Genomic DNA, 57,671 nt, shown 5'->3' with positions numbered 1-57,671 from the left:
GAGGACTTACTTGAATATCCTGCTCAACGCAGCACGCCTTGAGAACATGACACAAGCGCGACTTAAACAGCGGTTTAGAAATAAAAGCTGTTACTCCCGCATCGCGCGCCTCGTCTTCAACTTCAGTCCAATCATAGGCGGTCAACAATATGATGGGCATAGCATCGCCCACCTCTTCACGAATGCGGCGAATGGTTTCAATGCCATCTACCCCCGGCATCATCCAATCCACAATGATGGCTTGGTAGTCATTTTTGGCAACATGCGCTTGCACAACCAACGCTACCGCTTCAAGACCCGAAGAAGCGCTTGAACCCACCACGCCTACTTCTTTGAGTATAGCAACGGTATTCTCCAAAACGTCGGTGTCATCATCAACAATAAGTACTTCAAGTCCCTCAAGCTGCGAGAAGTCCTCTTCAACATCGCTATCTTCGGCTGGCTTCAATGGAATAGTCATCGTGAAGGTTGAGCCTTTGCCCTTCGTGCTTTTCACCTCAATGGTGCCACCCATCATCTCCACAACATTTTTGGTGATAGCCATACCAAGACCGGTGCCTTCAATGGAATGATCAAAGCCACCCTCTTCGCGCTCAAATGGATCAAAGACGTGCTTGACGAAATCCTCTGTCATGCCAACGCCGTTGTCTTGAACTACAAAACGATAGTCGCGATATCCAACACGGCGCGATGTCTCTTCGCTCAATGAAAAGCGAACCATGCCTCCTTCAGGCGTATACTTGACCGCATTGCCAAGCAAGTTTAGTAATGCCTGATTAATGCGCATAGAATCACCAATGACAACCTCTTGTTCAATGTTGCCAATAACAATATCAAGCATGAGTTTCTTAGCGCGCGTTTGTGGCTGCACAATGGTGACAACTTCATTAATCATATCGGGGAAATTGAAGCGCTCCTCGTTAAGCATGATTTTGCCACGTTCGATTTTGCTCATGTCAAGCACGTCGTTAATGAGGCAGAGCAAGTGTTTGGAAGACGTAGAGATACGATTCAAACACTCTTGAACGCGTTGCGTGTCATCAATGTGCGATGTAGCAATAGTGGTCAAGCCTACAATTGCATTCATAGGAGTTCGAATATCGTGGCTCATGTTGGAGAGGAATTGCGATTTAGCCGCACTTGCGCTTTCTGCCAAAGCAAGCGCATCTTCAACCTTTTGCTGCATAACCTCTTGTTGTTGTATGCGACGGCGAAGCATAAGCAAGTAAGCAATAAGCGATATGAGCACAACGCCGAAGAGCACCGTAGCAAGCATTATTGTAAAGGTTCCTCGAGCGGCACCACTGGCATAAAGCGCTTCTACTGAATCGCTGGATTCTTCCAAGATGGTGATATCGCATTGCAAAAGTTCCGCTATAAGCGGGCGAATATCTTCGTTAACGAATGCGGCAATTTCAACATCGGTAACGCTGCCATCTTTTGCAAGCACCAAAAGCTGTTCTTGGAGCGAAACAAGCTTTTCGTAACCTTCTTGCAGCTTAATACCTTCAGTGCCTGTTACCATCTCGCTCTCAGCAAGCACCGTGATGAATCCGCAGAGTTCATCGTCAATTTGTTCATATGAACGCTCCATGCCATTAATGGCTTCATCAGTGCGAACATACAACGGTATATCTGCAAGCGTTTGCAGTTGCACAAGAAGGGTTTCAACGCGTCCCGCCGCAACCGAAACAGGATATGCTCCCGTGCGAATTGAATCTATTTGATTGGTAAGGGAAACAACATTGTTGGTAATAACAATATAAGAAGTAATCAGAAGAACAACAACCACACCCGCAATAATGGCAGCTAAACGAGATGTTGCCCTATATTGCTTCTTTATGTCTTCTGTAGAATTCGTCTCCGGCATTGCACTTCTCCTCAAACGCAATAAAGGTCTTTGCTCTCTCGTGCAAAGACCTTTACATTATCGTTCAACAAAAGCTTTGATGAAATGCCGTTTTCTATCGGTTAACCAAATGATGACTTAACCGGGAAACAAACAGTGGACCTGAAAGCCCCTCTCAGAAAGCTCGCGCTTTACTGACCGGGTACGGTTGGTGTATTTGTTGCCGGATTTTGATCTGGTGTGTTTGACTCATTGGGTTGATTGTTCTCGGTTCCCTCTTGAAAGTCCTCAGTCATGCCCTCATTGTTCATGACGTCTTCACCGTTGTTCTCTCCGCCTTCAACGTTTTCTTCAGTATTCTCTTCAACAGCAACTTCTTCTCCCTCAACAGGAACGTCGCCAGCTACTTCTCCTTCATCAATGCCGGCGCCCTCAAGGGCAGCTTCGCTTTGATATGGCGCCATATCAATTGAGTATGGCAAACCTTCAGGCATGGGATTGATAACGAGATCTGCAGCATCAGCGTACTCTGCGAACCAATCGCTAAAAGTCGTGGATGCCATAGCAGAAGCCTGAGAACGGAACAGTTCTACAAAATCAGTTGGCACCTGGTCAAGAGAAGTGAATCCATCTTCAGGTACGGAAAGCACTTCAGTGCACTTGATAATGCGAATACCATCATCATCAAAAACTAAATCACTTACCTGATCAAGATCAAGATCTTCAAGGGCAGCATAATAGCTTGTCGTAAGTGCAGCAAGGCTGTCCCAGCCCATATCGCCACCGTTGGCTTTGCTTGCGTCGTCTAAAGAATACTCATTGACTGCATCTTCAAAGGTCAAGTCACCTGAATTGATGCGATTGAGCGCCTCACGAGCTGTTCGCTCATCATCTGCACCAAAAAGAATCTGGCTGGACTTCTTCGAGCCTTCCAACTGCGTAACGTTCTCTTGAATCAAAGCAAGCACCTGATCATCGGTTACTTCTTCGGTGGTCTCAGCAGCAACTGCTTCGCTGAGCTTTTGCTCAAGCAAACGGGGCTCAATAACGGTATCGCGATACTCTTCTTCAGTCAGACCTGAAGCCTCAAGAGCCTGCTGCCAAGCTTCGTCACCTTCAAATTGGCCCTTCACATCATTGAGCTGCTCGTCAATTTCACTTTGCTCTACTGTTACGCCTTTTTCTTCAGCGGCTGCACGAATCATGAGATCACGAGCATAATATTGAATAACGTCATCGCGTACGGTTTCGGGCGTATAGCCATTATCTGCCATCCACTCACCCCACGCGTCATCTTCGCTCAGATTCGTAGTGGCACGAAAATCCTCGATATATTCCGTGACGATTTTTTCACCAATATCAGTTGTTGTATCCCCGATGGTCAGGGTAGCAGCAACACCTTGCGACGTATCCGAGACACCAGTGCTGCCAGAATTATCACCAGCACATCCTGCAAGCGAAGCTCCAACTGCAACCGCCAGCGTCAATGCGCCAGCAAGTTTGATGCGATGCAAGCGTTTCATGTAACACCTTTCAAATCATACGTTAATTAAACATGCGTACCTCTTACCTTTAAGGCACGTGTCCGTGGGATAAACCTTTTGCCAAATGGAGATTGGCTCTTCTTCCCCCGCCAATAATCGGCTGTAATTTTGACCGCTGTGACAAAACTTTGGCAAGACTTCCTTGTAAAATGCCACAAAATATCAATATGCTACATATTTTGAAACAGATTGTTTAACTCGTACTTTTGCTGTCTTTGTCCCATTTTTGAGACAATAAACTACGAGCGTCTGCTGCTTCCATATGCTGCATTTTTCCGATTACCAAACGCGCTGCCTTTGCGTGCTGTCTTTTTAAGATCCTTCAAAACGTCTGCCTCCGAAGATCCCTCCAACGAAGCACGCAAGGTTACCACCTGATCACGCAAACGCGCCGCCTCTTCAAAGTCCATATTTTGCGAAGCCGAAGCCATCTCATCTTCCATGGAAGAAATAATGCGAAGAACCTCTTCACGCGAAAGCTCTGCAAGTTCTTTATTGACCTGCTCAGCAGTAGTATTACCCATCTCATCGGTGACATAACTCATGATGTCATTGATTGCTTTACGAATAGTCTGCGGCTCAATACCGTGCTCTTGGTTATATGCCATTTGAATCTCACGACGACGTTTTGTTTCGTCAATAGCGCGCCTCATGGAGTCAGTTATTTTGTCTGCATACATGATTACCTGACCAGAGACATTACGCGCTGCGCGACCAATTGTTTGAATCAATGAGCGATGATTGCGTAAAAAGCCTTCTTTGTCAGCATCAAGAATGGCCACCAAAGATACTTCTGGCAAATCTAAACCTTCTCGAAGAAGATTGATACCAACAAGTACATCAAATTCACCTTTACGAAGATCGCGCAAAATATCCACTCGATCAAGCGTTGCGATATCTGAATGCATGTAGCGTGCCTTCACCCCTTGATCCAAGAGGTGATCCGTAAGATCTTCTGCCATCTTTTTTGTGAGCGTCGTGATTAGCACACGTTCATTTCTCTCCACGCGCTCCTTCGCCTCGTCGATAATATCGTCAATTTGACTTGCACTTGGACGTACAACAATTTCTGGATCCAACAAACCTGTTGGACGAATAATTTGCTCAACCTGCTTTTGGCTAACTTTTTCTTCGTAATCACCAGGCGTTGCGGACACATAGACAAATTGAGGAATGCGATCTTCAAATTCATCAAAACGCAAGGGACGGTTATCAAGGCAGCTTGGCAGACGAAAACCGTGTTCGGCAAGTGTAATTTTGCGCGAGCGGTCTCCTTCATGCATGCCGCGAATCTGCGGGACAGTAACATGACTCTCATCAATAATGCACAGAAAGTCTTTGGGGAAATAATCTATGAGGGTATAAGGTGGCTCGCCTGGTGCGCGACCGTCTAAATGGCGCGAATAATTCTCAATGCCTGAACAAAAACCCATGGTCTCAAGCATTTCCAGATCGTATGCCACACGCATTTCAAGACGCTGGGCCTCTAAGAGCTTGCCTTCTTCTTTAAACTGCTCAAGACGCTGACGAAGCTCTTCTCGGATGGTCATCAACGCATGATCCATTTTGGGTCGCGCGGTAACATAATGCGATGCCGGCCAGATAGGAAGTGCTTCGTACTCGTTGATAACCTCCCCTGTCACCTGGTCAATTTCAGTAATACGCTCTATCTCATCGCCCCAAAACTCTATGCGAATTGGGTGGTCAGCATAGGGAGGAAAAACATCAAGTGCGTCTCCGCGAACACGAAAAGTGCCGCGTTTGAGTTCATAATCATTGCGATCATACTGAATATCAATCAGGTCATAAATCACCTGATCTCTATCCATTTCTTTTTGCTTATCAACAAAAACCGCCATGCCTGCATAGTCCATAGGACTACCAATGCCATAAATACAAGAAACCGACGCCACTACAATACAGTCTCTCCGTGAGAGCAGCGCACTTGTTGCAGCATGACGAAGTTTTTCAACTTCTTCGTTAATAGAGGCATCCTTTTCAATAAAGGTATCTGATGACGGAACGTAGGCTTCTGGCTGATAGTAGTCATAGTAAGAAACAAAATATACGACTGAGTTTTCCGGAAAAAACTCTTTAAGCTCAGCAGCCAGCTGGGCAGCAAGCGTCTTGTTGGGTGCCATCACCAACGTTGGTTTTTGCACAGCCTCAATGGTTTTAGCCATGGTAAATGTCTTACCAGAGCCCGTCACACCTAAAAGCGTCTGATAGCGAAGACCGTCCTCAATACCTTGCGCTAACGCTTCAATAGCCTGGGGCTGATCACCAGAAGGCTCAAAGGGAGACACCACCTTGAAAGGCGTAGAGGCAAGCCTCACCTCAGGCAGCTTGCCTTCCATTTCAATACCTTCAATATTAGAAAGATGCGAAGACACCGTGATCCTTTCAACAATAAATATGCAGAAATGTAGTGTAGCACGTCTCATAACAAATATGAACATTTGTTCGCATATCTTTTATACCGCTGACACTAATTCGTAACAGAGAGCTTTTAGCAGCGCGTCTCTTAATGCTAAACTCACGGCGAAGAGAGCTCTAACTCATTTGCTAAACACGAACGCCTATGCGCGAACATATCGCACACAGGCTCATAAACAATTTTTACAAGCGAGAGGACCGAGTAGATGACAATCCTTAAGCAAAACGCTTTAGGCATAGGCGTTTGCGCGCTTATTGCAATTCCTTGTTGGTTCTTGGGCGAAGCAGTTCCAGTAGTAGGCGGTCCGGTTTTCGCTATATTATTAGGTATGGTTATTGCGCTGTTTTGGAAGCAATCTTCACGAGGAAACGTCCAGACTGGCATTGGCTTTACCGCCAAAAAGATCCTTCAATGCGCGGTTGTCTTACTGGGATTTGGGCTCAATCTCACCCAGATAGCTCGCGTGGGCGCCGAATCGCTCCCGATCATATTAACCACTATCTCAACAGCGCTTATCATGGCATACCTCTTGCATAAATTGCTCCATATGGATTCAGCAATTTCCACGTTGATTGGGGTGGGCTCATCTATCTGCGGCGGTTCTGCCATTGCAGCAACAGCACCAGTCATTCGCGCAAAAGACGAAGAGGTAGCCCAATCCATCTCGGTTATTTTTCTTTTTAATGTATTAGCTGCGCTCATTTTTCCCACGCTTGGCAACCTTTTAGGTATGTCAAATGAAGGTTTTGGTTTGTTTGCAGGCACAGCAGTCAACGATACCTCATCGGTAACCGCAGCTGCAGCTGCTTGGGATGGCATGCATCCCGGATCAAATGCACTTGACGATGCAACGATTGTTAAACTCACACGCACCCTTGCCATCATTCCAATTACACTTGTTTTAAGCATGCTTATAGCGCGACGCGATAATGCTCAATTTGCTGCTGAAGCCGCGCGCAATCACAGCGTCGCCCAGCACGAAAACGCGTGCGAAGGATTCAGCCTCAAACGCGCATTTCCCCTGTTCATCCTCTTCTTCATTCTTGCTTCGGTAATAACAACGCTCTGCGTTGCACTTGGCGCTGACGCATCATGGTTTGCACCTTTTAAGACGCTTTCAAAGTTCTTTATCGTTATGGCAATGGCCGCTATTGGCCTTAATACCAATCTTGTTAAGTTGGTTAAATCGGGTGGCAAGCCTATCCTCATGGGCTTTTGCTGTTGGGTTGCCATTGCCGCTGCAAGTTTAGGCATGCAAGCCGTATTGGGGCTCTGGTAAAAACACTCGCTTACAAAATGAATACACCAAAACAAGAGCCCACCGAAGTGGGCTCTTTAAAGGCAATACACATTGAATGGGAGATGCACATTAGCAATGCGCAAAGGAGGGAAGGGAGTGCATGTTCTTAGAAATTGTGATAGTTAGGCTCACCCGGCGCAGCTGTTGCACCCAAAAAGCCCCTACGACCTAAACCCTGTGTACGTGTTTGCGACTTCATAATCAGTCCCCTTCCATAGGTTTACTTCCAAACAAACGTCCACTAACTCATCAAAATGGCGCTCATAGAAAGCCGCAAGTTCAGTTTTAGGGTCAAAAGGCATAACTACCGCGTTTCATAGATGTTATGGTGTCGGGCGGAATTACAACGACTTCTTGTAATCCTCCCACCATACTAACACCTCATTGCGAAGCTCTTCAGGCGTACCATCATTATTGAAGACCACATCAGCCGCCTCAATGCGATCAGCGTCGGTAATCTGTTGTGCAATACGACGACGCACGTCAGCTTCATTCCAACCAGCTTTTACCGCGCGCTCAATGCGCATATCCAATGGCGCCAAAACTGCAATAACAGCATCAGCGTCATAGGCAAGCGAACTTTGACGATTCTTAAATACTGAATATTCAACAACTACCGCATCGTTGCCTTGGCGCTCAAGTTCATCAATTTGATCCATGTACGCCTCTTCAATACGCGGCAAAGTAATCCGATTGAGTTTGCGCGTTTCGGAAGGATTCACAAATGCCTTTTCAGCAAGTTTAGCGCGCACAATCTCACCATTTTCATCCAGGATGTCTTCGCCAAATGTTTGCACGAGTTCGGTTTTAACCGTATCCCACATCAAAACATCATGCCCAACTTTATCCAGGTCAATAAAGGAAACACCTTGGTCTACTAAAGCTTTGCGCGCGGTTGATTTACCTGCACCCATTCCTCCAATGACGAACAGCTTTTTCATACCAACTCTACCTCCATAATCATGCCAGCACCAAGCACGGTATCCCCGTTATAGAGCACGGCGAATTGTCCAGGCGACGTAGCCGCCTCAGGGTCCCTCAAGGTTATACGAACCCCCTGACCCTCTGCGTTAGGTTCTATGATACACGGTGCGGGTTGACTTCGATAGCGCAGTTTAACTTGAGCTTCACACGGCGCATCCAGTCGGTCAATAAGCTGGTAGTTCATAGATCCGCACATCACTGCGCGCACGCGTGCTTGCTCGGCAAATCCCACAACAAGCTCCGAGGTATTCATGCGCTTTTCTACGACATAGTAAGGCTTTTCAGCGGCCACCCCAATTCCTTTTCGCTGCCCTACCGTAAAGCGCTCAAGTCCGTCATGATGTCCAACTATCTTGCCTTCTACTGTCACAATATTTCCTGGCGAAAGATTCACGCCTCGTTCAGCTAAAAATGATCGATAGTCGCCCTCGATAAAACAAATATCTTGGCTTTCTTCTTTCTCAGCTACCGAGAGTTTCATGTCACGGGCAATCATGCGAACTTCGGTTTTTGTCGTCCCGCCCAAAGGCAACAACAGGCGCGCCAACTGATCTTGGCGAAGCATTCCAAGCATATAGCTTTGATCTTTTTGCTGGTCAAGTGCTGTTTTAATAGCATACCTATTCGAGGAGAGCATCTGCACAACCCGCGCATAATGACCCGTGGCAACATACTCACAACCAAGTTCGTCAGCCACTTCTAAAAGCACAGGGATCTTACACGTTGCATTGCACCCCACACACGGGCTTGGCGTGAGACCATTTGCGTACTGATCAATAAATTCAGAGACGACGCACTGCTCAAACTCTTCGGTGCAATCAGCGACATAGTGAACAAGCCCAAGCCAGCGGCATACTCCGCGTGCGTCGCGCTCAGCCTTTTCCGAAGACTCTGAATCACGAAAATGACACGTTACACCAACAACGTCATATCCAGCTCTCATCAGAATCACTGCTGCCACAGCGCTATCAACACCGCCACTCATACCTAGCACAACACGTGGAGTAACGTTCTTATCTTCTCTATCTTCCATAGGGTTCTCTCCCACCATTTTCGCTCATAAAGCTCTTATCTAAGCTGCTTTTATTAATTGCGTTTTTGCTACCGTTATCTTCGCGAGCACCATTTGACTGAGGCTGCTCACGCAGAATGCAACAAAAGTAACCTATTGCACACGAACAGCTTCAGTTGCCACAAAGTTTCCAATCTTCGCTGTTATACTAGCAATACTGCGCCCTTTCGGTGTAGTTTCTATCCAATTGTTTTCTTATTAGTAAGTCAGCATCGCAGATTGGGGGAACATTAACAATGCCGGCTGCAAAGTCGCGTTATATTCCGGCGCTTGACGGACTGCGTGCGCTTGCGGTGCTTGCGGTCATCGTTTATCACATGGGCATGCCATGGGCCACGGGCGGTCTTTTGGGTGTGACGGTGTTTTTCGTATTGTCGGGCTATTTGATCACAAGTCTTTTGTCGATTGAATGGGACAACACGAAGACCATCAATCTCCCCCAATTCTGGCTCCGTCGTATCAGGCGTCTTTTTCCTGCCATCATATTTCTTGTTTTAGGTGCAGCTGCTCTCTGCACTATTTTCGACCACTCGCTTTTAACGAAGCTTCGCGAAGATATGTGGGCGGCATTGCTCTGGGTAACAAACTGGTGGTATATCTTCCATGATGTTTCCTACTTTGATGCGCTTGGTGCGCCATCTCCTCTCACGCATTTTTGGTCATTAGCAATTGAGGAGCAGTTTTATCTTATTTGGCCAGTTGTATTATTTGCGGCTCACAAATTTGGCGTTAAACGCTCCATCATGCGTAACGCCACCTTGGTTGTGGCGCTCTTGTCGGCGCTTGAAATGGCACTTCTTTTTGACCCCACCGCTGATCCTTCACGCGTTTACTACGGCACTGATACACGCGCGTTTTCGCTGCTTATTGGTGCGTGGCTTGCATTCGTGTGGCCCTCACACATGCTCGGCGCTGCAAAAAGCGTTCAAATTGCACCAACGGTTCGACGTGTACTTGATGGCGTAGGTCTCGTTGCTCTCATTGCGCTGATTATCATGATTGCTGAAGTTGATGGCTTTTCGCCATTTCTTTATCGAGGTGGCCTGCTGATTGCATCAGTGCTCACCGCCATTATTATTGCCGTCATGGTGCATCCTGCCTCTTTGGTTGGTAAATTCGCAGGCGTTGCTCCCTTGGTTTGGATTGGCAAGCGCTCTTACGCAATGTATCTGTGGCATTATCCGCTTCTGCTTCTCATGAACCCACGTTCTACCATTGCCGAAACACCCTGGTGGATGTATATCATTCAGATGGCTGTTATCTTTGTTGCGGCAGCAATTTCATATTCATTTGTTGAGAATCCCTTCCGCCATGGAGCATTAGGTAAGTTTATTCGCGCATGGCGCGCAGGCGAGATTGATTGGCCAGACTGGTTGCAGCTTCATGGACTTGCATGCGCGTTTGGCGCCGTCATTACCGCAATTGCAATAGGCGGTCTCATCTTTGTACCTTCAACCTCGGCAATTGAGGGCGCTGACCTGCTCAAAAGCGAAGAAGCGCAGGTTGTAGGCCTTCCTCCCGAAGATGCAGAAGATGCCCCTAAGCTTGACATTCTTCTCATTGGTGACTCGGTTTCGGTTCGCACTATTCCCTACTTCCAGGAGAAATTCCCCTTTGGCGCTATCAATGCTGCGGTAAACCGCCAACTTTATGTTGGCACTGAGGTGTATAACGCCTATGCTGCGCAAGATATCGTAGGAGATGTAGTGGTGTTTGCCCTCGGCACCAATGGCGTTGCTACCGACGATCAAATTGATGAACTCATGGCAGCAACGGGTCCTGATCGCCAAGTGTTCTTCGTTAACACTCGCAGTCCACAAACGTGGGTTGGCGAGACAAACTCTGCTATGGAGCGTGCACTTGAACGCTATCCTAATCTACATCTCATTGATTGGTATAGCTACAGTGCCGGCAGAGATGACTTGTTCGATGGCGACGGAACGCATCTCAATGAGGAAGGTGCAGCTGAATATATCCAGCTTATTTACGATGCCGTGTCTTCCTATCTCCCAGTCCATGATGCCGATGACGAAGCCGCACATCTCAAGAGCGGCTGGGAACTGGCAACGGATCGCATCGAGCCTTTCTTCAAGGACGAGGCGCGCATTAACGCCGGTATTGTTATGGACGGCATGCAGAATTGTATCAACGCTGACGACACTGACGGAATAGAGTAGTTCCTTCGCGCGCGAGACTGGATCTCCGCGTGAGCCCGGGTCTTCGCAAGCCCGAGTTCTCACGTGATAAAATTTGCAATAAAACACCAAACTTTGGCAGGAAATGTGTCCGATTAGGCGGATTGGGCCTCAAAATGGCTGGAAAAGCTGCCGATTAGGTGGGTCATCCTTCAAAAACCGCCTAATCGGCAACATTTCCTGCCACACTTCGCCAAAAACCGCCAAATATTAGTTCGGCTCTGTAACAATAATGGTGCGCAAGTTCGCTAAATTTCGCCCGATTTCGACATAATCCCTGTTCAGTTTAGCATTGACGCTGCAGCACACTATTAGGTTGCACCTACACGCATGCGAGTTAGCGAGTTAGCAAGTTATAGTACAAAAGGTTGTTTAAAATGATGCTTTAAGAACTCTTCAAAACGCTCAGTAGCGTTGTCTCTTTTGTGGGTTTCACTCTTATTGCAACCTTTGCATCTCCAGCGTTGACGACCAGAGCTATTAAAACCATTTCTTTTCATTTTAGACCCGCAAATTGGACAAATCTTGGTCTTCATCGTAGACACCTTAAAAAGAGAGAATATTTCTCTCTTTTATATGTGCTCAACTGGAAAAACTTTCAAGATTAGACACGTTTTTTGTCCGAGTGGATTTTTTCAAAAAAAGAGAAAATTGGGGTTAAAAATGGGTGCTGACCTGCATCAACACCCATTTTTCAGACACGTTTTTTGTCCTATAACCCTAAATAATACTGTGGGACTCTGGATGGTCTAAATCTCGGGTCCCTTATGAGTTATAGGGCAAAAAAACGGGTCACCCGAAGGTGACCCGCACAAAATACTTTGTTGCAAGAAAAGTTATTCTGCGTCAGCAACCTCAGCGGCAGCCTCTTCAACAACTTCCTCAACTGCATCTTCAGCAGCAGCCTCAACAACATCGTCAGCAACTACTTCAGCAGCTTCTTCTTCCTTCTTGTCAGCCTTCTTCTTAGAAGCCTTCTCCTCAGGAACGATTGAGTCATCAATCTCAATCTCGAAGCCCAAATCAGCAGCTGCAGCCTTCATTGACAGAGAGATGCGACGGCGCTCAGGGTTGATCTCCATGACCTTAACCTTAACATCGTCGCCCGGCTTTACAACCTGAGCCGGCGTGTCAATGTGACGCAGTGCCATCTCTGAGATGTGTACTAGACCCTCAATTGAGTCACCAAGCTCAATAAATGCACCAAACGGAACGATCTTGGTAACCTTACCGTCTGCAATTGAGCCTACCGGGTAGCTCTCAACAAGCTTTACCCACGGATCTTCGGTGGTCTGCTTGAGACCCAAAGAAATGCGCTCGCGGTTCAGGTCAACATCAAGTACCTCAACCTCAACCTCGTCGCCAACCTTAACAACCTCAGACGGGTGATTTACGTGGTTCCAAGACAGCTCAGAGATGTGTACCAGACCGTCAATGCCGCCAAGGTCAACAAATGCACCGAAGTCAACGATTGAAGAAACAACACCCTTCAGGCGCATGCCCTTCGTGAGCTTAGCGAGGATCTCAGCACGCTCATTCTTGCGGCCTTCCTCAAGCAAAACGCGACGAGAAAGAACAACGTTGTTGCGGTTGCGATCCATCTCAATAACACGAGCCTCAATCTCAGTGCCGAGGTACATGTCAAGATCCTTCACGCGGCGAAGGTCAACAAGCGAAGCAGGCAAGAAGCCGCGCAGACCGATATCAAGAATCAAGCCGCCCTTAACAACTTCGATAACCTCACCGGTAACAATCTCGCCAGCCTTGAACTTCTCTTCAACGCTAATCCAAGCACGCTCGTACTCAGCACGTTTCTTAGAGAGGATAAGACGACCGTCTTTGTCTTCCTTGGTCAAAACGAGTGCCTCAATAGCATCGCCCAAGCTTACGATATCAGACGGATCTGCATCTTTGCGGATGGAAAGTTCGCGAGCAGGAATAACACCTTCGCTCTTGAATCCAATGTCAACAAGCACCTCATCGTGCTCGATCTTGACGACGGTACCATCTACCAGATCACCCTCGTCAAACTCGGTCAGCGTGCCGTCAATCATCTGATTCATCTCATCATCTGAAATGTCCTCAAAATCAATAACGGACGTGTTTTTGATGTCGGTCAAAACGGACCCCTTTCAAAACTCGGGGACCCCATCTCATGGTTGCTTGCGACTATTACCATGTTCGCTTGCAGAAGCGCGAGCTTATGCGTACGTGCAACAAACATGTCTCGGGGGCCAATAAAATTACCTTGCTTATAAGACTTTCCTATAAGCCTTCGTAGTTTAACACAGAAGCTCGGTGAACATTCACAAATTTATACACTGAGCACAAGAAATATGAGGAAAAATTGCTTTGCATTATTGAGGTTTCCCACAGTGTTAAGAAGCAGCTCTCATACAGCAGATTCGCCCGTTTCACCCGTACGAATACGAATAACCTGTTCTACTGGAGCAATAAAGATTTTTCCATCTCCTACTTCGCCCGTGCGAGCAGTATCAGCAATGAGAGCAGCAATCTCATCAGCACGATCATCTTCTACGACCAGCTCGAACTTCACCTTGGGAATCATGTTTAAAAGTACCTCGGTTCCGCGGTAGTATTCTTTCCAACCGTGTTGATTTCCGCACCCCTGCACCTGAGAGATTGTCATGCCAGAGACATCATGAGCAAACAAGACCTCTTTGATGGGCTCCATTTTCTCGGGTCGCACTATAGCAGTAACTCGTTTCATATTGTTTCCTTTCAGCGAAAGCTCCTGGAATGTATTGCAAAAAATGACAGGTATACGCAGCGTGTTTTGTAATCAAACCCACTAGTCAAGCCCCACAAATGCCGGATAGGCACTCTCTCCATGAGTTGCCACATCAAGACCTTGCGCCTCATCGGCATCACTCACGCGCAAGCTACCCTTAAAACATGCGGTAACAATCAAACCAATAACAACATCTAGAATTATCACAAAAGCGATGGTGACCACGATGCCTGCAATCTGGCTTCCCAGAAGCGAAAAATCGCCCGTGTAAAGCAAGCCGCCAAAATCTGTCCAAGACAGCTCAGGCACACAAAACACTCCGGTCAAGATACCTCCAACAATACCACCCACCGTATGGCAGCCAAATGCATCTAGGGCGTCATCGTAGCCAAACTTCCTCTTGCAAAAGGAAATGGCGAAATAGCAGCATGGCGTCACCAAAAAGCCCATAGCTATTGCAGACCATGGCTCAACAAAGCCCGCAGCAGGCGTGATGGCGACCAAACCCGCAACCAAGCCCGTTGCAGCACCCACAAGCGTGGCCTTACCTGCCACAATTCGCTCCACAAGCATCCAACACAAGAGCCCGGAAGCAGACGCAACCACCGTATTGAGCAGCGCCAAAGCCGCTATACCATCCGCAGCAAACTCTGAACCAGCATTAAACCCAAACCACCCAAACCAAAGCAAAGTTGCACCAAGAGCCACAAATGGAACATTGTGAGGTCGGTAACTCATCATGCCAAACCCCTTGCGTCTGCCCATCATGATGCACAAGATAAGACCAGTCAGGCCGGAGGAAATATGGACAACATCGCCGCCTGCAAAATCAAGCGCACCGATCATCTCACCAATAAGACTGCCTTCGCCTCCCCAAACCATATGTGCCAGCGGAGCATACACAACCAATACCCAAGGGACCATAAAGGCAACCATTGCACCAAACTTCATACGCCCAGCTACCGCGCCGGTAATAATTGCCGTGGTTATCATGGCAAATGCCATCTGAAATGCGATATTGATGATTGATGGATAAACCGCACCATCAGCTGCTTCAGTCTCGGTAAGCAAGTCTCTCATTACGTTCATACATCCGATTTGGTCAAACCCTCCAAAAAACGCAAGGGTTCCATCGCCGCCATAAGCAAAAGACCAACCTGCAACAACCCAAGACACCCCAACCACACCTATAACCACAAACACCATAATCATGGTGTTAAGGACATTCTTTCTGCGAGTTAAGCCGCCATAGAAAAACGCTAAACCGGGCGTCATAAGTAACACAAGCATAGTGCATACCAACATGAACGCTGTTGAACCAGAGTCATACATGATGCTTCCTTTCCTCGCAGGCTTCTTTTGAAGAAGCGTTTTGACGCCTCTTCATGAATGAGTACAGCATCATCATGCCACGCGTGAAAACGGCAACGAGAAAAGGGTGTCGTTATTAACGCGATGTAAAACGACTTTTAACATCCATGACGTTTTGTTTTTACTTGTCCGAAATAAAGTGAGTTATTTGCTTTGAGAAAGAACTCCTGAGAGCACTCTAAACGTGCGCTTGCTGATGGTGCGCAAGCTTACCTTTGCGTTAGTTCAGTTCCGAAAAGCATGCGCTCAAACTCAGGCACTGGTACGGGCGCAGAAACCAAAAATCCTTGGATTGTATCGCATCCAACTTCTTCCAAGAACTTGCGTTGACCTGGTGTTTCTACACCTTCAGCAACAGTTCTCATATTTAACCGACGCGCAAGGTCAATGACAGTTGAAACCACATCAGCTTCACGACCTGTCTCGACATATGATCCGCCAAAGAATGTCTTGTCCAACTTCAGTACATCAACCTCAAGGTCTTTTAACATATTAATTGACGAATGCCCGCCCCCAAAATGATCTATTGAACAGGCATACCCTGCACGGTGAATGCGATCTATGAGATCAATAAAAGCAATGGGATTTTCAAATGCGAGTGTTTCTGACAACTCAAATTCGATATAAAAAGACGAAACACCATAGAGGTCTCGTATTTCATTAAAGGGCTCCGGAAAGTTTGGGTCAAGCAAATGCTGACGCGACAAATTCACTGAAAGCACCACGGGATTCACGCCCGCAACTGACCACGAATGCAGCAACGCGCAAACCTGCTCGAATACAAAGAGATCCAAATCAACAATGAAGCCATTCTTCTCAAAAAGAGGTACAAATGCATTCGGCAGCCTCATACCCACGCGTGGATCAAACCAGCGTACGAGCGCTTCAGCTCCCACGATTTCATCTTTGCGAAGATCAAGCTTCGGTTGTAAATGGATGACGAATTCTTCAGACTCAAGTGCTTCGCGCATTCTGCTTTCAATCTCACGCTCTAAAGCTCGTTCAAAATCAGAATGCTCTGCTGGCAGTTCAGCTGTTATACCATGCGCTTTCAAACCCATATCCGCAACAAGTGCTTGCGCCCCTTTATAAAGCTTGCACGCCGGATCATCAAAACGCGACTCAAGCGTGGCCAGGGGTTCACCGCCAAGACTTTCGTCCGCTATACCATTCAACACATCTGACGGGGCAAGCCATTCACAGACAAAACGTGCCGTCCCATCAGAAAGCGTAGTTACCCGAGCCACATCGGCATGAAGCGCATTACGCAAATCGGCAAGCTTAGAAGCAGCGGCAGGGACATCTCCGTCATCAACCAACTCATCAACACACACAAATACCGCCCGCTCAACATCAAGATCACAAGTGGTATCCTGCGCAGACACCAAACAGTCTGACTCGTATGTGTCTTCTAAGTCCAACATGCCCTTCCCCACTCTCAAGATAGCCAATGAGCCGATGATTTCATCATAGCGCAAATACGCATGACATAAAAACACAACTGATCTTTGTGCTCTCCGTAGCAGAAGTATCAATGGTGATAGAATAGATGATTATATTAGTTATAAATTTTTGAGAGAAGGGGTATCCATGTCTGTAAGTTTTGAGCCGGTTACCCGACCAGATGAAATTGAAGACCTTGCCACGATGGCATATGAGATTTGGCATGAGTATTGGCCGGCAATCATTGGCGAAGCACAAACCAATTACATGATCGAGAATTTTCAGAGCCTTGAAGCCTTTGTTCGCGATATGAGCGAAAACGCCTACGAATACTGGTTTTTGATTGACGATGCCGGCAACCGTGTTGGATATACCGGAGGACATGAAGAACCAGAGACAAATCGCTTCTTCATCTCAAAAATCTACCTTCGTTCAGATGCACGTGGCAAAGGATATGCACGCGCAACTGTCAACTTTTACAACAAGCTGTGTCACACGCGTGGTCTCAGTGCCATGTATCTTACGGTCAACAAGCACAATGAACTGGGAGTTCGCGCATACAAAGGAACAGGGTTTGAGGTAATTGACGCCGTTGAAACTGATATTGGCGAAGGGTTTATCATGGACGACTACATCATGGAGCGCCCGGTTAATTAGCTCATCTCGGCTTCTACTTTGCGCTGCGAATCTCTTTGAGGCGGTTCTGTATTGCCTTGGCGATGCTCTTACCATCAAGTTCAAGCTCGTCTAAGAGTTTCGCTGGAGCACCCTGCTGTACAAAAGTATCGTCAATACCAAGCACCAGCGTGGGCGCCATAACGCCCGCTTGAGCCATTTCGCCAAGCACGCCCTCTCCTGCGCCACCATCAACAACGCCACCTTCAACTGTCACCACCAGATCAAGTTGTGCAGCCGCTTTAATAGCATCAATATCAAGAGGCTTTACCCAGCGCATATCCACCACACGCGCTTCAATACCATGCAAAGACAGAATTTCCGCTGCGTCTTCGGCCTTTGAAACCATGCGGCCAAACGCAAGAATTGCCACATCTTTGCCCTCTCGCACTAATCGAGATACGCCCTCTTCTAGAACAACAGGCTCTTCAGGAACTGGCACACCTTCAGCTTCGCCACGCGGATAACGAATGGCGAATGGGCCACCCTTATGAAGCGCCGTATGGAGCGCGTTTACGAGCTCTTCTTCGTTTGAAGGAGTGAGCACGCGCATATGCGGCACCATGCGGGTGTATACCAAATCAAACATACCATGATGCGTTGGACCATCTTCGCCCACCACTCCGGCGCGGTCAATTGCAAACACCACATCCAAATCAGGGAGGGCGCAATTGATGATCATCTGGTCAATGGCTCGCTGCAAGAACGTGGAATAGATGGCTACAACTGGCTTCATTCCCCCAAGCGCCAAGCCGGCTGCTGAGGCTACACCGTGCTCTTCGGCAATGCCCACGTCAATAAACCGCTCAGGATAGGCTTGCGCAAATTGATCGAGCCCTGTGCCACCTTTCATGGCTGCAGTCAAAGCAACAATACGTGAATCCTTTGCCGCTTCGTCTACTAAAGCTTTGCCAAATACGCTTGTATAGGTAGGAGCTCCTGAGGGCTTCTTCTTTGCTTGGCCCGAATCAATATCGAAAGGCCCAATACCATGAAACTTCTCTGGATTAGCTACTGCAGGCGCATAACCTGCACCTTTACGAGTAACTACATGCACAAGCGCTGGAACGCCGGCATCTAAAACAACCGAAAGTGTTTCTTTTAACAAACCAATATCATGACCATCAATGGGAGCCGTGCACATAATTCCAAGCTGCTCAAAGAGCATGGTGTGCGGAATGGCCATATGCTTAAACGAGTCTTTCATATTGCGGCCGAAATTGGCAAGCGCATTGCCAAAGGGCCCTGAGCTTTCCAGTCGCTCCTGGAAGGTATCACGCGCACAGCGATATTGCGCTGATGCACGCATGTACCCCAGGTGCTTCATGAGGGCACCGACGTTGCGCGATATGGACATCTCGTTATCGTTGAGAATGATCACCATCGGCGTCTGAGATTGTCCAATTTGATTCAGCGCCTCAAATGCCATACCGCCTGCAAGGGCGGCATCTCCAATAACTGCAACAATCTTTTCATCCCCGTGACGAATATCGCGTGCCTCGGCAAGACCCATTGCAATGGAAAGCGAATCGGAGGCATGACCAGAAGGATGCACATCATAAGGACTTTCTTCTGGCTTAGGGAAGCCCGATAAGCCACCGTAGGTGCGCAACGTTGCGAATTCATCAAGACGTCCCGTAATTAACTTGTGTGCATATGACTGATGTCCCACGTCAAAAACGAGTTTATCCTTGGGAGAATCAATGAGTGAATGCACCGCCAAAATGATTTCAACAGCGCCCAGCGAAGAAGCAACGTGCCCTCCTGTTTCAGAGGTGACGGTGATTATTTCTTCGCGAATTTCCTGCGCCAGAATTCCGAGCTCTTCATCGGTAAGCACCTTAAGATCGGCTGGCGTTGTGACCATGTCGAGGATACGCTGTTGATCTTTCATATTATTGACCTTCGTTTGATGTGGTCATCTCTGATGCTGGCTGCTCATCAACCGCTTGCTCACCAGCTGGTTGTTCAAGTTGCTCAACAGCTTCGTCTGCCTCGGAAATATTCTCTTCAAGCAAATCCGTAGCACGAAGACCGAGAGAAACCGCCTCTTCGTAGAGGGTTAAAGCATCATCAAGCGGTAACTCGTCATCGGCTACCGCTTCCACAATTTCATCAAGTCGAGCCTTTAGGGTCTCGAAGTTGTCATAGGTCTCATTCGCCATCGCAAACCCCCGTGGAGAGGTTAGCGTCAGCGGGATCAGCCTTGACAGCAAGATCTTCGGTAGCAAGCTCATCGGCTTGAGCAAGTTCTTCAGCCGTAGGAGCCTCTTTACCAACTTCCTCGGCAAGGCTTTGAGAAATGCGACCTAAAATACCGTTAACAAATCGGGGTGATTCGTCTTCAGCGCCAAAGTCTTTTGCCAGTTCAACCGCCTCATTAATGGCAACTGAAACCGGCACATCATCAACAAACATCATCTCAAAAACCGCTAAGCGCAAAATTGAACGGTCTATGATAGGCATGCGCGACAGCGACCAATTCTCCGAGGTAGTTGTTAGATGTTTATCAATAGTAACCTGGTGAGATTCGCATCCACGAATGAGCATCATGGCGTAATCGCTCAGTTCGTCTACCTCATCAAGCACTTGACCACTTTCAGCCAATTGAGTAGGCGACTCATTGCAAATCTCACCGGTATATAACACTTGTAAAGCGCTGCGTCGAGCGCGTGTTCTTTCGTGGCGTTTAGAAGCCATAACGTCCCTTTTACTTTCACGCCTTAGCGAGCGAACTGAATGGCGTCGATGTACACATCAACCACATTTACGCTCACGCCAACCTGACTCTTTACCGCATCAGCAATTGCTTTGCGGATGTTTGCAGCAACTGTAGGTAACGCATATCCATACAGCACTTCAACGCGTACTGAAATGTTGAGCTTGCTATCTTCGTCAACACTTACTTCAACACCTTGCGTTGATGGCTTAGCACCCAACACTGAACGAATGGGGTTTGCAGTAGCGCTTCCCACTGCCGCCACTCCTTCAACCTCTTGGGTTGCCAGCGAAACAATGGTTTCAACTACACCAGGTGCAACTGCCATGCCATCGAAATTCAGTTCACTCATAATACGTCTCCCATCTGGGTTTCGATAAAGTCCGTTCGAGCATCTCCTGAACAAAATACCGCATTTTCAAGCACACGACGATGAAATGGGATAGTTGTTGCAATACCTTCAATTATGAACTCGTCCAAGGCTCGCTTGCCACGTGCAATTGCCTCTTCGCGATCTTGGCCATGCACAATAACTTTTGCTACCAAAGAATCGTAATACGGCGAAATCTTTGAGCCTGAACGAATGTAACTCTCAACGCGCACACCCGGTCCTGCTGGCGGCTCAAAACGCGTGATCGTACCAGGGCACGGACGGAATCCGTGCTCAGGGTCTTCCGCGTTAATACGGAACTCAATAGCGTGACCCTCGGGGGTAAACGGAGCGCGATCAGCACAGCTCATTGGTTCACCAGAGGCGATACGCAGCTGCTCTTTAATTATGTCAGTGCCAGTGATCTCTTCGGTTACGGGATGCTCAACTTGCACGCGTGTATTCATTTCCATGAAGTAGAACTTGCCGTCCGAATCAAGCAAAAACTCAATGGTGCCTGCGTTTTTATAGTCAACAGCACGAACAGCCTTGATGGCAGCAACGCCCATAGCGCGACGCAATTCATCGGTCAACGCAGGTGAAGGTGCCTCTTCGATCAACTTCTGATGGCGACGCTGAATTGAGCAATCGCGTTCACACAATGCAATATTGTTGCCGAAGTTATCAGCAAGCACTTGCACCTCAACGTGGCGAGGGCGCAACACAAGTTTTTCAAGGTAAACACCATCATTACCAAAGGCAGCTCCCGCTTCAGTACGTGCAGCTTGGTATTGTGCTTCCAGCTCTTCAGGAGCATGAACCTCACGCATGCCTTTGCCGCCGCCGCCCGCAGTTGCTTTAATGAGTACAGGGTATCCCACTGAATCAGCAAACGCTTTGGCTTCTTCTGCAGTATCAATGCAACCATCAGAGCCAGGCACAGTAGGAACACCGCATGACTTCATAGTCTCACGCGCTGATGATTTGTCACCCATGCGCTCAATACATTCAGCAGAAGGGCCGATAAAAACGAGATCGTTTTCTTCGCACATGCGCGCAAAATCAGCATTTTCTGCCAAGAAGCCGTAGCCCGGATGGATTGCTTCAGCGCCTGTATTTTTTGCTGCCTCAATAATATTAGCCATAACAAGATAGCTTTTATTGGCTTGCGCAGGTCCTATGCATACAGCTTCATCAGCATATTGCACCGGATAAGTGTTGGCATCTTCGGTTGAATAGACCGCAACGGTTTTGACGCCAAGCTCCTTGCAAGCGCGCATAATGCGCAACGCAACTTCGCCTCTATTTGCAATTAAAATTTTATTAAACATTATGCTGTCTCCGGAGCCGGGGCCGGGGCGCCATGCGGCTCGACATAGAAGAGAACGGTACCAAACTCAACTGGTGTTGCATCCTCAAGGCACACCTCGCGAACAGTCCCCATCTCTTCAGCCGTAATTTCGTTCATAAGCTTCATAGCCTCAACGATACACAACGTCTGATTTGCAGCAACCTCATCTCCCACCTTGACAAACGGCGGTTCGCCCGGGGCAGGTGAAGTATAGAAGGTACCAACCATTGGCGCTGTTACAGCATACCAATTTGCCGGTCGATCATTTGCCGGAGCTTCCTGCGCTTGTGCCTGCTGCGGCTGAACCGGGAGAGTTTGCGCTGCAGGAACCACCTGTGGAACCGCAACTGCCTCACTCGTACCCGGCATGCGAACCGCAATACGCATGCCTTCTTCTTCTACTACAATTTCGCCAACACCACTTTCTTCGGCGACGCGAACCAGTTCGCGAATCTGATTGATGTCCACGTAATCGTCCTCCTTGACGCTGCTTGACTCCTGTTCCATAAGGAAGTCAACCGTTTCTGACGTGCGATGCTTGCTCAGGAATGTACGCGCTTCGTTCGGGAAGAGCGCATACATAAGTACGTCTTCTTCACTTTGAGCCAAGTCCCCAATTTCTTCAGCAACTTGATCATATGTAGTGGTTACCAATGAACCTGGTGCTACGTCTGGCGGCAACATTTCTGAATTGCCGACAACCTTAGCCACAATCTCTTTATCCATACGACCAGGAGCTTTGCCGTAGTAACCGCAGATGTAGTCTTTCATTTCTTTGGACACAACGCTCCAACGTTTGCCAGTTAAAACGTTGAAAACAGCTTGCGTGCCGACAATTTGAGACAGCGGCGTTACCAAAGGCGGATAACCCACCTCAGCGCGAACTTTAGGAATCTCGCGCATTACTTCAGGAAGGCGATCGCGAGCATTTTGTACCTCAAGCTGCGAAATGAGGTTTGACATCATGCCGCCCGGCACCTGATGCGAATAGACTTGCATGTGGATAAGCGATGATACGCCGCGCTTGTAGTGGCCGCGCTTGCGCATCTCTTCCCAGTACTCTGCAATCTCAAACAGAAGATCCAGGTCAAGACCAGTGTCATAGCGACTCTCTTGCAATGCAGCAACGATCATCTCAACAGCTGGGTGCGAGTTACCAAACGCCAATGGCGCTGAAGCGGTGTCAGCAATTGCAGCGCCGGCTTCGGCAGCCTTCAGAATGTTAGCCGGAGCCATACCACCAACATAATGGCAGTGGATATGAACAGGCAAACCGATTTCGGCATTAAAAGCCTTCACCATGCGCTCGGTACGATACGGCGTCAACATGCCAGCCATGTCCTTGATGCAAATGGAATCAGCACCAAGATCTTTCAGCTGCTGGCCATATTCCAAAAAGCTATCCAGTGTATGCACCGGTGACATTGTGTAAGAAATTGCACCTTCAAAATGCCCACCACATTCACGAATTGCCTCAGCATTGTCAACCACGTTTCGGATGTCGTTCAAAGCGTCGAACACACGAAATACGTGAATACCATTACGCTTTGCTGCTTTGATAAAGCGGTTGCAAATGTCACGAGAATAGTGCTTGTAGCCGACGAGGTTTTGTCCACGTGAGAGCATTGCAAGCGGAGTGTTGGGAGTTTGTGCCTTAATTGAACGCAGGCGTTCCCAGGGGTTTTCGTCCAAGAAGCGCAAGCACGTGTCGAACGTGGCGCCGCCCCAGGCCTCAATTGCCCAATATCCGACGCGATCCATTTTTGGCAGGATTGGCAGCATGTCTCCCACCTGCATGCGCGTTGCCCACAGGCTTTGCTGTCCGTCGCGGATGGTGGTATCCATGATTTGAAGTCTTGGCATGAACTCACACCTCCTTTTCTGCTGTTCGATACGTCAAAGAACCAAGCTATTACACTTGAATCCAAAATTATAAACAAACGCGTCACGCTTGGTTGCAAACATTGTCATTTCGCCGAGAAAAGCCACGCTTACACGGGCGGACGGCAGAGTTTTTCATTTGTGGTAAAGGCTGAAAGGGATCCGCTTATTTTCGCCGATTTTTTCTCGTTTAAACACCAAGTATCACATGGCAAACCGATAAATACCTTGAGCTGTTTTTGCTATATTTTTGCTCTTTAATCAGCCACTTTATTGATTAATTGGCAACCTGATGCGAAAACCAAGCGCCTCTTTTCGCGAAAGTAGCAGTCCTGCTCGCGATTGTAGTCTCTAGACTACAAGGCTTATTCGCGATGCGCATATGCTAATTGTATGACCCAAGCAAAGCACATATCAAAGAAAAAAGCGATCATGCTCAAAAATGATCCGCTTCTCCAGCAAATGTGCATGGTCTTTGGTCACAGCGTTCGCCGTGAACGCGAGCATCAAAATATCACCCAGCAACAACTCGGCAGCATGATCGGATCAGGTCATGCGCGCATTTCAGACATTGAATGCGGACTTGTGCCTTGTGGCTTCGATGAGATCGTTCGCATCTCACGCGCACTCGGAATAGACCCAATGCGGCTGCTTCCTTTCGACGAATGCACACTTGAGAAATATCCCGAACCCCAGCCACAACACGTCCCATTTCCCCACTTCTTTCGCTCCTAAGTTCATAGGATGCGATGGCAAAGCCTGGCAAGAGTGACGAAGCTCGATAAGAGTGGTGCAGCCTGGCAAGAGTGACGAAACTGGCCGTTTTTTTGTTACAGCGATGAACTAATTTTTGGTGGTTTTTGGCAAACTTTGGCAGGGAATGTGCCCGATTAGGTGGTTTTTGGAAGGTGACCCACCTAATCGACAACTTTTCCAGCCATTTTGAAGCCCAATCCACATAATCGGGCACTTTTCCTGCCAAACCTCCAAAATAAGAGGCATCGATGTGATACCGGTGCCTCTTTCACAATGCAGTATTGGTGTTTCTCATGAACTGCTCACAGTAATCCGCGTTGCCCCTTGCGAGGCTGAACAGTTCAATGCTTCAAAACGTCTTAGACGCGCTTGATTACACGGCCGTCGCGCGTGTCAATTTGCAACACGTCGCCAATTTCAACAAACGTGGGAACTTGCACCTCAACACCGGTTTCAAGCGTTGCCGGCTTAGTAGTGTTGGTAGCAGTATCACCCTTAAAGCCCGGCTCGGTATGGGTAACCTCAAGCTCAACGAACATCTGCGGCTCAATGCTGATGAGCTCATCACCTGCATACAGCAAGCTTGCTTCATCATTTTCTTTGAGCCATTTCGCAGCATCACCAATCACGTCAGCAGAAATTGCCAACTGCTCATAGGTGTCGTTGTCCATGAAGTTGAAGTCAGCACCATCGTTGTACAGGTACTGCATCTTTTTGGTCTCCAGGCGCACCGAGTCAAACTTGGTACCCGAGTTGAAGGTGTAATCAACAACGCGACCAGTCTTAATGTCCCTCAGTTTAGTGCGCACAAAAGCGCCACCTTTGCCAGGCTTTACATGCTGAAACTCAACAATTGTGCAAAGCTTGCCGTTGTACTCAATGCACATGCCATTACGAAAATCGGCGGTAGAGATAGCCATGTTCTCGTTATCCTTTCGTCCGCGGCTCCGCGTACGAAAAGCGAGCCGCCATCTGCGTCAAACTGGACTAGTATAGCACGAATTCATGTGTGCGCTATACGTGTACGCTACTAAAGCACGATCATATCATGGGTTGATTCAGTGAACACGTCGAACCCGTCCTCGGTCACGACACCAAAATCTTCTAGACGCATCCCAAACTGTCCCGAAATATACACTCCCGGCTCAACCGTAACCACGTTTCCAACTTCAAGCGGCATCTCGTTTCGCGGAGAGAGTACCGGAAGCTCATGGATTTCAAGGCCTACGCCATGACCTAACCCATGCCCCATTTTGTGAGCAAACCCCGCATCTGCAAGCACACGCTCAGCCAACTCATGCATTGCGCGTCCTGTTACACCAGGACGAAGCGCTGCCTCAACTTGCTCATTAGCACAACGAATGGCGTTATATGCATCACGCAATTGTTGCGAGGGTTCGCCCAAAAAAACTGTTCGCGTCATGTCTGAACAGTAGCCAGCCGCTTTCGCGCCGAAGTCCAAAACTACACACTGACCCGCCTCAAGACGCGTCTGGCCTGGGACTGCATGCGGATTTGCACCATTTGCACCACATGCAACAATTGAGGAAAACGCCAGGTCATCTGCTCCATGACGCAACAGATACTCCTCAAGTTCAATCTGTACATCACGCTCAGTCATGCCAGGACGCATGAAACCTACAATATGCGCAAACGCTGCATCGGTAATGCGTTGCGCGGCGCGCATGCGCTCAATCTCTTGGGGATCCTTGACCGCGCGCAGCTTACACACTACCTCATCAGTCTCAGCAAAGACTACAGGCTCAGACGCAAATGCTGTCTCAAGCTGGCGATATTCTTTGAGCGCTATGCCATCTTCAATGCCAAGTGCTCCCGCACTCAACTCAGGATTCGCCTCTACCAGATCACTCCAAGCTTGCTTGACAAATGCCGCATGCAAAGAGCGTTCGTCATTGACTTGCACAAATCCCTCATGCGCAGCTGCCACACGAGCAGCTTCACTGTAGCGAGAATCCGTATGCAAAATGAGGTGCTGATCGGCTACATTGCTCACAAAAAGTGCGTGCGCCGATTCGTCGTCAAACACCCCATCAAAGGCACAAAGCCACATAATATTTGCGGTGTCCCGAACCGAAAAAGCCGCAAGTTGATCTTCGCTCAGCCTCTTGCGCAACCGCGCAGCGCGCACACGGGAAGTATCGACCGCCCAGGGCACAACCGCTTGATGCCCTTCCTGATCAGCTAGCGCATCTTGGGCGGGTGCATCCATGCCGCCCAACCCATCAAAAGGGCGAATCACGAGGCCGTTTGCGCAAGTAAAGTCCTTGTAGTTTTCGCCAAGGCGCTCGTGTGCACCCTTGCAGAGCACGTCAAGAGCATCGCAATACCCTTGAAAGCCGCGCCCTTTGATCTGCGCAACACAAACGGGCGCAATGACCGAAATATGCCGAAACGCCTCACGGCTCTCCACGTCAGAAATGTGCACTTCAACGCATGGCACATCAATGCCACCAAGCGCATCGCGCAACGCATAGGAATAGTGCGTGTGAGCACCCGGGTTGTATATGATTCCGTCATAGCGAAGTCGTGCATCATGAATGGCTTCTACCAAATCACCTTCGCTATTTGACTGGATTGCATCAACCTCAACGCCGCATTGGGCTCCGTAATCTTTCACAAGTTTTTCCAAGTCTGCAAGCGTTTGGCTCCCATACACGCCCGGCTCGCGAACGCCAAGCATGTCCAAATTTGGACCATTTATCAACAGGAGTTTTTTCATGTCTCCTCCTACCAGTCTTGCAGCTGCTCAAGGATAACTTCGTCATCAACATCCATAAGCACCCAATCGCCCACATCACGCGGGAGCACAAAGCGCACCTGTCCGTGACGTGCTTTTTTGTCGCGCTTCATGGCTTCAAGAATAGCCTCTGGCTCAAAAGAGCATGCCAAACGCGGTAAACCAAGTGCATCTAAGAGCGCATCTTGCGCATCAACCAGTTCTTGAGGCGTATCCACTAAACGCTGACCAAGGCGCGCCGCAAAACGCATGCCTTCAGCAACACATGCCCCGTGAGAGTACGTGCCATAACCCGCTAACTTTTCAAGCGCATGACCAAGGGTATGACCATAGTTGAGGCATTCGCGAATACCGCATGACTCTGTTTTGTCCTGTGCTACAACGTCAGCCTTAAACACCACTGAACGAGCAATAGCTTCCTCAGTAGCGGCCATGTCTCTGCTGGCAAGCGCCTGCGCAGCATCGGTAAGCCAGAAAAAGAAGTCGTCCGAATCAATGACTGCTGATTTAGCAATTTCGGCACATCCACATGCCCACTCTCGCTCATCAAGGGTCAAAAGCGTAGTGGTATCAGCACATACATATGCTGGCTGATTAAACGTACCTACAAGGTTTTTGCCTGCGTGCAAGTTCACACCGGTTTTGCCGCCAACTGATGAGTCAACCATAGCCAGCAGCGTCGTGGGAACCTGCACCACCTCAACGCCGCGCATATAGGTTGATCCTACAAAGCCAGCAAGATCACCCACAACTCCACCGCCAAGTGCAACAACTGCGCAATCTCTACCCAGTTTCAGCATTGCCATGGCTTCATAAATCTCTTTGGCAACGTCAAGCGATTTTGCTTCTTCGCCCGCATGAACCGACAAATCACTTACCTTAAAGCCAGCACCACTGAGCGCCTCTTTCACCGAAGCAAGATAGAGTGGCGCCACGTTGTCGTCAGTAATTACCAACAGTTGTTCAAGAGCGGCAAATCTCTCGAGCTTTCGGAGATCCTGACCAAGTCTGCCTACAATATTCTGTCCAATGCGCACATCATATGGCACCTCATCGGGAATGTTTACCACTACCTTTGTTGCCGGCATAACACACCTTCTCTTTCCAGTACATCGCGCACTTCATAGGCAATTGCTGACACCCCGCGTCCGGCAGTGTCAACAACCACATCTGCCACCTCGTCATAAAGTGGCATCCTACTCTCAGCTAAATCGCGCGCATTCTCTATGTCATTGAAAAGCGGTCGCGTGGAAAGGTCTCCTATTCGACTTCGTGCTTCATCAGCAGAAATGCGCAAATGGACAACAAATCCAGCACGTTTGAGTATTTCGCGATTCTCAGGTCGGCCAATCACACCACCGCCGCATGAAACAAGCAACGGATCCATCTCTGAAAGCTCAACGAGTACCGCCTGCTCAATATCGCGAAAAGCGTCTTCGCCTTCTTGAGCGAAAATCTCTTTTACCTTGCGACCTTCACGTCGCTCAATATAGGTATCCATATCCACGGCCGCCAAACCAAACTTGCGCGCAAGTTTACGCGAGACCGATGTTTTGCCAGCGCCCATAAACCCGACGAAAAAAACCGGGCGCGTTAATTGATATATTTCCATTAGCGTGACACTGTCTTGAGACGTTGCTTATATGACTCAATAGCCGCGCGGATATCCACCATATTGTCGCAGCCGAATTTCTCTAGATAGGCATTTGCAAGCACAAAAGCAACTTCACCCTCAGCCACTACAGCACACGCTGGCACCGCACAAGTGTCACTACGTTCTTTAGAGGCAGCTTCAACTTCAAGTGTGTCAATGTTGACTGTATTAAGCGGTGTCATGAGTGTGGGGATAGGCTTCATGGCTGCACTAACAATCAGCGGCATACCTGTTGTCATACCACCCTCTAAGCCACCTGCGTTATTTGATGTACGCACAAAGCCAAAATGCGGATCAAGCTCAATGGGGTCGTGCACCTTTGAACCCTCACGGCGCGATGCCTCAAATCCCAAACCAAATTCAACGCCTTTGATAGCCGGAATAGAAAAGAGCGCAGCACCTAATTGCGAGGTCAAACGCTCAGGGCCAGTTGCATAGCTTCCAAGGCCGGGCAACAGACCGCGCACCACAACACGAAATGTCCCACCAAGGCTTTCACCCGACTTTTTTGCGCGATCAATAGCGCGCTTCATAGCTTGAGTTGCCTCAGGATCAGGACAGCGAACTTCACTTGTTTCAATGGCAAGTGGTTCATATTGTGCAGCCTGCACCAACGGATCGGTTTCTTTCATAGCGGCCGATCCAATACTGGTTACATAAGAGACAATCTCCACGCCAAGTTCAGCAAGAAACTCCTTAGCAATACCTGAAGCCGCCACGCGCGCTGCCGTCTCTCGAGCGCTTGCGCGCTCTAAAACATCTCGACAGTCATCAGTTGCTGTTTTTAAAACACCAACTAAATCAGCATGTCCAGGGCGAGGGGTGACTTCACGCACTAAATCTGCCGGAGCGCTCCCCTCAACTGCCATGCGGTCAGTCCAGTTTTGCCAATCGCGGTTTTTCACGACAAGCGCAATAGGAGAACCCAAGGTTCTACCAAAACGCACACCTGAAACTATCTCTACCTGGTCTGTTTCAATAGTTTGGCGACCGCCGCGCCCATACCCCGCCTGACGACGTGCCAGATCAGTGTTGATGCTTGCCTGGGATACAGAAAGTCCCGCTGGTACACCATCAACCAGGGCTGTTAATTGTGGTCCATGACTTTCACCTGCAGTTATATAGCGCATGCGCAGTTCACTCCCCGTCACGAAAGCTGAATAATTTGTGCATTAGTTCGGGGCGTATTGTACCGCAAGCGCTTACACGTCAAACCCTGCAGCAGCTGCCATGAGGTTAAAAAGTTCGTCGTCGGAAAGCGTGAGGTTCACTCCGGCAATGTCGCACACAATTCCTACGGTGGCCACCGCTTGAGCCACTAACATGCCTGCCCCATCATATGCCACGCAGTCATGCTTGCGCGCACCTGCCACAAGGGCTGTTTCCCCATGTCCATATACGCAGTCAAATACCACCTGATTTGCACGCAAAAGCTCCGTGTCAAAAGGGGCTCCATCATCCTTTTGCATACCACAGGGGGTTGCGTTGATAATAAGATCGGCTGACGAAAGAGCGTTTTTTGATGACTCATAGGTGCCAAACTTTAAGGTTGGCTCTTTATAAATCTGGCGAAGCGAACGATATCCCGCTTGCGCTGGCGGTAGATCTATCGTGGCATAAGCTAAGTTTTGCAAACGCTCAACATAGGCATTCAAGATATCGTGAGTGCGCGTTTTATTGCGCCCAAGCAAAGTCACTTGTGCCGCTCCTGCAGCTGCACACTCATGCAAAATGGCCAAGGCGGTTGGACCGGTTCCACACACGACAACCTTCGCACCCGAAAACGAAAAGCCACTTCGTTCCAAATAAGCCACACACCCGCGCCCATCAGTGTTAAAGGCAATCAGCTCGTCATTGTGGTTCACTAACACATTAGCGCCTAGCGCCAGTTTTGCCGAAGCAGCTTTGGCTGTTGCCGCTTCAAAGGCTTGCGGTTTATAGGGCGTCGTAATGTTAAGAGAAAGAAAATCTCGCGCAGCTAAAAACGCTTCTGCCTCGGCTTTCGTGGGCACATCAGCCAACCCATACTGCCATGCAAGCCCCAGCTTTTCATATACCGCGTTGTACATAACGGGCGACTTTGAATGGCTGATAGGATGTCCAAGCAAATAGAGGTTTTGCGAAGCAAATGAGCTCATAATTCACGTCCTTGTTCGTGTACTTCTAGCAGCGATTGAGCAGCAATACCGCCTTCAGGCTGTGCGTCTTTCAGAAGTGTACGCTCAATGTTTCGCAAAAGGAGCGTATGGGTGAGATCCTGCTCGACGAGCGGTGCCAACAAATACGCACGCATTCCCAAAAGATGCGCTCCTGCCACATCAGTTAAAAGCTGATCTCCAATTACAACAGTTTGCTTGCGCTTTGCCCCCAGCTTTGAAAGCGCTCGAAGATAGCCAAAAGGTAGTGGTTTGAGCGCTTTTGCAACAATGGGAAGATCAAGTGTTTGCGCAAGCTCAAGAACGTTTGCGTGCCAGTTATTCGACAAAAGACAGATACTTACACCCGCCTCTTTTGCACGCGCAAGCCACGCCACAATATCGCGCGGCACTTCATGTGTATCGCGTCGCAGAATAGTGTTATCAATATCTAACAGCACATACAGCAAATGAGCGTCAAGTAAATCCTTCGCAATATCTACGCGCGAGAGTCGCGAAAAATACCGCTCTGGCAAAAAGAACGAGTCGGATGTTGTTTTACCCGATGGATCTTGGTTTTTGATGGCCATAATCACGCCAGGAAACCGCCCTTTTACGAGATTACATCTTGATGCTCTTCGTAGGTTTCAGAGAAATGGCAAACAGGTTGACCATTATCGTCCGTATCAAAATAGAAGAAATAATACTTGTTGAGCGCTTCTTGATCAGGAGCACATACCGCCTGCAAACATGCTAAACCGGGTGAGCAAATAGGAGTTGGAGGCAAACCGGCATTGGTGTAGGTTGAATAAGGTGTGTCGGCATGAACCTCTTCAGCAGAGGGCTCATGACCAACTTCATAGGCGGTGGTAGCATCACTTTCAAGTTTGCCATAGCTGGGCTCACCATCGGCAGCAAGACGATTATAGAAAACTGCAGCCACTTGAGCGCGAACTGCATCATCGTCATTGCATTCCTTCTCTACGATGCTTGCCAAATTAACTGCATCATAGAGCGTCAAGCCATACGACTCAGGAAACGACCAATCCAAATTTGCGGTCTCTGCTTCAAACTGATCAAGCATTAAACGAATGACGGAGTCAGCATTTGCCTCAGAGGTAATCTCATAGGTTTTCGGGAATAAAAAACCCTCAAGAGAATTGGTACCCGCACTCTGCAAAAACGGATAGTCGCCAGCATACACACTTGCATCAGCAGCAGCTGCTTTAAAATCTTCAGCACTGATACGGCCTTGCGTTACTGCAGACACCGCTTCGGCGGTTTCAGCAAGCGTGGAACCTTCAGGGACCGTCAAGGCATTATCCATTCCGGATCCCTCTTCTAAGGTGCGAATAATAGCATCTAAGCTGGTTTGTCCAGCAATGGTATACGTTCCCGGCTTGAGCTGCGTTGCCACCCCTAGCTCATTAACACGATTTCGAAATTCCGACGCATGAGCAATAAGGCCTGCAGATGCCAGCTTCTCACCTATTGCATCTGCACCTTCGCCCTCTTCTACCACAATTCTTGCTTCTTGATCTGCAGGAAGCGATGCCACTTGTGTAGCTGAACAGCTATTCACAATGGTTACGAAACCCCAGATTACTGCACCTAAAACTGCAAGCGCAATAACCAGAGCAATAATCATGGGCGCTTTGCTAGGCTTCGGACGAATGAGACTGGTGTCATAAGTTTTAAACTGACGCTCCCCTTTTGCGTGCGCAGCGCGCGTAGCATGTGTGGGACGTTCAGAATAGGTAACTTGCTTTCGAGGTGCCATAAGGTACGAAGGCCTTTCGTTTCGTGTGTACTCATTACACGTCTTAGTGCGCGCCCCTCTGAGCGCTCACACACTACTTATTAATACGTCTGCTGATGCGCTTGAGCATCAAGCCATGTTTGTAAGAATAGACTGGCTGCTATCATATCCACTTTGCCGCGCATGTCACGTTCGCTCAATCCCTTTTCACGCAAAATCCGTTTCGCTTCCGATGAACTAAGCCGCTCATCTACAAAGGTAAGTGGTAATTCTGCCTGGTCAGCAATCTGTTGCGCATATGTCTTTATGGTGGCTGCCCATTGCCCCTCTTCACCATCAAGTGATTTCGGCAACCCGCTTACCAAAAGCTCTGGCTCCCAGTCTTCTAACACGCGCTTCCATGATCTTGCCTGAGCAAGTACTTCTTGGGTCGGCAACACGCAAACCGGCGAAGCAACACGCAGACCCGGATCAGATACCGCAATACCTACGCGCGCTTCGCCAATATCAAGTGCTAGTACTCGCATGCTACTTTGACACTCTTGCGTCTTGCAACACTACGCGTTAAGCAACAGCGAACGAGCAGCCTCAAGCGCTTCATCAATGCCAGCAGCGTTCTTGCCGCCCGCCTGGGCCATCTCGGGCTTGCCGCCGCCGCCGCCGTTCACGCACGGGGCAATACTCTTGATGATGGTGCCTGCATTAAAGCCTGCCTCAACCGCCTCAGGCGTGCCCGCAGCAAGCAACAGTGCTGCATCCGAATTGGTTGCAGCCAAGACAACTGCACCAGGCGCGCTCATGCGCGAACGGATGACGTCCCACATATTACGAAGCTGCGAGGTGTCCATCTGGCCAACGGACGCCACAATCAGCGGGTAGCCTCCTTTAGCCTCTACCACTTGCTCAAGCACCTTAGTCATACCATCCGCAGCAGCTGCCTCGCGGTTGCGTTTCATCTTGGTCTGTAGCTCTTTGAGCTGCGCAACGTTTGCAGCACAACGATCTGCGGCATCAAACAAGGGCACATGCAGCTTGTCTGCCACGCTCTTGAGTTCAGATTCAACATGATTGAGATACTCAAGTGCATCAAAGCTGGTCACAGCCTCAATACGGCGAAGGTTAGCGCCAACGCTTGTCTCGCTGGTAATCTTTACCAGACCAATTTCGCTTGTTGCGCTTACATGCGTACCGCCGCATAACTCTTGGGAGAAGCCCTCCATATCAAGCACGCGAACATATTCGCCATATTTCTCTCCGAACAAAGCCATAACGCCCGCCTCACGAGCAGCCGCTAGAGAAGTTTCATATGCGCGAACTGTATGGTTTTCCATGATCTTTTCGTTTGCCAGACGCTCAACCTCAGCTATCTGCTCAGGTGCCATGGCTTCATAGTGCGTAAAGTCAAAACGCAAGCGATTCGGGGCAACCAAAGAGCCTGCCTGCTTCACATGGTCGCCAAGCACCTTACGAAGTGCCCAATGCAAAATATGCGTTGCAGAGTGATTGCGGCAAATGCGCGCACGACGAATGACGTCAATGGAAGCATGGACTTCTTGACCAACCGCCAAAGAGCCATTTTCCATAACGACCGTATGAGCAATAAGGCCCTTCTCAGGCTCTTGTGTGTCATTGACGCGAGCACATGCTGCAGCGGTTTCAAGGACACCACTGTCTCCAACCTGTCCGCCTTTTTCTGCATAAAACGGCGTTTTGTCCAGCACTATTCTGCCTTCTTGACCAGCTTCAATAAGATCTGTCTGTACGCCATCAACCACAATAGCCACGATCTTTGCATCACACGCATTTTCAGTGTAGCCGACAAATTCCGTAGCGCCTTGTGCGTCAAGAATCTCGCTCATGACGCCACCGTAGGTAGACCAGGCAGCTTCAGCATCTTTCGTATTTGCGGCACGAGCACGCTCGCGCTGTTCTTCCATGGAACGCTCAAAGCCTTCCATGTCCACGCTAATACCACGTTCGCCAGCTAACTCAGAGGTTACCTCTACCGGGAACCCATAGGTATCATGCAACGTGAATGCTTCTTCACCCGAAAGAACCGTGCCCTCAAGTGCATCAAGAGCCTCATCTAAAAATGCACGACCCTGACGAAGGTTTGCGCCAAAACGCTCCTCTTCTGACAAGATGATGCGACGAGCCAGTTCGCGATTTTCTACAATCTCGGGATATACATCACCCATCAGACGAACAATTTCGTCTACGTAGTCATTCAGGAATGGCTTATCCAATCCAAGCAGATGACCTTTCATCACAGCGCGACGAAGTAGTCGGCGCAAAACATAGCCGCGGCCCTCATTTGAAGGCAGAATGCCATCCGCTATCATAAAGGTAACCGCGCGTGAGTGATCAGCCATGATGCGCAATGAAAGATCCGCCGTAGGATCATCACCATACACCCTGCCTGTCAGCTTCTCTCCAACGCCTACTAAGCTTCGCAAAACATCAGTCTCATAGTTAGATTGCACGCCCTGCATAATTGCAGCCATACGTTCAAGACCCATGCCCGTATCAATATTCTTCTTCGGTAGCGGAGCAAGGGTGCCATCTTCTTGGCCGTCATACTGGGTAAATACGAGATTCCAGAACTCTAAGAAACGATCGCAATCGCACCCCGGCGCGCAATCAGGCGAGCCACAGCCAAAGTCTTCTCCCTGGTCAAAATAGATTTCTGAACACGGACCACACGGACCGGTTGGGCCAGCGCGCCAGAAATTGTCATCTTCACCCAAGCGAGAGATATGATTCTCAGGAACACCCAACTCTTTCCAGATCTCAATAGTTTCATCGTCGTCTTCAAACACGGTGAAATACAAACGCTCTTTCGGAAGCCCTAATACCTCGGTTGAAAACTCATAAGCCCAGGCACACATCTCATGCTTGAAATATTCGCCAAAGCTAAAATTGCCCAGCATTTCAAAAAAGCTTAAGTGGCGGCCGGTCGTACCAATAATGTCAATGTCGTTCGTGCGAACACACTTCTGAGCAGTAGTCGTGCCAATATAGGGCGCCTCCAAATGCTTTTGTTGCAAAAAGTATGGCTTGAACTGCACCATACCAGCACTGGTCAAAAGCAGCGAAGGGTCATCCGGGATCAGCGAAGAAGAAGGCCAACGCTTACAGCCCTTGTCCTCAAAAAACTTCAGATACTTCTCGCGAATCTCAGCACTTGTCATGTATTCCATTGGGGCTCTTTCCTCATTTCTTCTTTTTATTCACTAGCTTTGGGTGTGGCGCAGTGGCATCTTTAACAGGATCAGCAGGCGCATCCTCTCGTGCGCTCCCCTTAAAGAAGACACCGTTATCAGCCACGATTCTTCGACCAGTTTTCTTTTCAAAATAATACACGAAAACAGATTTCATTACCGCAATTGCCGGAATTGACACCAGCATACCCACCAAAGAACCGATCAGCCCGCTCATTGCACCACCGATAGCAGAACCGCTCATCAATGCAATAAAGGTCAAAGCAGGATGTACATCCACTGAGTTCGACATAATCTTTGGCGAAACGAACGTATAAACAATTTGTTGAATGACGACCGTTCCTACAAGCGCGATAAGAGCAACCCAAGGGCTAACAAATACGCCTACAACAGCTGCAAGCGCACCTCCCAACCATGGTCCGATAATGGGAATGATGTTCAAAATGCCCGCAATGCCACCCAATGCAATGCCATTGGGGATACCAGCGACAGTAAAAAGAATTGCACACCCTGCACCAATAATGCCGCACTGCAACAGCGTGCCTTTGATGTAGCCACCCATCACGCGCGAGAAAGTCATATGCAGCATCTCGAAAGTATCGCGATGTTTGCTTCCCACCAAGCGGCGGCACTCTTGCCCCAGTGCGGGGAGATCCATGAGCACCCAAAAAGCAATAACAAGCGCAAAGCCTATTGCAATAAAAGTATTGGCTACCCCTGTTCCAACCGCCACTACACCGCTTGCGCTATTCTTTGCAAAATTGGAAGCCCAATCACCTAAAGCGCTCAGCGCACTATTGAGATAGTCTTGTACAGTCTTATTGGACAACACATCAGAATAGCGATTGTATAAATCATTACCCCAGGCAGAGATGTCGCTAATATAGGTTGGGATTGATTGAATAAGATTATTAAACTGATCCCCTACACCAAATATTGGAGAAAACATCAACACCGAAATCAAGAAGAGCGCCAAAAACATTATGACATAGGCAATAGTGGTACCAATAACACGCGACACGCCGTGAGTTTCAAGACGATTTACAATGCCACGCAAACAAAAAACGATTACAACGGTCCACAGCACAATGCCTACTGGCACGCTTAAAACATTTACGACATAGATACCCACGCCAGCCAAGATCATGGCGCCAACAATTGTCCACACCACCATGAAAGCAAAACGCGCCTTAAGAGCACGATCTACGTTTTTTGTTGCTGCCTGCGTATGCGACACACTATCAAACTCAAGGCATTCGTCAGGGGCAACTTGCTCTTTACGACAAGAAACAGGCGTACCGCCTTTGGCCGCCTGTTGCGCATTCAAATCTTTGTCAGCGTGAACCATAGAGATCCGCCAAACTCCTATGCATTAGTCTTTGGGGTTTTTGTTACTTGAGCACCCGCCACTTCCTCTTCGGTTACTCCTGCAACCGTAGCAGCAGAGACTGCGGCACTTGAGGCGGCGTCTTTACCTTCTTGGTAGGTGAAATACCCCTTCGAAGCCGTCTCTGTCTCAGAGGGGGTTTGTGCTTTCGAATCAGCATCTGCCACCGCAGCAACAGCATCAAGCATATCTTTTGCAGCCTTGTTTGCTGTATCTGTTGCGGCTTGGCGAGCAGCATTCTTTTCTTCTCGCTGTGCGCGTTGCTCTGCGTGCTGCTCACGCTCTTCAACAACGGCTTCTTTTGTAGCACGAGCTGCGGTAACTGCAGCTCCTTTTACAACTTGACCAGCAGCTACAGCGGTTTCAGCTACTGAAGAAGGAATGTTTTGAGGCTCGGTTGACTCGGTTGCTTTCTTCTCTCCGAGCGCAATTGATTCTTCGCTTGCATGCTTGGTTTTAAAAGCGCTACGAACTTTGGTAGTGACCGATGTCAGCAAGTTCATAGGAGCGTTGGTAACCGTATCAACAGCATCAACTGCAGAAGACACAGAATCGGTAATGTCGGTCACGCCTTCTAAGATCTGGTCAACGCGCATCAACTCAAGATTGGCGGCATCAACCGTAAGAGACACCCGATCTACGAGCGGGTCAACCTTAGCAACAACCGGCTCTAATGAGGCAGTCAAACGTTGTACATTATCAAGCGTGGGTTCAAGCTGTTTGTGCATCTCATCAACGGTTGTGCGCGTCTTGCGAATAGTGATGGCAAGCTCAATAACAAACCACACAAGCGCTGCACCAACGATGATGTACACAAACGGCAAAGCCGCGTTCAAAAATTCAGCAAAATCCATTGAAGTGCCTCCTTGAAATCTGAAGCTCAACTATAGCACGTACCGCATGAATTCTATATGCATTCAAGTTCGATTTCATGGTGCTTCCATAGGAGTAGTAAATTGGTTACCAAACCTACGACGTGCTGTTTTATTCCTCAGCTTCAAGCCGATCGCGAGCAAAAGCTTCAGAGCGGTACGCTTCCCATCCTCGAGAGCTTGACTTATAAAAACAACCACGCGAAAGCCCCTCTGGAAGATAACGCTGGGGCACCCAACCACTTGGATAGTTGTGAGGGTATTTATAGGTGCCATAATCTTCTGACCCCGGACGGTGCCTATCCCGCAAATAATCGGGTACTTTACGAACTGGTCCTTTACGCACCTCATCGAGAGCTGCAAAAATGCCGGCGTATGCGGCGTTGCTTTTCGGCGCAAGCGCTACATAGGTTGCTGCTTGGGCAAGATTAATAACACACTCAGGATATCCAATAACCTCCGCAGATTTAAAAGCTGCTTCTGCAATCAAAAGCGCCTGAGGGTCTGCGTTACCTACATCCTCAGAAGCGGCAATGAAGATTCTTCGCGCAATAAATTTAGGGTCTTCTCCCCCATCAATCATGCGCGCCAACCAATAAAGGGTAGCATCAGGATCTGAACCGCGCATAGATTTAATGAAAGCCGAAATGACATCGTAGTGCATGTCTTTGTTCTTATCGTAGGGCAGACTCCGGTGTGGAGTTGCCATACGAACCGCCTCTTCATCAACAACCGCTGGCTTTTTTGGCGTGCCAGGTTCAATCATGCCAGCCGCAAGCTCAAGGGTGGTAAGAGCTGCACGACCATCCCCGCCTGCAAGTAACAAAAGTGCCGATTTTGCCTGATCATCAAGGCTATAACGCCCATCAAGCCCGCGTTCATCACACAAAGCGCGCTCAATTAACAGCGCAATATCGTCATCACTTAAAAGCCCTAGTTCTACAATGCGCGAACGCGAAATAAGCGCTGAATTAACCTCAAAAAAAGGGTTTTCCGTAGTAGCGCCCACCAACACAACAATGCGATTTTCAACAGCGTGCAAAAGTGCATCTTGTTGCGAGCGATTGAAGCGATGAATCTCATCTACAAAGAGGATGGTTCGCATATTTGACATGGTCAAACGCTTATCAGCCGCATCAATTTCACGACGTAAATCAGAGACGGTGCCTCCAATTGCAGAGACCTCTACAAACGTTGCTTTGGTAGTTTCAGCAATAACATGAGCAAGCGAGGTTTTGCCGGTGCCTGCAGGCCCAAAAAGAATCACGGAACTGAGCTGATCATGCTCGATTGCATTGCGAAGCCATGAGCCTTCCCCGATAGCTTCCTGTTGACCTACCACTTCCTCGAGCGAGCGAGGGCGCATACGCACTGCAAGTGGTGCCACTTGCGATTTGCGTTCGTTTTCAATTTCAGTAAATAACGTATCCATAAAAGTATAGTAACATTCGAACGTCTGTTTGCCTAGAAGTTTATCCGACATAGCAAAAACGCTCACGTATCAATACAGAAACCATCCTGATGTCAAGACTGGTTTTAGCGCGTTTTAAAACTATACTTGATACCAAGTTCTACCCTCGAAGCCATACTTTTGCGATGGACCGATGCTATTACTTGAGGGAGCTCAAGATTGTTGGTGGAATGGAGATTCGTGTCTGTTGATACGAAAGCCAGGAACCCAACTGCGAGCACCCACCTTTTGAGGTGGGTTCATCCTTCTGGCCGGGGGTGGAACTCTTTTTGTGTCAGCCTATTTTTGATTATCGGTGTTCTGGGAGACATCATTGTCAAGATGCTCGCACAGCGCTTTATAAGCTACGCTTCGTGAAGACACCTCAATAGTATCTGTTGCTCCATCTTCAAAGTGGCGCGTGAACTTCACGCGATATCCTATAAGCGCTGCAACAACTCCCGCACTGGCAGCGTAGCCAAAATCACTGAGTGCACAATAGGCGCCATTAACCCAAACAGAAACATCAGCCGCTGATGTATGAGTGGTGATGAACCAAAACAAGGGCATTCCAAAAACGGCACCTAAGACACAGGCTCCCAGCAAGGTCAAAACATAAAGCACCCATGAAGTACCTTTGTCGCGAATGCGCAAATAACTTTCAAATGCTATCAACAATGCAGGAGCAACAGATGCCATAATCTGCATCACTGCATTTCCTGGGCCTTGAGCACCCAAGCTATATATGAGCACCCCTACAAGGGTTAACACAATACAAAGTACCAGCGTAATCCAAGGAAAAGCCTGGACAAGCGAGCTTCCAAATGAGCGCTTAGCTGGTTGTTTTTCACATAATATTGCCGACACCAGTGCACCGTGCGGATTGCGAAAAGAGATTTCAGAAGCATTCCTGCCAAGCCCGGAAAGCTGATCAGTGCGCACAATTGCCCATGCACCCACGCCCACCAATAAAACTACTATAAAAAAGATTGCCACGTTTTCCTACTTTGCCTTTGAGTGTTTTGGCCGCTTCTGCAAACCTAATTACGATGATGTTTTTTGTGGCTTTTGTGCCCAAGATGTAAGAGCCGAACACGCTTCCACCAGCTCAGGTCTTGCTTTGTGTCTTTTGCAGCGTTCTCGTTTCCCTGTGTTTTGCCTGACGATACAGACGTATGCGCTTGCTGTTGCGCAATTTTCTCTTCCTTCGCTTCAGCAATATCATGTCGCGTTTTGCGCATAAGATCAGAGTCAAAGCTTGCGCGCGTAAGAGGCGCAATTGCTCGAACCACCGCATCGGTTGCTTTATCCAATTGCCTGCTATCAGCAATTCGGAAGGATACCGATCCGCTAAAACCGTCATCAAGCAATCCCGAATAAGAAACGCTGGGGGGCTTGGTTACCTGGCAAACTTCGCTCAACGCTTTTTGCGCCTCAAAGGCAAGCGCATCAGCCATAGCGTCTAAGTGCGTTCCATCTGTTGTCACAACGAAATCAACGCTCACATCGTTGATTGGCTCATGAATAGTCAGTGCGTTGGTGTTAATTGTTGAGTTCGGGATGATGATTTTATTGTTGTTCGTGTCGCGAATTGTTGTATGGCGCCATGTAATATCGTGCACCACTCCTGATGAGGAGCTCACTGTGATGTTGTCACCTGGCTTAATGATGCGCAAAAGGGAAACTTGCAAACCCGCAATCAAGTTCGCAAGAGTGGATTGCAGACCCAATGAAATGGCAACACCGCCAACACCAAGGGCAGCAAGCAAAGCAGAAACGTTCACGTTAAAGCAAGTAGATAGCATGACGCAGATACCGATAACCCAGACTGCGCCTCGTACGATGTTGACAAAAATGGAAACGGACGGCAGGTCTTTTCGCTCATTAAAGTGAAGCACTTTGCGCATGAAGCGCGTAGAGATGCGCGAAACAAGGCATGTGATAGCCAAAATGACCGCCACTCCAATGACTGTGCCCAACCAGTCAGAGTGTATAAAACTCTCAATCTGTTTCATGATTATATCCATACACCCTATACTAGCACGCTTTTTGGCGCGTCATACGATCTGCAAAAGGGCGTTAGGAAGGAGTTAGATAGGCACGCTCTACAACTCAAAGATCGCAGAGCGTGCCTATAAAATTCGATTACCACGAAGGCGGCTTTGTTGGAAACTCCTCATGGTGCTCCCAAAGCACAATCTCACCTTTCGCCTTCGACGCTTTAACGTCTATGATGCGCTGGTTTGACGAACCGCGCCATTCGAGATCAAACGAGTGGAGCGACTGCACAAACGAACCATCCACCAGCACGTCTACTTCATCTAAGAGTTCTGATGAGCCTGGCGTGCAATCCTGCGAGAGATCTTCATAGAGGTATCCCGAATAGGCCCACACATTCAAACCAAGAGCGCGACAGCGACGCGCAATCTCGGCACACGCATGCGCCTGCTCGAATGGCTCACCGCCCGAAAGCGTAACGCCACCAATCAGCTTATTGGCCTCAATTTGGCTCATGAGCGCATCAACGGTTGTAGGAGTTCCTCCGCCCACGCCCTGACTCTCAGGGTTGTGGCAACCAGGACAAGCGTGGCTGCATCCCTGCACGAAGACCGAGAAACGCAGCCCCGGACCGTCCACAATTGAGTCCGGAGCTACGCCAAATAATTGAATATCGTAATCAGTCACAAATAATCCCTGATCAAAAGTCTCTTTGCTACAAACGCAATTACATGCCATGCTTTACGCGGTCATGCTCTTCGGAGCGTTTAGCGTCATTGAAACGATCAAGGGTACCCACCAGATAGCCCGTGATGCGACGAATACGCTCAAAAGCAACGCCATGCTCTTCTTCGGTGCGGCCACACTTCGGGCACACGTCACCAATAATGCCGTTGTAACCACACACCGGATCACGGTCTACAGGATGGTTTACCGAACCGTAGCCCATACCACTTTCCTTCATGTGGCGAATAACTGCCTCAAAAGCCTCCAGGTTGTTGGTCGGATCACCATCAAGCTCAACATAAGAAATATGACCACCATTGGTAAGAGCATGATACGGTGCTTCAATATCAATTTTGTCGAATGCGCTGATGTCGTAGTAAACCGGCACGTGGAAGCCGTTGGTGTAATAATCACGATCCGTTACACCTGGAATGACGCCATAGCGTTCGCGATCCATACGCACAAAGCGACCAGACAGACCCTCTGCAGGCGTAGCAATGAGCGTGTAGTTCATACCACGTTCGCGTGAGATTCGATCGACGTAGTTGCGCATGTGACCAACAATCTCAAGGCCGAGGTTCTGAGCGGCCTTGGACTGACCATGGTGCTGTCCGGTGAGCGCAACAAGCGTCTCTGCAAGACCAATGAAACCTGTGGTCAGCGTACCATGCTTTAACACCTCGCGTTGCTCATCAGCAGGAGCAAGCTTCTCAGAATCAATCCACACACCTTGACCCATCAAAAACGGTGCATTGTAGACGCGCTTGCGTGCCTGAATCTCAAAGCGCTCATCAAGCTGACCTACAACAAGTGCCAACTTCGCGTCCAGAAGATCAAAGAACAAATCAATGTCACCCTTCGCGCGAATTGCTAAGCGAGGCAAGTTGATTGACGTGAACGAAAGGTTGCCACGACCAGGAGTTATTTCACGCTCGGGATCATAGACATTGCCCATAACACGCGTGCGACAACCCATGTATGCGATCTCAGTTTCAGGGGTACCTTTGTAGTACTGAGCGTTAAATGGTGCATCCAGGAAGCTAAAGTTGGGGAACAGACGCTTCGCTGAACAATGCATTGCCAGCTTAAAGAGATCATAGTTAGGATCTTCCGGAGCGTAGTTTACGCCTTCTTTAACACGGAAAATCTGTACCGGGAAGATAGGAGTCTCACCTGAACCAAGACCTTCTTCAGTGGCAAGCAGGATGTTCTTGATAACCATGCGGCCCTCTTCTGAGGTATCCATACCATAGTTGATTGAACTAAACGGCGTCTGCGCACCAGCACGAGAATGCATAGTATTGAGGTTGTGTACCAATGCCTCCATTGCCTGGAAGGTCGTGCGATCCGTATCAGCAAATGCCTGTTTTGACGTGTAAACCAAGCAGCGATCAACGACAGGTGCATAAATGCCTGACTCAACTAAATTCTGACGCAGTGCCGCCTCAAAAGCTTCATCCGTAGCAAGCGTTGCCTGCTTGCCCGTCTGGCTTTCAACGCGCTCAATAAGCTCTTTTGCAAAAGCTTTAGGCTCTTCAACATCGGTTAAGAGCTCAAGCGCCTCAGCAAGATGCTTGCGATACATGGTGCGGTAGGTCTTTGCAACGCCGATTGCCAGACCATAATCAAAGTCACACACCGACTGGCCGCCATGCTGATCGTTTTGGTTTGACTGGATAGCGATACACGCAAGAGCAGCATAGCTTCCAATACCATTCGGCTCACGCAGTACGCCGTGACCCGTTGAGAAACCACCCTTAAACAACTTGCGCAATTCAATTTGGCAGCACGTGGTGGTAAGGGTGTAAAAGTCCATGTCGTGAATGTGAATGTCACCCTCACGATGTGCGCGAGCGAACTTCGGATCAATAACACACATCTCGTAGAACTGCTTAGCTGACTCAGAGCCATACTTCAACATAGTGCCCATTGCGGTGTCTGCGTCAATGTTGGCATTTTCACGCTTCATGTCAGACTCAGAAGCCTTTGAGAAGGTAATGTCTTTCAAAGTTTGGATAAGACGGCTGTTAACGTCACGAGCGCGAGAACGCTCAGCACGATACAGGATGTAAGCTTTTGCCGTCTGAACAAAGCCAGATTCAATAAGCGACTCTTCAACTAAGTCTTGCACACCCTCAACCGTTGGAGTGCCCTCAATGGCGCCTTCTTCCAGCTTTTCTACTACCTTTTTCGAGACTTCTTCAGCAGCAGCACGATCTTGCATTGCCCCACAAGCCTGAAACGCCTTCTCCACTGCTTCGGTAATCTTTTCTACCTTGAATTCCGCGGTTCGGCCGTCGCGTTTAATAATGGTCGTGACCATGCGCCCGATCATCTCCTGTCCTGTTTCGCTCTCATTTGCTTATTACATATTGTTGATAACTGTTTTATGCGTACGAACTGTGCTTTTGGAAAACACTAACAAGTTTTCCACAAATAACCCTCGGTTTTCCACAAGATATTGTGGTTCACACGGTGTTGAACGCTAAGATATAGTACTCACGGAATTTTTTTTAGACAAGGGTTGACTTACAAATATTTTCGGGTTTGCTGGGCAAACGACATTTGATACATCAATCCTCCACAGTGTTACAAAAGGCGCGTTGTCTCACTTGTGACAACGCGCCTTTGCCTGTTGCATATATGAACCAAAAGGCTTCTTTTGTTACACCGAGCTTTTCTTACGCCCTACTCAACGGTACCGTACACCTGTCCCCAGGCATGACCTGCGATAGCTGAATTGAGTTGGTCGCACAAACGCTGTCGCGTGTACTCTCCCGGGGGTAAGAGAGAAAAAATCTCCATGAGCTCATCGGGTAAATCGGCTGACTCCGCTGCCACAATGACATCAAGGCGGCGAACTTTTGGACCCAATCCAGCTTGCGCCATTGCCGCAGCCAAAGCAGCATCATGATCTCCATCTACAGGAAAAAGGCTCTCGATAACCTCTTGCATGGCACCAAAGTGCTCCGATCTATCCTTGTTTGATGCCCTTTTTTGCGAAGCCGCCATAACTAGTCCTCCTCAATATCAGGGCGAACAACATCAAACCCCGCAGTTGCTGCAACCAGCGCTGAAGTAAAAGCAGGAGTCGCATGACCAGCAGCACGCAAAAACTGCGCACCTTGTTGACGTAGCTGAGCTGCAACGCCTACACATACATCAGGACTGAAATACGGATTTTGATTCGTCATTTCTCCTTGTCGGGCATTCACTTCGCGCACAACAAGTTGCGCCAATACTGGCAGCGACAGATTACTGAGCGTCTCATCAATCAAGCGCGCGACCACCTCAGGATCACCGGGTGTTGCAAAACCAGCCACCGTTGCACCGTATTCGCCCATAACAGCAAGCGCTTCGGAAAATACATGGTGACCATCCGCGAGCACCCCAACGCCCGCATCATTTACACCAACGACATCTACCGATGCAACAATAGGAGCATCGCTTACCTGACGAACACCCATCAAAGCACACTTGAGATCCGTCGGGTTTTTAAATCCGTTAAGGAAAAATCCGTCAAACGCTTCTCCTGCACAAAAACGCGCAGCACGCGCGTATTGATCACGATGCTCGTTGAGTGAGTTTTTGCTGGAAGGATCAAGAGGTAAATCACATGGAGCAATTTCTACAAGTACATGTTGTGGGGTAAGCGAGCGCGTGATCTTTAAGGCGCTCTGTACAATCTCTGCTCCCCGATCTTCAAGACCGCTTGCGCGAAGACGAGCCGGCGTAATACCTGCTGTTGGAGCAACCAAACACTGAGCACCTGCAACAATGTTCATGCGCAATGCTTCTTTGATTGCTTCTGGTTCAACCAGATCCGCATACGCCACGTCTGACGCATTCACTGCGCCATCGCTGCCAAAGCCCTGACGTAAGAGCACCTCATCAACCGGTGAAGACAACACAAGCATATCTTTATGGAATCGCAATTCAATATCGGGCATAAGGAAAATCCTTTCTGAAGCTTTTTTGAGAAGATGTGGGGAATTTTGCGCCGTTTACGCTATAAGTGCAACCGTTTACCGCTTCACAATTTACCCATGACTCAAACATATGTTTTTCAAGGTTGACCAGTATACTGCGAATTGTAGATGAAAGATCCCCTCCTTTTCATCTACCTGCTTTCCTATTTAAAGCAGCGCAGCGCTCGAAACGCTGCATCATCCCCTCCTTGTGACCCGGTGGAGTTCCCCTCTTCACCGGGTCAAAAAATTTATGGAGGGCTTCGTAATCAGAAGTGAGATCTTTTAAAGAATCGCTCGTATCTACGCGTTTTTGCCCTGGGCACGCGCGTACAGGATATTATTAGTTTCAAGCCAGCTTTCTACTGTACCCGTATCAAATCCGTCAGCAGGATCAACTACCAACGCATACATTTCCTCTTCTTGTAGCACAGCATCCAAAGCATCAGTCAATTGAATTTCTCCACCAACGCCTGGTTTTACTTCTGCCAAAAGTTCCATTACGCGTGGACTGAGCAAGTAGCGACCAAAGACTGCCAAATTTGTAGGCGCATCTTCGCGAGCAGGTTTTTCAACCAAGCTGTCAACCTTCCACACACCTGGTTCTACCTCTTGGCCGGCAATAACACCAAATCGGCTAACCTCTTCTTCCGCAACAGGCATAACCGCAATTACGCTTGCACCATTGTGTGCATCTGAAACAGCTTGCATGTTTGGAAGCATCTGGTTATCTGGAACCAACACATCACCGAGCAATACATAAAATGCTTCGCCATCAATTTTGTCAGCAGCACAATGAACCGCATGGCCAAGACCAAGCGCTTCATCCTGATATACGTATGAGACGTTGTAGTTACCCACGGACTCAACAGCATCAGCATATGCATCCTTGCCGCGTTCACGCAGTAATGCGACAAGCTCAGGATTTGGTGAAAAATGATCCTCAATGGCCTTTTTGTCGCGAGAATTAATAATCACTACTTCATCAGCGGCAGAAGCAAGTCCCTCTTCTACCACATATTGAATAGCCGGCCTATCTACTACAAGCAGCATTTCTTTAGGTTGAGCCTTAGTTGCCGGCAAAAAACGTGTACCAAGTCCTGCTGCAGGAATGAGCGCTTTCATGGACAGACCTCCTGGTTATTTGCTGCGTACACGCAGTTCTGCGACCTGCTCTTCAAGAATGCTCATTTGAGCCTCTGTCTTTTTAAGATTACGAACAATCATTACAACGTAAATGAGAAGCACGAGCCACATTAGTGCATACGCAGCAACAATATACGGAGCAGAAGGTAAAATCGTGCTATAAATTTCAGCAAGTACGGGATTCATTACATTCTCCTAGTTCTCTTCAAGTTCATCTTTGAGCGCCTGCACACGCTGTGCCAAGCGAACTTGGCGAAAACGCAGTCTATACATACCAAAACCCAATAAGATCATGCCAATCATGCATACACCCACGGTCATACCCATGTCGCCGGTCATGCCGCCCTCACGCAAAACGACGGGATGAATACTTGATGGGATCATGCGAGTAATCATGAGGCAGATCGGAACGTCGACCAGAGCAATTATGCTTATGACTGCCGAATAAACAGAGCGACGCTCTGGTTCATCGATGAAATTACGCAATACAAAATAGGCAATGATAATGAGCATCAAAATGAGATAGGTAGTCAAACGCGGATCCCAAGTCCACCATACTCCCCACTCAAAGCGCGTCCACAAATCACCGGTGATCATAGTGCAAATCACAAAGACCAGCGAGATCTCCATGGCCACCTTTGCACACGTGTCATAGCGCTGATTCTTTGTCATCAAAAAGCGAATAGAGTAATAACCCGCAAACGCCAGCGCAGCAAAAGACACAATGGCTACAGGCATATGGAAATAGAAAATCTTTTGCGACAGCAAAAGTTTTGAAGACACCATCTGCCCGCCAATCATTTCAGGCAGACCATCAACCGTTGCACCATTTACAGGTCCGGCATAGAAAAATGCCATGAGAAAACCGATGGTGGTCAGTACAGCACCCGCAAGCGTTGCCCAAAACGCTATTGTGTCGGGCCACTGCCCTCCTTCGGGCAGTGCTTGGCTCTTTTTCGCGTTCGCCATCACATACCTTCCTTTACGCTGAAATCACAAAATCGTACAAAACCCAACTCAATAAGAGCATGATTACGTCATAACCAGCAGCTAACAAAAGCGCTGGATAAAACACATCCAATGCCCCTTCTGCCCCCACAATGATTGCAGTGGTAGCAGAGGCGCATGCAAACAAAAGAGGGAAGATAATAGGCACAAACAATACCGCCAACATGACGTCTTTGCCGCGTGTGTTAACCGTAATAGTGGAAAGAAGCGTGCCAATTCCCGCCATACCAATTGTGCCCACTAACAGCGGCAACACCAAAAGCCAGAAGCTTTCGCCAGGAGTTACCGCCGTCAGGAAGAAGAAATAAAACAAGGGTACGGTAATTACTTCAACCGCAAGCAAAAACAAAACATTTGACGTTGCCTTTGCCAAGAAAATGACTGATCTATCTAGCGGTACAAGCAAAATGCCTTCAAGACAGCCTTGCTCTTTTTCATGATTAAAAGAGCGATTCAAGCCAAGCAGCGACGTAAATACAATGAGCGTCCACAAAAGACCACCGCTGACTTGCAAGAGATCTAATGCTTGGGTCGTCTGACCGAGCGCTGCACCAAATACCACCAGCACGAGCAGCGCGTAAATACCCATTGAAGTGAGCATCTCTTTCGTGCGAAACTCCTGCTCCAAGTCTTTGCGAAGCAGCGTTTTATACTGCTGGAATGTTGACGGGGTTTTCAAAACCACTGACATGTTAGGACACCCCCATTCCAACGGTCTCTTTATAGAGTGTTGAAAATGCACCAAATTCAAACTCTTCTTTTGGACCGAATGCCACTTCGCGACCTCGCGCAAGCACCAGCGCGTGTGTGCACATTTCAAATCCTTTTTGCAGATCATGACTGACCATAACAAAAGTACGACCTTCACGCTGTGCATCTATAAGCTCGTCAAAAATCTCAACCGCGTGAGGATCAAGACCCGAATAGGGCTCGTCTAAAAACACCACATCTGGATCGTTAATAAGCGCACGCGCAATAGAGAGACGCTGCGTCATGCCACGTGAAAATGTGCGCACAACATCCAAGCGGCGGTGCTTCAGCTCTACCGCTTCAAGCATTTCCATGACACGCGCTTGCGGATCTTGAACTCCATAAAGCTGTGCATACAAAAGCAAGTTCTGCTCAGCGGTCAGATCAGGGTACAGCATTGAATTATGCGAGATCAGGCCAATATGCTCACGTGCTTTGTCGGCATCTTCCTTGAGATCAATACCCATAAGAGTTGCTGATCCGGAAGTGGGACGAGAGAGCGTGGACAGCATGCGCAAAAGCGTTGTTTTGCCCGCACCATTTGGACCAAAAATAGATAAGAATGCGCCTTGAGGCACCTCAAGCGAGATGTTATCAACTGCCTTGCGCGTCCCAAATACCTTTGAGAGTTTTTTGGTAGTTATGGCCGATTGCATGCTATCCTCGCTCGCATTGCTTAGTCATTAAGGACATCATCAGAAGCTTCTGAGGTTTCAGAGACATCTGATGCTTCGGAAGCTGCTTGTTGCGCCGGCTCGTTTTTCGCACTCAATTTACGCGAAGCGCCACGTCCGCCTACTGTTGCAACAATCACGCCAGCCATGAGCAAGAAGAATCCTGCCCACACCTGAGTGATAAGCGGATTCACGCGTACGTCCATAGCAAGTTCGCCATCAGTGCTCATGCCGCGATATACAACAAACAGGTCCTCAGTGGGAAAACCAATCACACTTGCAATGAGTTTTTGTTGCTGGGTTGACTGTACAAACTGCACGGTAGGATCAACCGAACCAACAAAATTACCATCGCGATACACGTCAAAAAAGACGCGGTAGAAAATGTCGTCACCGTTAGGATCTTGCACCACTTCGTTGCCCGTGTAGGTCAGCGTAAAGTCCTGTATGGTAATGTCAGAAGCGGCCACGTCGGTCTCCTCGTCGTATTCAACATACGAAACGCGCTCCGTAACATACATGGACGAACCAATAAGGCCAACCAAAATGACTGCCATACCAAGATGCGCAATAAAGCCACCAAAGGCTGATGCACGGCGCGTCACCATGGCCACAAGCGCACTCCCTAAACTGCACGAATGAGCGTTTTTGTAAGTTGCAATTGCGCGACCAATCATGAACAGCGAATTAAAGAACAGAAGCGATGCCACCAACAAGCCCAGAACCGTCAAACCAAGGTAGTACCATGACGGCTGCAGCGTAGAAAGCATCTCAACAGCTGATTCGTCATGCACAAGACCCTCAGCGGTATAGGCTTGGGACATATAATATGCAAGATTGTCGTTGTAAGTCGGCACAAGATAGGTCACGAAGTACACCATCAAAAGCGCAAACAACACCAGTGCGCAAATGCCTGGCACCTTTGCGCGCTGAATAAATTGCTTTCCTTGCGTGCGACGCCAACCAAGAAGCGGGCAGACTGCCAAAATAGCAAGATAAATAATGCCAAGCGGGCGCGCGATAGCGTCAAAGGTCCCTGTTGACACTTGCTGACCACCAAACGGAAGCCAACTTGGAAGCGCTGAAGCAATGGTGAGATAGGCCAACAGTATGGCGAAAACCACCATGATCACGTTGTTGAAATAATAGGCTGCATCACGCGAAACCATACTCTCAACTTCGTCGTTGCCATTTTCAGAAGGACCAAAAGACTTGCGGCGAATAACCAAACCAACGATGCCAACCACAAGTGATGCCACAATAAGCACACCAAAGAGCACCAACGATACCGGGTCACCCTCAAAAGCGTGAACTGACTGCACCAGACCCGAGCGCGAAATGAAGGTACCCACAATAACAAAGGCAAAGGTCAAGCATGCACACATTACGCTCCAGCGCTTAAAGGCACCGCGCTGGCGATACACCGTAAAGGAGTGAATGAGCGCCACGCCCACAATCCAAGAAAGCAAGCTTGCATTTTCAACCGGGTCCCAACCCCAATAACCGCCCCAGCCTAATACCACGTAGGCCCAAACGGCACCAAGGCCGATGCCGATACCTAAAAACAGCCATGAAAACAGAGCGTAACGCTGCGAACGAATAACCCACTCTTTAGAGGAATCATTCACAATGAGTGCGCCAATTGCAAATGCAAAAGGAATAGTAAGACCAGCATATCCAACAAACAATGTCGGCGGATGAATTGCCATAGCCCAGTGCTCAAGCAAAGTATTCATACCCAACATAGAGGCGGCTGCAGTAAGCTGCCCGTCTGATGTGAAGTAACGCATCGGCGTCACAGTGAAAGGCATGTTGCTTTCCGAAAACAGCAGCACGCCAACAAAAGCTGCAAGCACTAATTGGGCAACCATCAATGCCATTGAATCAAGCTTATGCAAGCCCTTTAAGTTGCGAATAGCCACAACCGCATTAAAGACAGCAATGAGCCATGCCCAGAAAAGCAGCGAACCTTGGCGCCCTGCCCATAAGCCAGCAAGCTTATAGAGCCATGCATCTGCACCCGAGGCATCACTACGCTGATTCAAAACATATTCGATGGACACATCACCACTAAAGAAACAGTAGACCAAAATACCGCAGCAAAGCGTCAGAGCAAGTGCAGAAACGATTGCTGCTACGTGTCCACCCCACATCAGCATCTCGCCCGTATGGGATTCCTTCTTGCGGCTCATCACATAGCCGGCAAGCAGGCATACTACCGAAACGACGACGCCTGCAAATGCAACAAGCAACCCTATAAGACCCATGGTTGACATAGTTGTGTAATACCTCCTTTAAGCAAGATGCCTCCTACAAGACACCTTGTTAGTGTTCTACCGCTTATTGCGGAAGTGCAACTTCAGTTGCCTCAAATTTACCTTCATCGTTAACTGCACCCGTTACAACAACTGACGAATCTTCTTGAATCTCTTCCGAAAGAGCGCCATCAAAAAGAACGGAAATAGATGAACCTGTTTCGGGATCAACGAGCACAAAACGGTCCCCTTCGCCTGCAGCTTTTAAGGTACCGCCTTGAACATCACCTACCACCTTAACAGGCTTTCCAACAATATCTTTTCCGTACTCCAAAAGCTGGAATACTGAAAGAGCGTCAGATGAGTTCTCGTATTTTGACGGGCATTTCGTCACGAGTTCTGAGGCGTTCAGGACGCCATCTTCGCCAATTTTGCCAGTGCAGATTGCGGTTACGTCATTTCCAAACGTAGCCGAAACACCACCCGCATAGCGAACACGCAACTGCTTTGAAGAATCGCCTTCAGGATTGTAAATACTAAAAGTAAGCACGTTGTCTACTGTTTCGTAAGAGTTCTCCACGACATTGCCGCTTACTTGGATCTTCTGATCAGCCATGTTGCCGTTAGTGGCCTCTTCAATAGAGACTGTTTTTGCGGAGCTTGATCCGCCAACAACTGCAAGCACAATTACGAGCACGATGACAATAATGCCCGTTACCGCAATCATGCGACGTTTTGTCTTGGTGTTCATTTCCCCGCCTCCTCCAGCGTAGGTAGTCAAACGTTTATTTTCATGCAGCGCCTCTATGAAGCAAAACAGAAATTGGCGAATTACAGATTATCCCCACGAAGCTTTTACGTAACACGTGCAAGAAGCGTTTCGCAAATCACCAGGTGATATATGATGTATTACCTTGGCAATTCCTGGTTTACAACACAAGAGCCCGTCTTGGACTTACGTCCAAGACGGGCTCCCTCGGTTTTTGCTTATAAGTTCAGATTATCTGAAACTTATGCAGGCATGTTGAGTTTCTTCTCATCTGCCACTGAGATCCATCCCTCAGGAATGTCAGCATCATTGTGGCATTGTGAGCACTCGTTAACAGAGGCGCGATGTGCCTTGTGGCAGTCGCTGCACTCGTTAGCGCCGTGCTGAGCAACATGCGGGTTGCGCTCCATGTCAGCAGTCAGTGCGATCAGGTCGTCGCGCGTCATTGCGCCACCTTCACCGTTTGAATGGCAAGCTGCATTCAGGCAGAACTCGTCAGCCGGAATACCACGAGCCTCAACGAGATCTTCAAGGCTGCGCTCTTCGAGCGGGTTGACATAATTGCCGGTTACCCAGTTCATGCCCTCAGAAATCTGCTCGCTCAGTTGCGGAACGTGACAAGACATGCAAGTTGCACCTGCGCCGCCATCCTCAACAGAAGCTTTGTGCGTTACAGCAAGCATTGAATGGGTGTTTGAAACTTCATTGCCCCACTTGTCAACACCAGCAGTGTTGTCGGCCTGATCGTACGTCTGATTGTACGGATCCATTGGTGTATGGCAGATTGCGTTGCAGAAGCTCGGTTGCTCATGCCAAACCCAGAAGCCGGCACCGGCTGCAATCAAAACAACCACAACAATACCCACAACGATTGGCCACTTTTTCTTGCCCTTTTTGGGAGCAGCTTCCTTGGTTGCTGAGTCAGTTGAAGCAGTTGCCTCGGTGGCGGCTTCCACTTTGGTCTCTTCACTCATAGCTCTGTAACCCCCTTTCGGTTTTTACTCCTTTAGCTTGTAGAACTTATCCGAAAGACGAATTATTCTCCAACCCTCTTACGGATTTACAAGCACTTTACCAAAAGCATATTAACTGTCAACCTGAAAAAATCTATCACCCATTTAGGGGGAAATTAAAAAATCCATCTCCCCTCTACATAGTTATTTCTGCTCTTTTACGTCATTGTTCAGGGGTTTTGTCATCTTATAATAATGAGCGTTTACTCCCTTTGTCTTAAGACCTCAAAACGCTTCATGCGCTATTTTGCATGAAGATATGAGTTATATCGAAAATTGTGACATTCTTTTAACGGGCTTAGAACGTATGATTTCGGGAACCAAAGCCAATACGCAAGCATCCTCAAGGACGCACGAAGACTATATATGCATACATCTCTTCTCTACTTCGTCATCACAATAACTCAAAGAGCGATTGACAAAGCTCAGCGCAAACGGCAAAATAACACATTGCACATACGCCTGGGGCATTAGCTCAGCTGGGAGAGCGCGTGGTTCGCAATCACGAGGTCAGGGGTTCGATCCCCCTATGCTCCACCAGGACTTTCCAAGAAGCTCTCGCATTGAGGGCTTCTTTTGTATCTGCTTGGTAGTTAAAGGATGGCCGTCTATGCCTACCATTGTGATGACCGATAATGATTTTGGTGATTGCTCCTTTGAGCGCGACATGGTTGAAGCAGCTCATATCACTTTTATTAGTGCAGCAGACGTGACTTCGCTTCCTATGACCGAGCTTCGTACGCCCGCACAACTTATTAAATCACTCGCTCATGCAGACGGGGCTATTGCCTCTTATGGACACTACACCGCTGAAGTCTTTGCGGCATGCCCTCATCTCAAAGTGGTTTCTAAAACAGGTACTGGTGTGGATAACATTGATGTTGCTTGTGCAACCACAAACAACACCGCAGTGTGCAACGTTCCTGGGTATGGTACCGAAGTGGTTTCCGATCATGCGTTAGCACTTGCGCTTACAAGCATTCGCCGCATCAACGAAATTGACGCAGATATGCATGCGGGTACATGGGATTTTCGCCGTCATAGACCACTTGGACAAATTAGCGGACGCACGTTTGGCGTTGTGGGTTATGGAGCAATTGGCAAGGCATGTGCGCGCAAAGCTGCAGGCATAGGTTTTTCTGTAGTGGTTTGGGACCGCTCCCTAACCCCAGGTGGCACCACTGAAGCTGGCTATCCCATACTTAATCTAGAGCAACTTCTTCAAACCGCCGATACCATTAGCTTTCATGTTGCGCTCACACCTGACACATACCACCTGCTCAACAAGGACAACCTGAAACTACTTAAACCGAACGCAATTGTGGTAAACACCTCGCGCGGCGCAGTTATTGACACCGTAGCGCTTGCTGAAGCACTCAATAGCGAAAAGCTCTGGGGTGCCGCACTTGACGTGTTTGAAGAAGAGCCCCTCTCTGCTGATGCGCCCATCTGCCACGCAAAACACACCGTACTTACCTCACATGCAGCATACTGGTCAGAAGAATCCATTGTGGAACTGCGTAAGCGTTGCACACAAAATGCTATTGACGTAGTGCTCGGAAAAACTCCTGATAGTTGCGTCAATCCTGAAGTACTCCCCGCCGCTTTTGCGAAATAGCTGCGCAAGTTGCGCGCGAGCACCAAAAAGCGCGCCCGACTGAGCAGGCGCGCCAACAATACCGCAAACATGAACGCTTAAATGCGCATCTATCAAAGTGTATGACCGCTCCTAGCGGCGCTGTCATACATTATTGCAAAGCAATAGCCAAGCGTTTCGCTACTGCCTTAATAAAGTCACCCGTTGAAAGCGTAGTTGGATTTTCAAGCGTCGTGATACGAGCAAGGTCGCCCGTCATTTCGCCATCTTCAATAGTTCCAAGCGTTGCCGCCTCCAATTGGTTAGCGAAGTTCACCAATTCAGGCAGCTCATCAAGCTCACCGCGCTTGCGCAGCGCTCCGCTCCACGCAAAAATCGTGGCAACTGAGTTCGTGGAAGTCTCTTGTCCCTCAAGATGCTTGTAATAGTGGCGCTGCACAGTACCATGTGCAGCCTCATATTCATACACTCCTGCAGGCGATACCAAAACCGAGGTCATCATAGCAAGCGAACCAAACGCCGATGAAACCATGTCACTCATCACGTCGCCGTCGTAGTTTTTGCATGCCCAAATAAAACCGCCTTCAGCTTTCATTACGCGCGCAACTGCGTCGTCGATAAGCGTATAAAAGTACTCAATGCCGGCTTGAGCAAAGCGCTCGGCGTATTCACGATCAAAGATTTCCTGGAAGATATCTTTGAAGCGATGATCGTAAATCTTTGAGATGGTGTCTTTTGTGGCAAACCACAGATCTTGCTGCGTATCCAGCGCAAACTCGAAGCAGCTCCTTGCAAAGCTTTCAATGGAAGCATCGACATTATGCATGCCTTGCACAACACCCGGACCTTCAAAGGTAAAGACAACCTCGCGCTTTTCTTCGCCCTGATCCCCGGTGTACACCAACTCAACAGTGCCCGGCGCGTCAATGCGCATCTCGGTGTTTTTGTAAACGTCTCCATACGCATGACGTGCGATGGTGATAGGTTTGGTCCAGTTGCGAACACACGGTTCAATGCAGTTCACCACGATAGGAGTACGAAACACCGTACCATCAAGCATGGCGCGGATAGTACCATTCGGGCTTTTCCACATCTGCTTGAGGTCATATTCACTCATACGTGCAGCGTTGGGTGTGATTGTTGCGCATTTGACAGCTACACCCAGGCGCTTGGTGGCTTCAGCAGACTCCACCGTTACGCGGTCATCGGTAGCGTTTCGGTGTTCCAGACCAAGGTCAAAATACTCGGTTTTCAGATCAACGAATGGACAAATGAGATCGTCTTTAATCATCTGCCAGATGATGCGCGTCATCTCATCGCCATCCATCTCAACGAGCGGAGTTTTCATCTCAATCTTGTTCATAGTGCTCCTTTGCCCTACCGGCTTTCTTATAACTCACAGAGGTGTGGCGGCTTTAGTGGCCCGCCACAGAGCAACCACAGCCACCCCGTAAATAAACCACCAGACCAATAATGAACTATAGTAGCGCGCCCAAGGAGCAAGATGGCTTACGAATCGACAGGTAACCTAGATTTAGCATTTGCTAACATAAAAATTGTTTCATGCTGAAAAGCCATCTATTTCTTAGCGCTGCAGGTGCAGAAAGGCTCATCAAATTGATAATTTATAAGTAGTCACCTGGTATTTCTTTGAGAAATTATTTCCTAAAATGGGGTTGAATTGTCAGCAATTCTTATTGTAGTTTGTTACCAAGCTGTTAACGAAGAATACATAAGCAACCCTTCGTAAAGAGCTTGTTGTCTGTTGTCCATGAGAAGAGAGGGGGGACTTGCCTAAATGAGCGTAAGCACCGATTGCGATTTGAATCGCC

Annotated in this window: 49 protein-coding genes, 1 tRNA gene and 1 other RNA gene (1 of these 51 only partly in view); 7 read left to right on the top strand and 44 right to left on the bottom strand. The window is 48.6% G+C overall.

The window, feature by feature from the left end; translation table 11 throughout:
* The 3 genes from NFR28_RS03690 to uvrB all read right to left on the bottom strand — a co-directional run.
* A protein-coding gene (locus tag NFR28_RS03690) for a response regulator (RefSeq protein ID WP_251178483.1) crosses the window boundary here: on the bottom strand, positions 1 to 1,870 show its 5' portion. It extends 407 nt beyond the left edge of the window; only the first 1,870 of its 2,277 coding nucleotides appear in the window; its start codon is at positions 1,868 to 1,870; the stop codon falls past the left edge of the window.
* 170 nt (positions 1,871 to 2,040) lie between these two features.
* Positions 2,041 to 3,372, bottom strand: coding sequence for a peptidylprolyl isomerase (locus NFR28_RS03685; RefSeq protein WP_251178482.1), 1,332 nt, complete (start codon positions 3,370 to 3,372; stop codon positions 2,041 to 2,043).
* Between the two features lie 260 nt (positions 3,373 to 3,632).
* The gene (gene uvrB / locus NFR28_RS03680) at positions 3,633 to 5,837 is read right to left on the bottom strand and encodes an excinuclease ABC subunit UvrB (protein ID WP_275556966.1); all 2,205 of its coding nucleotides are present in this window, start codon (positions 5,835 to 5,837) and stop codon (positions 3,633 to 3,635) included.
* A gap of 198 nt (positions 5,838 to 6,035) precedes the next feature.
* On the opposite strand from uvrB, the gene NFR28_RS03675 reads away from it, so the two are divergent.
* Positions 6,036 to 7,109 carry a YeiH family protein gene (locus NFR28_RS03675; RefSeq protein WP_251178481.1) on the top strand — a complete coding sequence of 358 codons (1,074 nt, stop codon included), beginning with the start codon at positions 6,036 to 6,038 and terminating at the stop codon, positions 7,107 to 7,109.
* 362 nt (positions 7,110 to 7,471) lie between these two features.
* Here NFR28_RS03675 and coaE read toward each other — a convergent pair whose 3' ends face one another.
* Both coaE and mnmA read right to left on the bottom strand, forming a co-directional pair.
* Complete coding sequence (gene coaE / locus NFR28_RS03670; protein ID WP_251178480.1) at positions 7,472 to 8,071, bottom strand: dephospho-CoA kinase; 600 nt, start codon at positions 8,069 to 8,071, stop codon at positions 7,472 to 7,474.
* A complete protein-coding gene (gene mnmA / locus NFR28_RS03665; RefSeq protein ID WP_251178479.1) occupies positions 8,068 to 9,147 on the bottom strand; it encodes a tRNA 2-thiouridine(34) synthase MnmA in 1,080 nt (359 codons plus the stop codon). Before mnmA ends, coaE begins: the two co-directional genes overlap by 4 nt.
* A gap of 275 nt (positions 9,148 to 9,422) precedes the next feature.
* Here mnmA and NFR28_RS03660 point away from each other — a divergent pair, with 275 nt between their 5' ends.
* Positions 9,423 to 11,363, top strand: coding sequence for an acyltransferase family protein (locus tag NFR28_RS03660; RefSeq protein WP_251178478.1), 1,941 nt, complete (start codon positions 9,423 to 9,425; stop codon positions 11,361 to 11,363).
* Positions 11,364 to 11,734: 371 nt separating this feature from the next.
* On the opposite strand, the gene NFR28_RS03655 is transcribed toward NFR28_RS03660, so the two are convergent.
* The 5 genes from NFR28_RS03655 to NFR28_RS03635 form a co-directional block, all read right to left on the bottom strand.
* Positions 11,735 to 11,917 (bottom strand): transposase-like zinc-binding domain-containing protein, encoded by a 183-nt coding sequence (locus NFR28_RS03655; RefSeq protein ID WP_251178477.1) that lies wholly within the window; start codon positions 11,915 to 11,917, stop codon positions 11,735 to 11,737.
* A gap of 300 nt (positions 11,918 to 12,217) precedes the next feature.
* Complete coding sequence (rpsA, locus tag NFR28_RS03650) at positions 12,218 to 13,501, bottom strand: 30S ribosomal protein S1 (protein ID WP_251178476.1); 1,284 nt, start codon at positions 13,499 to 13,501, stop codon at positions 12,218 to 12,220.
* A 272-nt stretch (positions 13,502 to 13,773) separates the two neighbouring features.
* Complete coding sequence (locus tag NFR28_RS03645; protein WP_251178475.1) at positions 13,774 to 14,112, bottom strand: P-II family nitrogen regulator; 339 nt, start codon at positions 14,110 to 14,112, stop codon at positions 13,774 to 13,776.
* An 81-nt stretch (positions 14,113 to 14,193) separates the two neighbouring features.
* Entirely contained in the window at positions 14,194 to 15,465 is a 1,272-nt protein-coding gene (locus NFR28_RS03640) for an ammonium transporter (protein ID WP_251178474.1), read from the bottom strand.
* A 248-nt stretch (positions 15,466 to 15,713) separates the two neighbouring features.
* Positions 15,714 to 16,928, bottom strand: coding sequence for an EAL domain-containing protein (locus tag NFR28_RS03635; RefSeq protein ID WP_251178473.1), 1,215 nt, complete (start codon positions 16,926 to 16,928; stop codon positions 15,714 to 15,716).
* Between the two features lie 166 nt (positions 16,929 to 17,094).
* Here NFR28_RS03635 and NFR28_RS03630 point away from each other — a divergent pair, with 166 nt between their 5' ends.
* Entirely contained in the window at positions 17,095 to 17,604 is a 510-nt protein-coding gene (locus tag NFR28_RS03630; protein ID WP_251178472.1) for a GNAT family N-acetyltransferase, read from the top strand.
* 13 nt (positions 17,605 to 17,617) lie between these two features.
* On the opposite strand, the gene dxs is transcribed toward NFR28_RS03630, so the two are convergent.
* From dxs to accB, 6 genes are read right to left on the bottom strand one after another with little or no spacing between them, the layout of a single operon-like run.
* Complete coding sequence (dxs, locus tag NFR28_RS03625) at positions 17,618 to 19,516, bottom strand: 1-deoxy-D-xylulose-5-phosphate synthase (RefSeq protein WP_251178471.1); 1,899 nt, start codon at positions 19,514 to 19,516, stop codon at positions 17,618 to 17,620.
* 1 nt (position 19,517) lies between these two features.
* Positions 19,518 to 19,787 (bottom strand): exodeoxyribonuclease VII small subunit, encoded by a 270-nt coding sequence (locus NFR28_RS03620; RefSeq protein ID WP_251178470.1) that lies wholly within the window; start codon positions 19,785 to 19,787, stop codon positions 19,518 to 19,520.
* The gene (nusB, locus tag NFR28_RS03615) at positions 19,777 to 20,322 is read right to left on the bottom strand and encodes a transcription antitermination factor NusB (protein WP_251178469.1); all 546 of its coding nucleotides are present in this window, start codon (positions 20,320 to 20,322) and stop codon (positions 19,777 to 19,779) included. Before nusB ends, NFR28_RS03620 begins: the two co-directional genes overlap by 11 nt.
* 23 nt (positions 20,323 to 20,345) lie before the next feature.
* Entirely contained in the window at positions 20,346 to 20,693 is a 348-nt protein-coding gene (locus tag NFR28_RS03610; RefSeq protein WP_251178468.1) for an Asp23/Gls24 family envelope stress response protein, read from the bottom strand.
* The gene (gene accC, locus NFR28_RS03605; RefSeq protein ID WP_251178467.1) at positions 20,690 to 22,042 is read right to left on the bottom strand and encodes an acetyl-CoA carboxylase biotin carboxylase subunit; all 1,353 of its coding nucleotides are present in this window, start codon (positions 22,040 to 22,042) and stop codon (positions 20,690 to 20,692) included. The genes NFR28_RS03610 and accC overlap by 4 nt, the downstream gene beginning before the upstream one ends.
* Positions 22,042 to 23,925 (bottom strand): acetyl-CoA carboxylase biotin carboxyl carrier protein, encoded by a 1,884-nt coding sequence (accB, locus tag NFR28_RS03600; protein ID WP_251178466.1) that lies wholly within the window; start codon positions 23,923 to 23,925, stop codon positions 22,042 to 22,044. The genes accC and accB overlap by 1 nt, the downstream gene beginning before the upstream one ends.
* Before the next feature lie 450 nt (positions 23,926 to 24,375).
* Here accB and NFR28_RS03595 point away from each other — a divergent pair, with 450 nt between their 5' ends.
* Positions 24,376 to 24,678, top strand: coding sequence for a helix-turn-helix domain-containing protein (locus NFR28_RS03595; RefSeq protein ID WP_251178465.1), 303 nt, complete (start codon positions 24,376 to 24,378; stop codon positions 24,676 to 24,678).
* Between the two features lie 380 nt (positions 24,679 to 25,058).
* Here NFR28_RS03595 and efp read toward each other — a convergent pair whose 3' ends face one another.
* The 13 genes from efp to NFR28_RS03525 all read right to left on the bottom strand — a co-directional run bounded on the left by efp (position 25,059) and on the right by NFR28_RS03525 (position 39,917).
* A complete protein-coding gene (gene efp, locus NFR28_RS03590) occupies positions 25,059 to 25,619 on the bottom strand; it encodes an elongation factor P (protein ID WP_251178464.1) in 561 nt (186 codons plus the stop codon).
* 110 nt (positions 25,620 to 25,729) lie between these two features.
* Complete coding sequence (gene aroQ, locus NFR28_RS03585; protein ID WP_338025900.1) at positions 25,730 to 27,439, bottom strand: type II 3-dehydroquinate dehydratase; 1,710 nt, start codon at positions 27,437 to 27,439, stop codon at positions 25,730 to 25,732.
* Between the two features lie 8 nt (positions 27,440 to 27,447).
* Complete coding sequence (gene aroB / locus NFR28_RS03575) at positions 27,448 to 28,545, bottom strand: 3-dehydroquinate synthase (protein WP_251178463.1); 1,098 nt, start codon at positions 28,543 to 28,545, stop codon at positions 27,448 to 27,450.
* Positions 28,527 to 29,069 carry a shikimate kinase gene (locus tag NFR28_RS03570; protein WP_251178462.1) on the bottom strand — a complete coding sequence of 181 codons (543 nt, stop codon included), beginning with the start codon at positions 29,067 to 29,069 and terminating at the stop codon, positions 28,527 to 28,529. Before NFR28_RS03570 ends, aroB begins: the two co-directional genes overlap by 19 nt.
* Positions 29,069 to 30,241 carry a chorismate synthase gene (aroC, locus tag NFR28_RS03565; protein ID WP_251178461.1) on the bottom strand — a complete coding sequence of 391 codons (1,173 nt, stop codon included), beginning with the start codon at positions 30,239 to 30,241 and terminating at the stop codon, positions 29,069 to 29,071. Before aroC ends, NFR28_RS03570 begins: the two co-directional genes overlap by 1 nt.
* A gap of 72 nt (positions 30,242 to 30,313) precedes the next feature.
* Entirely contained in the window at positions 30,314 to 31,249 is a 936-nt protein-coding gene (locus NFR28_RS03560; RefSeq protein WP_251178460.1) for a shikimate dehydrogenase family protein, read from the bottom strand.
* Entirely contained in the window at positions 31,246 to 31,836 is a 591-nt protein-coding gene (locus tag NFR28_RS03555; protein ID WP_251178459.1) for a YqeG family HAD IIIA-type phosphatase, read from the bottom strand. Before NFR28_RS03555 ends, NFR28_RS03560 begins: the two co-directional genes overlap by 4 nt.
* 23 nt (positions 31,837 to 31,859) lie before the next feature.
* Complete coding sequence (gene mltG / locus NFR28_RS03550; protein ID WP_251178458.1) at positions 31,860 to 33,026, bottom strand: endolytic transglycosylase MltG; 1,167 nt, start codon at positions 33,024 to 33,026, stop codon at positions 31,860 to 31,862.
* An 80-nt stretch (positions 33,027 to 33,106) separates the two neighbouring features.
* Positions 33,107 to 33,532 (bottom strand): Holliday junction resolvase RuvX, encoded by a 426-nt coding sequence (ruvX, locus tag NFR28_RS03545; protein WP_251178457.1) that lies wholly within the window; start codon positions 33,530 to 33,532, stop codon positions 33,107 to 33,109.
* Between the two features lie 30 nt (positions 33,533 to 33,562).
* Positions 33,563 to 36,205, bottom strand: coding sequence for an alanine--tRNA ligase (gene alaS, locus NFR28_RS03540; RefSeq protein WP_251178456.1), 2,643 nt, complete (start codon positions 36,203 to 36,205; stop codon positions 33,563 to 33,565).
* 13 nt (positions 36,206 to 36,218) lie between these two features.
* A complete protein-coding gene (locus NFR28_RS03535) occupies positions 36,219 to 37,574 on the bottom strand; it encodes an AI-2E family transporter (protein ID WP_251178455.1) in 1,356 nt (451 codons plus the stop codon).
* Positions 37,575 to 37,591: 17 nt separating this feature from the next.
* Positions 37,592 to 38,467 carry a DUF948 domain-containing protein gene (locus NFR28_RS03530; RefSeq protein WP_251178454.1) on the bottom strand — a complete coding sequence of 292 codons (876 nt, stop codon included), beginning with the start codon at positions 38,465 to 38,467 and terminating at the stop codon, positions 37,592 to 37,594.
* A 130-nt stretch (positions 38,468 to 38,597) separates the two neighbouring features.
* The gene (locus tag NFR28_RS03525) at positions 38,598 to 39,917 is read right to left on the bottom strand and encodes a replication-associated recombination protein A (protein ID WP_251178453.1); all 1,320 of its coding nucleotides are present in this window, start codon (positions 39,915 to 39,917) and stop codon (positions 38,598 to 38,600) included.
* Positions 39,918 to 40,050: 133 nt separating this feature from the next.
* Here NFR28_RS03525 and ssrS point away from each other — a divergent pair.
* Positions 40,051 to 40,224, top strand: a non-coding RNA gene (gene ssrS, locus NFR28_RS03520) — 6S RNA.
* 11 nt (positions 40,225 to 40,235) lie between these two features.
* On the opposite strand, the gene NFR28_RS03515 is transcribed toward ssrS, so the two are convergent.
* From NFR28_RS03515 to cgr1, 14 genes are all read right to left on the bottom strand, one after another.
* Complete coding sequence (locus tag NFR28_RS03515) at positions 40,236 to 40,931, bottom strand: hypothetical protein (RefSeq protein ID WP_251178452.1); 696 nt, start codon at positions 40,929 to 40,931, stop codon at positions 40,236 to 40,238.
* 44 nt (positions 40,932 to 40,975) lie between these two features.
* Positions 40,976 to 41,950 (bottom strand): mechanosensitive ion channel family protein, encoded by a 975-nt coding sequence (locus tag NFR28_RS03510; RefSeq protein ID WP_251178451.1) that lies wholly within the window; start codon positions 41,948 to 41,950, stop codon positions 40,976 to 40,978.
* 130 nt (positions 41,951 to 42,080) lie between these two features.
* On the bottom strand, positions 42,081 to 42,620 hold the full coding sequence (nrdG, locus tag NFR28_RS03505) for an anaerobic ribonucleoside-triphosphate reductase activating protein (RefSeq protein WP_251178450.1): 540 nt from the start codon (positions 42,618 to 42,620) through the stop codon (positions 42,081 to 42,083).
* A gap of 40 nt (positions 42,621 to 42,660) precedes the next feature.
* The gene (locus NFR28_RS03500; RefSeq protein WP_251178449.1) at positions 42,661 to 44,982 is read right to left on the bottom strand and encodes an anaerobic ribonucleoside triphosphate reductase; all 2,322 of its coding nucleotides are present in this window, start codon (positions 44,980 to 44,982) and stop codon (positions 42,661 to 42,663) included.
* A 365-nt stretch (positions 44,983 to 45,347) separates the two neighbouring features.
* A complete protein-coding gene (locus NFR28_RS03495; protein WP_251178448.1) occupies positions 45,348 to 45,671 on the bottom strand; it encodes a hypothetical protein in 324 nt (107 codons plus the stop codon).
* A gap of 2 nt (positions 45,672 to 45,673) precedes the next feature.
* Positions 45,674 to 46,609 (bottom strand): homocysteine S-methyltransferase family protein, encoded by a 936-nt coding sequence (locus NFR28_RS03490; RefSeq protein WP_251178447.1) that lies wholly within the window; start codon positions 46,607 to 46,609, stop codon positions 45,674 to 45,676.
* A gap of 321 nt (positions 46,610 to 46,930) precedes the next feature.
* On the bottom strand, positions 46,931 to 47,752 hold the full coding sequence (locus tag NFR28_RS03485; RefSeq protein WP_251178446.1) for a UTP--glucose-1-phosphate uridylyltransferase: 822 nt from the start codon (positions 47,750 to 47,752) through the stop codon (positions 46,931 to 46,933).
* A gap of 15 nt (positions 47,753 to 47,767) precedes the next feature.
* Entirely contained in the window at positions 47,768 to 47,959 is a 192-nt protein-coding gene (locus tag NFR28_RS03480; protein WP_251178445.1) for a CcmD family protein, read from the bottom strand.
* A gap of 9 nt (positions 47,960 to 47,968) precedes the next feature.
* Complete coding sequence (locus NFR28_RS03475) at positions 47,969 to 48,742, bottom strand: cytochrome c biogenesis protein (protein ID WP_251178444.1); 774 nt, start codon at positions 48,740 to 48,742, stop codon at positions 47,969 to 47,971.
* Between the two features lie 13 nt (positions 48,743 to 48,755).
* The gene (locus tag NFR28_RS03470) at positions 48,756 to 49,472 is read right to left on the bottom strand and encodes a heme exporter protein CcmB (RefSeq protein WP_251178443.1); all 717 of its coding nucleotides are present in this window, start codon (positions 49,470 to 49,472) and stop codon (positions 48,756 to 48,758) included.
* A 1-nt stretch (position 49,473) separates the two neighbouring features.
* Entirely contained in the window at positions 49,474 to 50,187 is a 714-nt protein-coding gene (locus NFR28_RS03465) for an ABC transporter ATP-binding protein (RefSeq protein ID WP_251178442.1), read from the bottom strand.
* Between the two features lie 20 nt (positions 50,188 to 50,207).
* On the bottom strand, positions 50,208 to 52,481 hold the full coding sequence (locus NFR28_RS03460) for a heme lyase CcmF/NrfE family subunit (protein ID WP_251178441.1): 2,274 nt from the start codon (positions 52,479 to 52,481) through the stop codon (positions 50,208 to 50,210).
* 64 nt (positions 52,482 to 52,545) lie between these two features.
* A complete protein-coding gene (locus NFR28_RS03455) occupies positions 52,546 to 53,211 on the bottom strand; it encodes a cytochrome c maturation protein CcmE domain-containing protein (RefSeq protein WP_251178440.1) in 666 nt (221 codons plus the stop codon).
* Positions 53,212 to 53,471: 260 nt separating this feature from the next.
* A complete protein-coding gene (cgr1, locus tag NFR28_RS03450; RefSeq protein WP_251178439.1) occupies positions 53,472 to 54,203 on the bottom strand; it encodes a cytochrome c-type protein Cgr1 in 732 nt (243 codons plus the stop codon).
* Between the two features lie 503 nt (positions 54,204 to 54,706).
* Between cgr1 and NFR28_RS03445 the strand changes: the two genes are divergently transcribed.
* A tRNA-Ala gene (locus tag NFR28_RS03445) sits at positions 54,707 to 54,782 on the top strand.
* Positions 54,783 to 54,852: 70 nt separating this feature from the next.
* Positions 54,853 to 55,860, top strand: coding sequence for a C-terminal binding protein (locus tag NFR28_RS03440; RefSeq protein ID WP_251178438.1), 1,008 nt, complete (start codon positions 54,853 to 54,855; stop codon positions 55,858 to 55,860).
* 130 nt (positions 55,861 to 55,990) lie between these two features.
* Here NFR28_RS03440 and NFR28_RS03435 read toward each other — a convergent pair whose 3' ends face one another.
* On the bottom strand, positions 55,991 to 57,202 hold the full coding sequence (locus tag NFR28_RS03435; protein ID WP_251178437.1) for an NADP-dependent isocitrate dehydrogenase: 1,212 nt from the start codon (positions 57,200 to 57,202) through the stop codon (positions 55,991 to 55,993).
* Between the last annotated feature and the right edge of the window lie 469 nt (positions 57,203 to 57,671).

This window comes from Adlercreutzia agrestimuris (genome assembly GCF_943193125.1).
GTDB classification, from domain to species: Bacteria; Actinomycetota; Coriobacteriia; order Coriobacteriales; family Eggerthellaceae; genus Xiamenia; species Xiamenia agrestimuris.
This window is presented reverse-complemented; position numbering and strand designations above follow the sequence as displayed.

Bases quoted from the DNA above. Each gene is read 5' to 3' on its own strand.
- NFR28_RS03685 (WP_251178482.1), bottom strand. From the start codon at position 3,372: ATGAAACGCTTGCATCGCATCAAACTTGCTGGCGCATTGACGCTGGCG.
- uvrB (WP_275556966.1), bottom strand. From the start codon at position 5,837: ATGAGACGTGCTACACTACATTTCTGCATATTTATTGTTGAAAGGATC.
- NFR28_RS03675 (WP_251178481.1), top strand. From the start codon at position 6,036: ATGACAATCCTTAAGCAAAACGCTTTAGGCATAGGCGTTTGCGCGCTT.
- coaE (WP_251178480.1), bottom strand. From the start codon at position 8,071: ATGAAAAAGCTGTTCGTCATTGGAGGAATGGGTGCAGGTAAATCAACC.
- mnmA (WP_251178479.1), bottom strand. From the start codon at position 9,147: ATGGAAGATAGAGAAGATAAGAACGTTACTCCACGTGTTGTGCTAGGT.
- NFR28_RS03660 (WP_251178478.1), top strand. From the start codon at position 9,423: ATGCCGGCTGCAAAGTCGCGTTATATTCCGGCGCTTGACGGACTGCGT.
- NFR28_RS03655 (WP_251178477.1), bottom strand. From the start codon at position 11,917: ATGAAGACCAAGATTTGTCCAATTTGCGGGTCTAAAATGAAAAGAAAT.
- NFR28_RS03645 (WP_251178475.1), bottom strand. From the start codon at position 14,112: ATGAAACGAGTTACTGCTATAGTGCGACCCGAGAAAATGGAGCCCATC.
- NFR28_RS03640 (WP_251178474.1), bottom strand. From the start codon at position 15,465: ATGTATGACTCTGGTTCAACAGCGTTCATGTTGGTATGCACTATGCTT.
- NFR28_RS03635 (WP_251178473.1), bottom strand. From the start codon at position 16,928: ATGTTGGACTTAGAAGACACATACGAGTCAGACTGTTTGGTGTCTGCG.
- NFR28_RS03630 (WP_251178472.1), top strand. From the start codon at position 17,095: ATGTCTGTAAGTTTTGAGCCGGTTACCCGACCAGATGAAATTGAAGAC.
- dxs (WP_251178471.1), bottom strand. From the start codon at position 19,516: ATGAAAGATCAACAGCGTATCCTCGACATGGTCACAACGCCAGCCGAT.
- NFR28_RS03620 (WP_251178470.1), bottom strand. From the start codon at position 19,787: ATGGCGAATGAGACCTATGACAACTTCGAGACCCTAAAGGCTCGACTT.
- nusB (WP_251178469.1), bottom strand. From the start codon at position 20,322: ATGGCTTCTAAACGCCACGAAAGAACACGCGCTCGACGCAGCGCTTTA.
- NFR28_RS03610 (WP_251178468.1), bottom strand. From the start codon at position 20,693: ATGAGTGAACTGAATTTCGATGGCATGGCAGTTGCACCTGGTGTAGTT.
- accC (WP_251178467.1), bottom strand. From the start codon at position 22,042: ATGTTTAATAAAATTTTAATTGCAAATAGAGGCGAAGTTGCGTTGCGC.
- accB (WP_251178466.1), bottom strand. From the start codon at position 23,925: ATGCCAAGACTTCAAATCATGGATACCACCATCCGCGACGGACAGCAA.
- NFR28_RS03595 (WP_251178465.1), top strand. From the start codon at position 24,376: ATGCTCAAAAATGATCCGCTTCTCCAGCAAATGTGCATGGTCTTTGGT.
- efp (WP_251178464.1), bottom strand. From the start codon at position 25,619: ATGGCTATCTCTACCGCCGATTTTCGTAATGGCATGTGCATTGAGTAC.
- aroQ (WP_338025900.1), bottom strand. From the start codon at position 27,439: ATGAAAAAACTCCTGTTGATAAATGGTCCAAATTTGGACATGCTTGGC.
- aroB (WP_251178463.1), bottom strand. From the start codon at position 28,545: ATGCCGGCAACAAAGGTAGTGGTAAACATTCCCGATGAGGTGCCATAT.
- NFR28_RS03570 (WP_251178462.1), bottom strand. From the start codon at position 29,069: ATGGAAATATATCAATTAACGCGCCCGGTTTTTTTCGTCGGGTTTATG.
- aroC (WP_251178461.1), bottom strand. From the start codon at position 30,241: ATGCGCTATATAACTGCAGGTGAAAGTCATGGACCACAATTAACAGCC.
- NFR28_RS03560 (WP_251178460.1), bottom strand. From the start codon at position 31,249: ATGAGCTCATTTGCTTCGCAAAACCTCTATTTGCTTGGACATCCTATC.
- NFR28_RS03555 (WP_251178459.1), bottom strand. From the start codon at position 31,836: ATGGCCATCAAAAACCAAGATCCATCGGGTAAAACAACATCCGACTCG.
- mltG (WP_251178458.1), bottom strand. From the start codon at position 33,026: ATGGCACCTCGAAAGCAAGTTACCTATTCTGAACGTCCCACACATGCT.
- ruvX (WP_251178457.1), bottom strand. From the start codon at position 33,532: ATGCGAGTACTAGCACTTGATATTGGCGAAGCGCGCGTAGGTATTGCG.
- alaS (WP_251178456.1), bottom strand. From the start codon at position 36,205: ATGGAATACATGACAAGTGCTGAGATTCGCGAGAAGTATCTGAAGTTT.
- NFR28_RS03535 (WP_251178455.1), bottom strand. From the start codon at position 37,574: ATGGTTCACGCTGACAAAGATTTGAATGCGCAACAGGCGGCCAAAGGC.
- NFR28_RS03530 (WP_251178454.1), bottom strand. From the start codon at position 38,467: ATGGATTTTGCTGAATTTTTGAACGCGGCTTTGCCGTTTGTGTACATC.
- NFR28_RS03525 (WP_251178453.1), bottom strand. From the start codon at position 39,917: ATGGATACGTTATTTACTGAAATTGAAAACGAACGCAAATCGCAAGTG.
- NFR28_RS03510 (WP_251178451.1), bottom strand. From the start codon at position 41,950: ATGAAACAGATTGAGAGTTTTATACACTCTGACTGGTTGGGCACAGTC.
- NFR28_RS03500 (WP_251178449.1), bottom strand. From the start codon at position 44,982: ATGGTCACGACCATTATTAAACGCGACGGCCGAACCGCGGAATTCAAG.
- NFR28_RS03495 (WP_251178448.1), bottom strand. From the start codon at position 45,671: ATGGCGGCTTCGCAAAAAAGGGCATCAAACAAGGATAGATCGGAGCAC.
- NFR28_RS03490 (WP_251178447.1), bottom strand. From the start codon at position 46,609: ATGCCCGATATTGAATTGCGATTCCATAAAGATATGCTTGTGTTGTCT.
- NFR28_RS03485 (WP_251178446.1), bottom strand. From the start codon at position 47,752: ATGAAAGCGCTCATTCCTGCAGCAGGACTTGGTACACGTTTTTTGCCG.
- NFR28_RS03480 (WP_251178445.1), bottom strand. From the start codon at position 47,959: ATGAATCCCGTACTTGCTGAAATTTATAGCACGATTTTACCTTCTGCT.
- NFR28_RS03475 (WP_251178444.1), bottom strand. From the start codon at position 48,742: ATGGCGAACGCGAAAAAGAGCCAAGCACTGCCCGAAGGAGGGCAGTGG.
- NFR28_RS03470 (WP_251178443.1), bottom strand. From the start codon at position 49,472: ATGTCAGTGGTTTTGAAAACCCCGTCAACATTCCAGCAGTATAAAACG.
- NFR28_RS03465 (WP_251178442.1), bottom strand. From the start codon at position 50,187: ATGCAATCGGCCATAACTACCAAAAAACTCTCAAAGGTATTTGGGACG.
- NFR28_RS03460 (WP_251178441.1), bottom strand. From the start codon at position 52,481: ATGTCAACCATGGGTCTTATAGGGTTGCTTGTTGCATTTGCAGGCGTC.
- NFR28_RS03455 (WP_251178440.1), bottom strand. From the start codon at position 53,211: ATGAACACCAAGACAAAACGTCGCATGATTGCGGTAACGGGCATTATT.
- cgr1 (WP_251178439.1), bottom strand. From the start codon at position 54,203: ATGAGTGAAGAGACCAAAGTGGAAGCCGCCACCGAGGCAACTGCTTCA.
- NFR28_RS03440 (WP_251178438.1), top strand. From the start codon at position 54,853: ATGCCTACCATTGTGATGACCGATAATGATTTTGGTGATTGCTCCTTT.
- NFR28_RS03435 (WP_251178437.1), bottom strand. From the start codon at position 57,202: ATGAACAAGATTGAGATGAAAACTCCGCTCGTTGAGATGGATGGCGAT.